This window comes from Bacillus sp. NEAU-CP5, assembly GCF_026420705.1.
GTDB lineage: Bacteria > Bacillota > Bacilli > Bacillales > Bacillaceae > Bacillus > Bacillus velezensis.
In genome coordinates this window covers 403,700-459,848 of the sequence record NZ_JAPMOV010000004.1, presented here as the reverse complement: position 1 = coordinate 459,848, position 56,149 = coordinate 403,700, and the positions used below count along the sequence as shown (strand labels likewise).

Here is a 56,149-nt window from a genome sequence, read left to right as displayed (position 1 = left end):
AGCAATGAATTGGGAATATGCTAAAAACTCAATAAGGACAAGGGGCGGGTCATAATTTTCTGCTTTTTGAACGGGGGGTTTACATCCGCGCGATCCTGCTGTAGAATGAAACAGCACAATTAGTTACTTAGGTAAGTTTTTTGAAAAGGAGAACGGAAATGATCCACGTCAACAGACGCCTCATTCATCAAATCAATCAATGCGCCCGCCTGATTACGAAGAAAGCCAATGAACGGCTGGAACCATTCGGCCTGTACTCCTCTCAATGGTCAATCCTATATTGCTTAAAAACGATCGGACCGATGACCCAAAAAGAAATCTGGTCCTATCTGAACGTTGAGGCGCCGACCGTTACCAGAACGATCAAACGCCTTGAAGAAAACGGCTGGATTCAGCGGGAACAGGGAGAAGACAAGCGGGAAAAGCTCGTCGTCCTGACGAAGGAAGCTGAATTGAAATACGACAGCATCAATCAAGAGATGCTGAAGTTCGAGGAAGACATGCTTGCGGATTTCCAGGATGGAGATAAGGAAGCTTTTTCTGAGTTTCTGAATGTGTTTTTAACGAAATAATAAAAAGGGAAGTGCTGTACTTTTGAGTAAATCTGACTCGATCTGGACCAAAGATTTTATTATGGTCGTACTCGTGAATTTATTTGTCTTTGTGTTCTTTTATACATTTTTGGCCGTGCTGCCTATCTATATGATTCAGGAGCTTGGCGGCAGTGAATCGCAAGGAGGGCTTTTGATCAGCCTTTTCCTGTTATCTGCTATTATCACCCGTCCTTTTTCAGGGGCGATTATTGAACGGTTCGGCAAGAAAAGAATGACGATTGTATCCTTGGCGCTGTTCGCCCTGTCTTCTTATCTGTATTTGCCGATACACAATTTCTATCTGCTGCTCGGACTGCGTTTTTTCCAAGGCATCTGGTTCAGCATTTTAACGACGGTTACGGGCGCAATTGCCGCTGACATTATTCCCGCCAAGCGGCGCGGCGAGGGGCTCGGTTATTTTGCGATGTCTATGAACCTTGCCATGGCGATCGGTCCGTTTCTCGGGCTGAGCCTTGTGAAGGTCATTTCGTTCCCGGTTTTCTTTACGATTTTTGCCGTATTTGTTTCTTTAGGCTTGCTGATTGCTTTTATGATTCGTGTGCCGGATCAAAACAACAGCGGAACGACCGTCTTCCGTTTTTCTTTCTCCGACATGTTTGAAAAAGGCGCGCTTAAAATCGCGATTGTCGGGTTGTCCATTTCTTTCTGTTATTCAAGTGTGACTTCATATTTATCCGTTTATGCAAAGACGATCCACCTGTTGGATGTCAGCGGCTATTTCTTCGTCTGTTTCGCCGTAACGATGATGGCCGCCCGCCCTTTCACAGGAAAGCTGTTTGACAGAGTGGGACCGGGAATCGTCATCTATCCGTCGATTATCGTGTTCTCCGCGGGGCTTTGCATGCTGGCGATGACAAACAGCGCCCTCATGCTTCTCTTGTCTGGTGCCGTAATCGGTCTCGGATACGGCTCTATCGTACCGTGTATGCAGACGCTGGCGATTCAGAACTCGCCCGGACACCGTTCAGGCTTTGCGACGGCTACCTTCTTCACTTTCTTTGACAGCGGGATTGCCGGCGGGTCCTATGTATTCGGCCTCTTCGTCGCTTCGGCCGGATTCCATTCGATTTATCTGGCCGCGGGGCTGTTCGTCCTGATTGCTTTACTCCTGTATGGCTGGAGCCAGAAAAAAAGAACGCCGCTTGAAGCGGACGGAAACGTTTCAATCGCAGACTGATATGACAAAAAGCCGGGGGCAGCCCCGGCTTTTTTTATTCGGCCGCTCTTTCCCGCGCGATTCGTCCCGCCGCTTTTACATAAGGAGGATGAATATACATAAGCGCCGTATAACCGAGACATGACAAAATGACACCCGCAAACCAGGAGATATCATAGATGCCGGCGAACGCCGGGACGTACATCCCGATTAAAGAAATAAACGCGCCGAGAAAAGTCGCGGCAAAGGCCCGGTAATTATAGCCTTTGTAATAAGTATACTGTCCGGTTTCCGAATAAAGGTCTTCAACTGAGAGCTGCCTTTTTCTGATGATAAAATAATCAGCCATCATCACCCCGGCCACCGGTCCAAGCATCCCGCCGATGAGCCCGAGAAACGCATAAACATTCGTGGCGCTCTCCATCAGCTTCCACGGTATTGTGAACAGGGCCAGAACAGCGGTCAAATATCCTCCCCTTCTGAATGTAATATACTTCGGCAGGACATTCGCCAAGTCATAGGCCGGTGACACGATGTTTGCCGCCACGTTAACCGAGACGGCGGCGATGCAAAGCGTGATGACCGAAAGAGCGATAACAAAAGGATTATCAAACCGGGCCAAAATCTCCACCACATCCCAAATCGGTTCTCCGAATGCTACCTGTGATCCGGATGTCACTGTAATGCTCGCAAACGCAAACAGCGCAAACGTTCCCGGCAGGCCGTAAAACTGGCCGCGAATCTGTTCTTTTTGCGACGCGGCGAACCGGGTGAAGTCAGGAATATTCAGAATCAATGTCGCCCATATCCCGATAATGCCTGTCACCCCTGCCGCAAACGGCCAAAACGTTTCAGAAAAGGTATGGAACTTTCCAGGCTGTGAGTAAATCGGTCCGAGCCCGCCGGCAATATCTATCGCCCACCAGACCATGCCGCCGAAGACGAGATAAACAAGCGGGCCCGCCCACACTTCAAATTTTTTGATTGATTCCATGCCGTGCCGCAGCACAAGCAGATGAATGCCCCAAAAGAAAATGAACGACAGAAAGCCCGGCAGATGAAGCCCGAATATATTCCAATCTCCTCCGAGACTCCCCCAGCCCGGCCATATGTTCAAAAGCAGAATGTGTAAAGCCGTGCTTCCGGCAAATGTTTGAATTCCGAGCCACATGATGGCTGTAAACGCCCTGAGAAGCGCCGGAATGTTAGCGCCGTATATTCCGTAAGAAGCCCTGATAATGACCGGAAAAGGCAGGCCGTATTTCGTTCCGGCATGGCCGTTCAAGGCCAAAGCGGCGAACAAAATGAGTGACGCCGTCACGATAATGGCAAGCACCTGCCACGGAGAAAGACCGATCGCAATGAGCCCGCCCACAGTCGCATAGGTCGGGATATTATGAATGCAGCCCATCCAGATGGATGCAAAATTCACCGCTTTCCATGTCCGTTCGCCGTCTTCTAAAGGCAGTAAATCTTTGTTGCTCAGCCGATCACTCGTTGTTTTTTTCATTTTCTCCCTCCCGCATGTACGTTTTCCTTACATCACATGTGAAAAAATATAACTGAAAATTCCGCAAATAACATTGGTCGCTGTCGACAATAATCGTTTTGATTTTTGAGCACATTACACAAAAAAAGAGACGGGGAGAGCCCGTCTCTTTTTTTGCGCCTGTTAAGAGGCTTTTTTGAGGAGAACCGAAAACCGGAACGCCATCAAAAGGCTTACGGCGCCGACAACGATAAGAATCGTGCCGAGCATATGAAAATGGCCGGCGGTAATTTCTTTTCCGAAAAGAATGCCCAAAATGACAGAAGACAAAATCGAACCGAGATACCGGCAGGTCTGAAACAGGCCGGACGTTGTTCCGACCATGTCGGCAGGGCTCGTTTTCAGCATGGCCGCCTGAAACGTGACATTTCCGAAGCCGTAGCCGACACCCAGCACGGACAGGATCAGCCCTTTTCCTATCATAGGCGCCTGAAGAAAGAAAAACGTTAACAGCACCGCCCCGATCGCGGTCAGGCAGGTTCCGGCAACAATCGGCTGAAGAAGCCCTTTCTTATCTATCCATTTTCCGGTCAGGGGCGACACCAGAATACTCATGCCCGACATAAACAGCATAATCAATCCGCTTGTCTGAACGGACAAATGCATTTCATCCTGAAAATAGCTCGGAAGCCCGAAAAAGATGCAGTAAAAGAATATATTCAGCAAAATAAATTGAATATACACCGACGATAGTTTCCGATGCGTTTTAAACAGCCTGACATCAATAAACGGCTTCTCTGTTTTCAGCTCGCGCCAGATAAAGAGCCCGACAAACAAAAGCCCGAATACGCCTTCTGTATAGTGAGGCTTCGTACTGAAGGACAATAAAAACGACAGGAGAAGGATAATCGCTCCGGCAAACAGGAGTATCCCGATCGTATCAAGCTGGCGAAGCACGCCTTTCAAGCCGCCGATCTCGCGTTTTTCATCTTTCGGAAACATATACATTCCGAGAAAAAAGCTGAGAATGATAAACGGCAGATTGACGAAAAAGATCGCCGGCCACCCTCCCCAAACGATCAGAAAACCACCGAGAGTCGGACCGAGCGCCGTCATGGCTGATGCAAAGATTGACAGGACGGCCAGCGCCGAAGCCTGCTTCTCCTGTATATTTGAACGGATCAATCCGACGCCGGACGGATATATCGCGCTGCTTCCGATCGATTGAAAAAGCCGCATGATCAGCAAAGTCATAAAAGTCGGCGCAAACGGCGCGCCGACCGCCGAGACGGCAACAAGCAGAAGCCCGATCAAAAACAGCTTCTTCCTGCCGAGCATATCACCGAGCTTCCCGGTAACAGGCTGCGCCACCGCGCTGGCCAGATAAAAGGACGATATCAGCCAGGACACCGTTGTAAACGACAGGTGAAATTCATGCTGAATACTGTGAAGCGCAAGAGAAATCATCGACGAGTTCAATGGGTTCAGCATCGTCCCCGAAGCCACGGCCGTCAAAAACAGGACGCGGCTTTTTTTGGAGATTGTCATTTTGTCTGTGCGATAAATTCTTCCGTCGTCCGGCTTCTGCCGATTTTCGGGAAGATAAACTTGAGTGTCGCTTCGTGCTGTTCATCGCTGAATGTCGCCATCGCGTCAGTTACGAAAACTTGCTGATACCCGAGCTGAAAAGCTTCTCGCGCCGTGCTTTCCACACCGATGTTTGTCGCAATCCCGCATAACACAATTGTGTCGATTCCCCGTCTTCTGAGCTGAAGGTCCAGGTCCGTGCCGAAAAACGCGCCCCACTGCCGTTTTGTTACCGTATAATCGTTTTCTTTCACTCCGATTTCAGGCACAAATTCAGCCCAATCCGCCGGCGGAGCCGAATGCCCCGCCGCCTCTTCATCCGTCAGCGGCTTCAGCGCATCCGCTCCGTCATGAAAATCCACGTTCACAAAGCTGATAAATCCGCCTTTTTCCCGGAACACATCAATTAATTTTTTCGCGTTCGGCACAACGGTACCGCTTTTATCCATCGGCACAATGCCTTTTTGTAAATCAATAATGACCAAAGCCGTTTTTTCAAATTGCAGATTTAATGATGTTGTCATAATGATTCCTCCTGATGCAGTTAGTGTTTCTCACCCCGTTTATTTTACTCTTTCCCGGACAGGATTTCTTCCGCCGTGCTCCGGCGCTCTTTTTATGGATATAAAGTCGCACGGCACCCATTTGAAAAAACAGTATTATGAACGCAAAAAACCATGTCAGATAACCTTACACGAAAATGTTTTATCGTTCTTTTTTCTCTATAATAATGAATTAATCACAATTACATTCTGAATGAGACGGAGGAATACAACATGCAGATGGGCGATACAGTATTTATGTTCTTTTGCGCTTTACTCGTGTGGCTGATGACCCCCGGGCTGGCTTTGTTTTACGGCGGAATGGTAAAAAGCAAAAACGTGCTCAGCACGGCGATGCATAGTTTTTCTTCTCTCGCCATCGTATCCGTCGTTTGGGTTTTGTACGGATATTCACTTGCTTTTGCCCCCGGGAATACATGGCTTGGCGGGATTGAATGGGCGGGGCTGAAGGGGGTCGGCTTTGAACCCGGAAGTTACAGTGATACGATCCCGCATTCCTTGTTCATGATGTTCCAAATGACGTTTGCCGTACTGACAACGGCCATTATTTCCGGAGCATTTGCTGAACGCATGAGATTCAGTGCTTTTCTTGTATTTTCCTTTTTGTGGGCTTCCCTCGTATATACCCCCGTTGCGCACTGGGTATGGGGCGGCGGCTGGATCGGCCAAATGGGCGCTCTTGACTTCGCAGGCGGAAACGTCGTCCACATTTCTTCCGGAGTCGCCGGGCTCGTGCTGGCGATTGTGCTCGGGAAACGCAAGGACGGCACGGCGGCTTCCCCTCACAACTTAATTTACACGTTCTTGGGCGGGGCGCTCATTTGGTTCGGATGGTTCGGCTTCAATGTCGGCAGCGCCCTCACGCTTGACAGTATCGCGATGTTTGCTTTCATTAACACAAACACCGCGGCTGCGGCCGGAATTATCGGCTGGATTTTAATCGAATGGATGCTGAACAAGAAACCGACCATGCTGGGCGCTGTATCAGGCGCTATCGCCGGGCTTGTCGCCATTACGCCGGCTGCCGGTTTCGTTACGCCATTCTCTTCCATCGTAATTGGTTTCATCGGCGGGCTTGTCTGCTTCTGGGGCGTGTATTGGCTCAAAAAGACTTTCGGTTATGATGATGCGCTTGACGCTTTCGGCCTGCATGGGATCGGCGGGACATGGGGCGGCATTGCGACCGGTTTATTCGCCACCACTTCCGTCAATGACGGCGGGGCAAACGGGCTGTTTTACGGCGATCCGGGACTGCTCTGGAAGCAGATTGCGGCCATTGCGGCAACCTATGTATTTGTATTTATTGTCACTTTCGTTATCATTAAAATTGTAGGTCTGTTCATTCCCCTTCGCGCCAGTGAAGAAGAAGAGTCACTTGGGCTTGATTTAACGATGCACGGGGAAAAAGCATATCAGGACTTATAAAGTGAGGAGTGGCTTAGATGAGCGGTCAAATGTTCAAGGTAGAAATCGTTACGCGTCCGGCTAAGTTTGAAACATTGAAACAGGAACTCGGTAAAATCGGAGTCACATCGCTGACCTTCTCCAACGTACACGGCTGCGGCCTTCAAAAAGCCCACACCGAACTGTACCGCGGAGTCAAAATTGAAAGCAATGTGTATGAACGGCTGAAAGTGGAAATCGTTGTCAGCAAGGTCCCCGTTGATCAAGTCGTGGAAACGGCGAAAAAAGTGCTGAAAACGGGAGAGCCCGGAGACGGCAAAATATTCGTCTATGAAATCGGAAACACGATTAATATCCGCACCGGAGAAGAAGGACCAGGAGCTTTATAAACAGACAGAACGCCCGGAGACAGCATGTCCCGGGCGTTTTTTTCAGGCTTCATTAAAAAGAAGAAGCCTTTTTTTCATGCGGGACAGGCCGCTTATGCCGTACGGGTTGTTTTTTCGCATATGTACTGATATTGACCAGTATGCCGCACAAAAACAGCGTCATAATCAATGAAGAACCGCCGTAGCTGATAAACGGAAGCGGCACACCCGTAACCGGGAGGAGTCCGCTCATCGCTCCCAAATTCAATACAACCTGAAACATTAATTGAAACGTAATTCCGATGGCAAGAAGCTTCCCGAACGGGTCATCAGCCCGCACGGCCGTTTTTACGCCGAGAAGCATTAACGCAAAATATAATCCCAAAACGATCAGAACACCGAATATCCCCAGCTCTTCGCTGATCACGGCCATAATGAAATCGGTATGCGCCTCAGGCAGATAGTTCATTTTTTCAACACTGTTTCCAAGCCCTCTTCCGAAAAACCCGCCTCCGGAAATAGCAAAATAGGATTGAATCAGCTGATAGCCGTCCCCGTTCGCATCACCAAACGGATTGGTAAAGGAAACGAGGCGCTTCACACGATAGGAAGCGGAAAATGCGAGATAAACAACCCCGGACACCGCCGTCGCGCCGAGCACGAACAGATGGCGCTTTTTCAAGCCGGCACATAATAAAATCGACCCGCATGCCGCCAGGATTAAGGAAGCCGTCCCTAAATCAGGCTCCGCCAATGTCAGCAGAAAAGCGGTCCCCAAAATCACTAAAGGCGGCAGAACCCCTTTCACAAATTGATGAATGTACGGCTGCTTTTTCGTATAAATCGAAGCGAAATACAAAATCATGGCGATCTTCGCCAATTCAGACGGCTGTACGACAAGCGGGCCCGCTCCCAGCCACCTGCGGGAAAAATTCCGCTCCAGCCCGATTCCCGGTATCAATACCAGCAGCAGCAATACCAGCGAACCGACCACAAACAGCGGTACAAGCCGCGCATACCGCTTATACGGCAGACAGGCGGCAAATAGAAATAAGCATAATCCGATCAGTAAAGAGGTACTTTGTTTGTGGAAGAAATAGGATGGATCTCCGTACCGCTGAGACCCCATCACATCACTGGCGCTGTACACCATTAACAAGCCGAATCCGCAAAGCAGCATAATGACAAACACAAGCGGCAGATCGGCGTTTTTCAAACGTTTCAGCAACGGACAAAACTCCTTCGGCTATTCTTTTCCCGCATACTTGACGCACAGTAATACAGTCACGTTTCATTCTGTTTACTTTTTTATGATTATTTTTAATACCAATTGTGTCTCATAGAAAAAAGCATTACACTGTTCATATAAAATAAAGATAAAAGGTGATATTTGTGAATTACGAACTATTTAAAGCGATCAATGGTTTGTCGCACCATAGCGCCATTCTCGACTCTATCATGGTATTTATTACGGAATACGCCATTTACGCCTACGCCCTTTTCCTGCTTGCCATGTGGCTGTTCGGAAGCACAAAAGGCAGACAAAACGCCCTGTACGCGGGCTTCACGGGTGTTGCAGCGCTTATCATCAACTACCTCATCACGAAAGTCTATATCGAGCCGCGCCCTTTTGTCGAACATACGGTTCATACGCTGATCCCTCATGCCGCGGATGCTTCATTTCCGAGTGACCATACGACAGGCGCTTTGGCGATTTCAATTGCGATTCTGTTCCGCAACAAAAAACTCGGCTGGCCGCTTGTGATTTTCGGCCTTTTGACCGGCTTCTCAAGAATTTGGGTCGGCCACCATTATCCGATCGATGTGCTCGGAAGCATTATCGTTTCCCTCATTGTCGGATTCCTGCTGTTCAGATTTTCAAATGTGCTTCGTCCGATTGTCGATCTGATCGTGCGAATCTATGAAAGTATCGTTCATAAAAGCAAATCGACAAACCATAATATATAAAAAAAAGCCGGCGTCTGTCACAGACTGCCGGTTTTTGTATGTTTGGCTGTATGCTTTTTCCTTTGTAAAGCACAGAATGCGGCAATGCCGAGACTGTCAATCAGCACATCGCGGAGGCATCCGTTTCTGCCGAAAAAGAGCTGGACGATTTCTGTCAGGAAAGCGGCGGCCAATGCATACAGCACCGCCCTCTTCATGCGCCTGCGCTCCCTGAAAAACAAATAGGCGAGCACAAAAAATGAAAACGCGTGCCCAAGCTTTTGAATCGCCGCCTCCGGTATGGCGAGCTCCGCCATATCGAACACAAAGAAACCGGACACATCCGGATGGGGCGTGAAACGGAAGGACACCGTCTGCGACACAATCATATCGTGAAAGCTTTCAGTCAAAGCAGAAACGAAAACAAAGACGAGCCACCCGGCCGCCAGACATTTATTCATTCAGCATCTCCTTCGTTTTCTACTAGTATAAAGGCACATGCGGCAATATGAAAAGCGCCTATCAGAGCTGATAGGCGCTTTGGGATCAAGATTACTTGCCCGAATCTTTCATTGAGCCGTCATCTTTACCATCTGTCTTGTCTTTTGTGCCGTCCTCTTTGTCACCTGGTTTTTCTTCGGTTTCTTTTTTAGGCGTCACATCTTTTTTCTCGGAAGATTGCTGAATTGCCCCTTCCGTTTCTTCTGTCACAGCGTTTTTCTCTTCAGCCGCCGCTTTTTCAATAGATGTTACCGGCTTGTCCATAAAATTGAGCGGGTTCATCGCTACGCCGTCCTTGCGGATTTCAAAGTGCACGTGATTTCCGCTTTCTTCACTGTAAAGGTTTTTTCCGGATTTACCGATGACCTGGTTCTGCTTTACTTTGTCGCCCTGATCCACGCTGACTTCAGATAAAGACTGATAGACAGTAGACAGGCCGTCTGAGTGTTCAATTTCAACTACATACCCCAGTACCGGGTCTTTAGCAGCTTTAACAACCGTACCGCTCAGAGAAGCAGAAACATCAAATGATTTTCCGTCTTTCTCAGCTAAGTCAATTCCTTTACTGAGGCTGTACGTGTTATTATAGTTAACAAGTGCTGCTTCTTTCTCTTTTTTTGCGGCATCAGTTTCATAAAACTTTTTCACAACAGAAACATTTTCAGAATGAGCAGCCGGCATTGCGACGTTTTCCATTGACTTGCCTACTTCGACGGCATCGTCTTTGCCGCTGTCATACGCGGAGTTTCCGCCGTTGTTCGTCAGATTGTCCTTCACATCATTCGAAACGGATTGATACCAAAGGACAGCTGTTAAAATGACGGCCGCACTGACTAAGTAGATTGCAGGGAATATCCAGCGTTTGCGAAAAAACCGCTGAAGTTTTTTGACTTGAGAAGTTTTCTTTTCTTCCTCTCTCATTTGTTCATCACCTCAGCAACATTCTGAACACTTTTCTGAAAATATATACACATCCATAAAAAACTTTTTTGGAATAGTATGTGCAGATTGCACTTGATTATGTAATGAAATGTGAAGGGAGATCCCGGAATATGAATTTGACCCTGCGCAAAGCCGTATTGGAGGATTTAGATGCGGTGGTGGCCATTTACAACTCGACGATTGCCTCACGAATGGTAACGGCTGATACGGAAGAAGTGACGCCCGCAGACCGGATGGATTGGTTTTTGCGGCACACGGACCGGCGCCCGCTGATGGTCGCGGAAGATGAAACCGGCAAAGTGGCGGCCTGGATCAGCTTTGAAACGTTTTACGGCCGTCCGGCCTATGACAAAACGGCGGAGATCAGCATCTATCTGCATCAGGATTGCCGCGGCAAAGGAGCAGGAAGCTTTCTGCTGAAAGAAGCCCTGGCACTCGCTCCGGCAATCGGCATCCGCAGCCTGATGGCTTTTATCTTCGGACATAATGTGCCGAGCATTAAGCTGTTTGAAAAATTCGGTTTTACCGAATGGGGCGTATTCCCGGGTATCGCCGAAATGGACGGAAAACGATATGACTTGAACATTTTAGGGAGAGAACTGTCATGATCACCATCGATAAAGACAAAGACGAAAACCAGCCGCTCAATAAAAAAACCCGTTCCCTTGCCGACATCGCCAAATGGGGAAAGATCACCGCCGTGTTTCTGATCATCACGGGCTCTCTTTCCGCTCTGTCAGCGATTGTGACGCTGCTTGGAGCCATTCCGGGGGTTCTGCTCATCATTTCCGGCGTCATGCTGATGCGCTCGGCAAAAGCGGCTGCCGCCCTTCAGGAAGGACTAGAAGAAAACGCGGAAGAAAATATGCTTGCACATTACGCCTCATTTATCAAAATGCAGTTTTTTTATGCGGCATCCAGTGTGGTATTGGGCATTCTCGCTTTTATTTTAGTCGTCATCTTCGCTGTCATCGGAATTATCGCTTATCACAGCACTGATACGTATGACACGCCTGATTCATATTACTATGAGAACGACCCGGTGTTTGAATGACAAAAAGAGCTGATCGCGCGTCAGCTCTTTTTTAATAAAGCATTTCTTTTTTCCGGTCTTCTTCCGTTAAAAATTCAATAAAGCTCTTCATCGCAGACGGCTCCTCGGCAATCAGCCGGGTATAGGCGCTTTTCCGTTCCTCGGACAGAATATCGCTTTTTCTGATTCTGTTCAGCATATAAAGGCGGATCGTTTTTTGCACCTGTTTCCGCTGATAGCCGGCTTCCTTAAACAACGCAAGACCCAAGGCCGCAAGGAGTGCAAAAATGCCGGCCGACACGAGAGCTCCTCTCCCGGAAGGGGCCTGAATCAAAAGCGATGCCAGATGAAACAGACTAAAAGCGGCGAGCGGGAAAGCAAGAAAACGGTAAATGATGCTTTTTTTCATCAGCGGCGCAATGGCGATTTGTATTTTCTGAATTTCTTTTTTTATGAATCCCGGCAATTGTTCCGCATGCTCCAGCTTCATGCCCTCTCCCCTTTGCTGTCATTTTTGTCTTCTTTTTCATATATGCATATTTTAACGCACCCGGAACTTTCTTTGAAAGAAAACTGCATTCATCTTTGATTCCGGCTCTTTATTCTTTCAAAATGTCAATGTTATAATTTGAAATGGGAATCAGATTGCTGCACTTGTCGGAATACTAATGGGCACAGTCTTGATAAATATGATATAGCGGGGTTGCAAAGTGAGCATTTCATTTATTTTATTCGGATTTTTTTTCGTTTTAAATATACTTTTGGCCGTCATCATGATTTTCAAAGAAAGACGCGATGCCAGCGCTTCATGGGCTTGGCTCTTGGTTCTTTTTTTTATTCCCATTTTAGGGTTTATTTTATACCTGTTATTCGGCCATAACCTGAGACGCAAGCATCTGTTTCAATGGGAAGACCGTAAAAAAATCGGGATTGAAAAGCTGCTGAAGTCTCAGCTGAAAGATCTGAAGTCGAGGCAATTCCAATTTAACAACAGAGCGACTGTGGATAATAAAGACCTCATCTATATGCTTGTCATGAACAACCACGCAGTCTTTACAGAGGATAATTCGGTGGAGATTCTGACGGACGGGCGCGATAAGTTCAAACGCTTAATGAAGGACATTTCCAACGCAAAAGATCACATTCACCTTCAATACTATATTTATAAAGGTGATGAACTGGGAAAAAAATTGCGCGATGCCTTAGTGAAAAAAGCACGCGAAGGCGTAAAAGTCAGAGTGTTATATGATGAACTCGGTTCAAGATCACTCAGAAAAAAATTCTTCAAACCGCTGCGGGACGCCGGCGGCCATGTGGAAGTCTTTTTTCCTTCCAGGCTTCGTCCGATTAATTTGCGGCTCAATTATCGGAATCACCGCAAGCTCGTCATCATTGACGGCGAAACCGGCTATGTCGGCGGCTTTAACGTCGGAGATGAATATCTCGGCCTGAATCCGAAATTCGGCTACTGGCGCGATACGCACCTCAGGCTTCAAGGCACGGCGGTACACGCCATTCAGACACGGTTTATCCTCGATTGGAACCAAGCCTCCCATCATCATACGCTCACATACGTTCCGAATCATTTTCCGGAATGCGAGCCGAAGGGCAATGTCGGGATGCAGATTGTCACGAGCGGACCGGATTCAGAATGGGAACAAATTAAAAACGGCTATATCAAGATGATCTCAACGGCCAAACGGTCGATCCTGATTCAGACGCCTTACTTTATTCCTGACTCAAGTCTTTTAGATGCCCTCAGGATCGCCTGTCTGTCAGGCATCGACGTCAAAATCATGATTCCGAACAAGCCGGATCACGCTTTCGTTTACTGGGCGACTTTATCTTACATCGGCGACCTTTTGAAAGCCGGAGCCTCAGTCTACATTTATGATAATGGCTTTATTCATGCAAAAACGATTGTCGTCGATGATGAGACGGCTTCAGTCGGTACGGCGAATATCGACGTCAGAAGCTTCAGACTTAATTTTGAAGTCAACGCCTTTATTTATGACGTCACCATCGCGAAAAAACTCATTTCCTCATTTAAAGAAGATCTGCTCGTCTCCAGAAAATATACGTATGAAGAATATCAGGAGCGTTCGCTGCGGATCCGCATTAAAGAATCAATTTCAAGACTTCTTTCGCCGATTTTGTAATTCCCGGGGTATTTCTCGGGAATTTTCTAATATAAAAACGGGCACGGCACGAAAAAACACATTTTATATTCAAAAGAATGACCGAATAGTGTATAAATGAAAAGTGAGTATTTTTTTGTAAAGGAGTGCCATAGTTTGAAACCTGAATCAGTGAATCGTTCGCTTATTTCTATTTCGAAATGGGGAAAAGCGACAGGTATTTTATTTATTATCATGGGTGCGTTTGCGGCGCTGTCGGGCGCGTTTTTCTTTTTAATCGGAGCCATTCCCGGCGTTCTGCAGATCATTGCCGGCATTTTTCTGATGCGCTCGGCAAATGAAGCGGGACAGATGGCGGAGCAGTTCAATGAACAGACAGAGGAACATATGCTGGAGAATTATGCAAAGTTCGTGAAAATGCAGGGGATCTACCTGATTGTGACGGTCGGTTTGTCCGTTCTTGGTATTGTTCTCTTCATTGTCCTCATGACGCTCGGCATCGTGGACGGCGTGTTTAATAATATTGATGCCAATACATATTAAAAAGGAAAATCCCGGCGCATCCGCCCGGGATTTTTTCTTATTCCGCTTCTTCGACAACGGGAAAGTTTTTCTGCTTTGGATTTGCCAATACGGCGATGGCATAATAGCGCAGCTGAGACTCTGTCTGCAGATATTCTTTCAGACATTCCGGCTTCAGCCAGACTGTCGCCGTCACATCAAAAAAGCTTTTCCTCAGAGTTTCAACTGAAATCACTCAATTGTTCGACTGTTCCTGATCAGGTTTAGAAGCAAGAATTGTGATTCTGCAAAATAAGGATAAAAGCCATGGTGGAACAAGACCGCTTATCATACATTTTTTTGGGTCTTTGTAATTAAATTACAATTGTTCTTAATATTCACTCATGTATTCATGCTATTATATTGAAAGGAACGATCAAAAGCGTTGGCGTTCGTTAAATATTTACGAGTGCTGCCTCATATCAAAGTCAGAAAAAATAGTATAGGAGGTAACATATGTTTAAGTTTAAAAAGAAATTCTTAGTTGGATTAACGGCAGCTTTCATGAGTATCAGCATGTTTTCGGCAACCGCTTCTGCAGCTGGCACAGATTACTGGCAAAATTGGACTGATGGGGGCGGAACAGTCAACGCAGTCAATGGATCTGGCGGGAATTACAGTGTTAATTGGTCTAATACCGGAAATTTCGTTGTTGGTAAAGGCTGGACTACAGGCTCGCCATTTAGAACAATAAACTATAATGCCGGAGTCTGGGCGCCGAATGGCAATGGATATTTGACTTTATATGGCTGGACGAGAGCACCTCTCATCGAATATTATGTAGTGGATTCATGGGGTACTTACAGACCTACCGGAACGTATAAAGGTACCGTAAAAAGTGATGGAGGTACATATGACATATATACAACGACACGTTATAACGCACCTTCCATTGATGGCGATAACACTACTTTTACGCAGTACTGGAGTGTTCGCCAGTCGAAGAGACCAACCGGAAGCAACGCTACAATCACTTTCAGCAATCATGTTAACGCCTGGAAGAGCCATGGAATGAATCTGGGCAGTAATTGGGCTTATCAAGTCTTAGCGACAGAAGGATATAAAAGCAGCGGAAGTTCTAATGTAACAGTGTGGTAACAGCTCATCTTTAATTAGGGGCAGCTAACGGGCTGCTGATCGTTCCTTGAGAAATTTTATAATGATTGTTAAGAGGCGAACGGTTTTGGCATTACCGGAGGCAGGATATTCTCCATCAGTTTTCGCGTATTAAAATAAGAGTGCCGTCATTTTTCGGTAACCCGCTTACAACAGACACCTTCACATAAGCCTTAAGCAAAATAAAAATATCCCGGTTACCACCTCCTTTAGTTCATTAAACAGATCGCAACCCCGCATCCAGGCTTGCCTGAATATGGAGCCAAAACCGTGATTTCCTCATTATCACTTGCAACCATTTTTGTTACACCAATAGCGGCATGAACCCATCTCTTTTTAACAAAAGAGATGATTCATTACATCATAAAGGGACTTGCTCGCAAGTTCATTCTCCATTGCCCGCTGTACGCTTCCGAACGTCTCATCGAGCGCGCGCTGAATATTTTTGCCGACCGGACAGTCGGGGTTCGGATTGTCGTGAACCGCAAAAAGCTCTTCCCTATTCTGCACCGCCCTGTAAACCTCTAAGAGGGTGATCTCCGACGGATCTTTTTTCAGGCTGGCTCCCGGAACACCCGCCCGGGATGTCAGAATACCCGCTTTTTTCAGCTGGCTGATCGTTCTCCGCACGACGACGGGATTGGTGTTTACGCTGCCCGCAATCATGTCCGATGACGCCCGTTCATCCGTTGAGATCAGCGATAGAATGTGAATGGCCACAGCAAGACGGCTGTTAATCATGTTTTTCACCACCGTTGTAACCACAATAGTTACATTTCATTTGTTTGTCAACTACTAATATACACTAAAACGGGCGGCAGGATGAAATCAAGTTGGCAATAGAGGTGTAAACAGGCCGGCGGGAAACCGGCCGGAGAGGGATTAAAATAAAAAATAACGCTGTCCGAGCGGAACATAGCTGACGGGCTGGCATGCCAGCTCTTCTCCGTCGGCGAACACCTGATAGGTTTTCGGATCGACTTGTATATTCGGCATCGCGTCATTCAGCTTCATGTCGAGCTTACTCAGCTTACGGATATTACGTACGGGAGAAATCATTTTTTCAAGGCCGAGCTTTTCCGGCACACCGTTTGCGATACCGGCCTGGGACATAAATGTAATAGAGGTATTTCGGTTTGCTTTACCGTATGATGCGTACATCTGCCGCATAAACACGGGTTCAGGCGTCGGAATGGAAGCATTCGGATCTCCCATTTGGGCGCGGGCGATCATGCCGCCTTTGAGCACAAGTTCAGGTTTGACGCCGAAGAAAACCGGGTCCCATAGTACGAGGTCGGCAAGCTTTCCTTTTTCAACGGAACCGACTTCATGGCTCAGGCCGTGAGTGACGGCCGGGTTGATCGTGTATTTAGCGATATAGCGTTTGGCGCGCACATTGTCATTGCCGTTTTCTCCTGATAGAGCGCCGCGCTGTTTTTTCATTTTATCGGCAACCTGCCATGTCCGGATAATCACTTCTCCCACCCTGCCCATCGCCTGTGAGTCAGATGACGTCATGCTGATCGCGCCGATATCGTGCAGAATATCCTCCGCCGCAATGGTGGCCGCTCTGATGCGTGAATGACTGAATGCCACGTCTTCAGGCACTTTTGAATCTAAATGATGGCAGACCATCATCATATCAAGATGCTCGTCCATCGTGTTGACGGTATATGGAATCGTCGGCGTCGTAGAGGACGGCAGGATATTGGCGTAAGATGCGAGTTTCATAATATCCGGTGCGTGGCCTCCGCCGGCTCCCTCTATGTGATATGTATGGATAACCCGTTCGCCGATCGCATCAAGCGTATTTTCTAAAAAGCCCGCTTCATTAATCGTGTCTGTGTGGATCGCCACCTGAATGTCCGCCTCATCCGCGACTTCCATGCAAGCTTTAATGGCGCTTGGCGTTGATCCCCAATCTTCATGTAGCTTCAGGCCGATCGCGCCTGCTTCCACCTGCTCGATCAGCGGCGCTTTATCGGATGCATTCCCTTTTCCTAAGAAACCGACGTTGATCGGAAACTCCTCGGCCGCTTCCAGCATTCTCGACATGTACCATGCACCGGATGTACAAGTCGTCGCTTTACTTCCCGTCGCAGGACCCGTTCCGCCGCCGAGAAGCGTGGTCACGCCTGAAGAAAGCGCGACTTCCATCTGCTGCGGGCAGATAAAGTGGATATGCGTATCCACCCCGCCGGCCGTTACGATTTTCCCTTCGCCGGAAATGACTTCTGTTCCGGCACCGATAATCATGTGCGGGTCCACCCCATCCATAATATCAGGGTTGCCGCTTTTCCCGACGCCGACAATCCGGCCGTCCTTCACCCCGATATCCGCCTTGACGATTCCGGTATAATCCAGGATAACGGCGTTTGTAATGACCAGATCAAGCGCTCCGTCTTTCCCGGTGATACGCCCGTTCTGCCCCATGCCGTCCCGGATTGTTTTCCCTCCGCCGAAAATCATTTCTTCACCGTAATTCGTGAAATCTTTTTCGACTTCAATCCATAAATCCGTATCTCCGAGTCTGACTTTGTCTCCCGTTGTCGGTCCGAACAGTTCTGCGTATTGCTCACGTGACATTTTCATCGGATCGCCTCCTCCATCCATCCGGCTTTTTTAAGATTTGACAGAGTCTTCTCTTTTCCCCGCTCATCCATATACGTATCGGCCATGCCGTTGAGACCTCTGACCGTTTTTCGCCCTCCGATTTCCACGAGCGTGACGGTTTTCTCTTCTCCCGGTTCAAAACGGACAGATGTGCCTGACGGGATATCAAGGCGCAAGCCGATTGCTTTGTCCCGATTGAAGGAAAGGGCGCCGTTGGCTTCGGCAAAATGAAAATGCGATCCTACCTGCACTGACCGTGTTCCGTTATTGGTGACTGACACCTCCAGCGTCTTCCGGCCTTCGTTAATGGTGATGGTCCCCTTTGCGACTTGAATCGCTCCCGGCTTCATGACTTCACCTCCGCTTTGATCGGATGATGAACGGTGACAAGCTTAACCCCGTCCGGGAACGTCGCTTCCACCTGAATGCTGTCCAGCATTTCCGGAACGCCTTCCATAACGTCTTTTTCCGTCAATACATTGCGGCCGGATTCCATCAGCTCAGCAACGCTTTTTCCGTCTCTCGCGCCTTCCATCAGATAACAGGTCAAATATGCGGCGGCTTCGGGATAATTCAGCAGAACGCCGCGCGCCTTCCGCTGCTTAGCGAGCTCTCCCGCCGTAAAAATAAGCAATTTTTCTTGTTCAACCGGTGTCAGTTTCATCTGTATTCCCCCTTAGTGATAGTCAAACACAATCCGCATGGTCATACCGAAACGATGCAGGCAGCCGTCACCCCCTTCACCTCATGAAATGTTAAGTGATAAAAGTTATTCGACGGTGAACGGCCCGATTCCTTTTGCAGAATTTACCGATTTCTCATTTTTTTCTTCAACAAACGTTTAATCAAATGTGAAGAAAGGTTACATTCCATGTGAATATTATAAAGAAATCGCCGGGGAATTTATAGAATATTTAAAAATTTAGTGAATATTAACCAAATGAACTGGAATTTTTGTCATTTCTCATAACAAAAAGCCCAAAATATTTTGGGCTTTTGCTGTGTTTCACTATCAAATTAATCATCACTGAGTTTATCTTTCGTTTTGCCGACACCCTTTTGCAGGCTGCCTTTCGCTTTGTCTTTTTTACCTTCCGCTTTTAAGTCGGACTTGTTTGCCATGTCGCCTGCTTTGTCCTTTGCTTCCCCTTTCATTTTGTTCATGCCGCCTTTTACTTTGTCTTTTAAACCGTTATCTTCACTCATGATCTCTTCAGCTCCTTTTTTGTTCTGTGTACTTGTTTTCTTCCCTTTCAGCCCGAACACAAACATGTAAACTCTCAATTATTGATTTCACAACGTTCCCCGTAGCGGAGCACTTTGTAAACGGCCAATCCGTCTGACAGCTTATTATCCCCGTATTGCACCGGCAGAAGAGCAAAGAAAACATAATAAGTTGAAAAATAGACAAATTGGTAAAAAAATAAGTTTGGCTCGAGGACATCTTTTATGATCAGCAGATTTATTAAAAAGATAGAAGCGAGATTAAACAGACAGCCTCCGGAATAGACGAGCGCGCTCGTCAGGCGGTTATCTATCCGCAATTCGCCGAACTTGCAGAAAGAATCTATGAAGTAGATACGCCGAACCCGAATCGGCCCTACTTTTAAAAGACGTTTCCCCATTCCGATATCCAATGATGCCTTGCCTCCGAACAGCATGGCCATAAAGCTGTGTCCCGCCACATGGATGACAGACACCATCGGCAGAATGATGAGAAATGATACAAAAAACTTTATCATATCATTGAATCCGAACAACAAATCCCTCCTTCCCATCGTACTTTTTTCTCTCTTTTGCGATTTTTCCGTTTTTTTCTATGGTCAAACGTTATGATGTGCATAAAAAAATAACCATCTGCTAAGCAGATGGTTAAGAAAATTATATATCGTATAAACACTGTTCTTTTTGAATGTTTTCTCTCATGCGAATCGCTTTTTCATAAAAATACGCCGCTTCTTTATATTGCCCATGTCCGCTTGTGTAAACGGCGGCCTCCAAGGCGAAATCTTCAATATACACATACAGCGATTTTTCATTCATATAGTCAAACACTTCATGGATTAAATCCATATTGAGTGACTCCAAATAAAGCGCTTGTAAAAACTTATACTTCTCTAAACTGAATCGATCGCCCCGTTCTTTCGCGATCATGACCCCTCTTTCATAATAGGTAAGGGCCGCTTGGTCATCATGCAGCCTGAAAAGGGTGTGCGTTAAGCTGAACAGCGCCTTCGGAAGCTGTTCAAGCTGATGCTCTTCAAAAACGGGAACCGCTTTTCTAAAGTACCGGGCCGCTTCATCCAGATCGCGCTTTTCAGAATAACAATTCCCCAGATTGTAAAGCGAAGACCCGATCAGGCGGGGCTGTCCTTCAAGCAAAGAAAGGCGGAGGGCTTCGTCTAAATGCTCAAGCGCTTTGTCGTAGTTTTTGCAGTCGATGTAGTTTCCTGAGATGACGAAATGGCATTGAATTCTCCGCACTCTGTAGAAATCGTGTTTCATATACGTATCCAGCGCCTGAATCCCGTGATTCATGGAAAAATGAGTCTGCTTCATGACATAAAACACTTCAGACATCTTGAAATGGAATTCCGCCCTCTCTATATCATCCTCGACAAATGAAAGGAGTTTTTCCGCTTTCCGGTAAAAAGAAATAGCCGCAACATAGTTATTGTGATCGAATTCATACATCCCTCTGAACAAATGGAAATAATACTCAGACAGTCCCGATATGCTGTCCGTGCTTTCGATCGTCTTTTGCAGCTCGCTGTACTGAATCTGTGATTGTTCGGTGCATTCCGGCTTGACGTAATCAAGCATAATATGATGGCGGTAGCTGATCAGCTGATAATATAACAGCAGCAGCTGGTCTTCCTCCATACGTTGTATATCCTCATCAATTTCCTCTTTCAGCTTTATGGCATCAGCCGCTTGAAACGCTAAAATGTGCTTGTACCATTTGTTGATCTTAACTCCAACTTGAGATGACGGAATCTCGTATGCGGTCATGCCCCTTTCACAACCTTTTCTAATTTCTATTGGTTATATTTTAACATATTGTATGGCTTTGGAATTGCATAACTTGATTGTCCTGCATCAAAATTCCTATCATATATTTCGGCTGTCATCGGTATTTTTTGAACAGACCGCTCTCATATTGTGAATAAAAAAGCCTGCCCTTGTCCGGGCAAGCTTTTCTTCATCCGCCTATATAAGACATTTCCACTTTCTTTTTCCCATCCGTTTTAGAAAGCGCGCGGTCAATTGAATACTGATCCGTGCGATTTCTCCAGACAGAGGCGATGGATTCCGTCAATTCGTCATCGGTCAGACCGCCGCGCACGAGTTTCCGAACATCATAGCCGCTTGACGCAAACAGGCACGTAAACAGCTCGCCTCTCGCCGACAGGCGCGCTCTGTTGCAGGAGGCGCAGAATGCATCCGAGACGGAGGAAATCACGCCGATTTCGCCGGAACCGTCAAGATAGCGGAACCTGGAAGCGACCTCTCCTTTATAATTCGCTTCTATCGGCTCCGTCGGCATATGCTGATTGATCAGATCAATAATCTCGGCCTTCGTGATCACGTCTTTTTTATTCCATTGATTCGTATTGCCTACATCCATAAATTCAATAAACCGGAGAATATGACCCTTTTCTTTAAAATAGCGGGCCATCGGCAGGATATCTTTTTCATTGACGCCCTTTTGAACAACCATATTGATTTTCACACCGAGTCCGGCCGCTTTTGCCGCCTCAATGCCCTCAAGCACCTTGTTCACCGAAACCCCGCGGCCGTTAATGGCCTTAAACCGCTCATCCTCTAAAGAATCGAGGCTGACTGTCACGCGATGCAGCCCCGCCTGCTTCAGTTTTTCCGCATACACGGGAAGCAGAGAGCCGTTTGTCGTCATCGCGATATCTTTAAGTCCGGGGATGCGCGCAAGTTTTTTGATCAATTCAGGCATATCTTTTCTCATGAGCGGCTCTCCGCCCGTCAGCCTGATTTTTTCAACGCCGAAGCGGCCGACAAACAGCTTCGCAAGCCGCTCAAGCTCCTCGAAGGAGAGCAATTCCGTCTTTTGTAAAAATGGATAATCCGGTCCGAATAATTCGGCTGGCATACAGTACGTGCATCTGAAGTTGCAGCGGTCGGTTACAGAGATACGAAGATCCCTGAGCGGCCTTTCCCTTTTGTCTGTCACCCGGCGCGTTTCTGTATTCATAAGCCCAAGACCCCTTTCTATTGTTCAACCCGTTCAGGATGTGTGTATATGTTAAAAGATCCGTTTCTGACAAAACCTATCGCGGTTATGTTCAGCTCTTCCGCCATTTGCAGCGCGAGCTCCGTCGGCGCCGATTTTGAAATGACAATCGACACGCCGATTTTTGCGGCTTTTAATAAAACCTCCGAGGAAATCCGGCCGCTGAAGACGATCAGCTTGTCACGGACCGGCATTCCGTTTTTCAAACAGCAGCCGTACAGCTTATCCAGCGCGTTGTGGCGCCCGATGTCCGTCCTCATAAAGAGCAGCTTTTCCGTATCGCACAGCGCTGCATTATGGACGCCGCCCGTTTCCCGGAAGGTGCCGCTTCCGCTTTGCATCTCCTTCATCAGGCGAAGGCACGTCTCAGGAGTTATGGTGATACGGCTGACAGCGGTTTTGGCCGTTTTCGCATCCTGCTGAAAGTAAAAATGGCGGCCTTTCCCGCAGCATGAACCGATGACCCTCTTCGTATAGTCTTTTTGCTCAAGCACCCCGGGATTCGTCAGTTCAACATATGCAAATCCGAGACTTTCATCTATAGTAAAGCTTTTGATTTCTTTTTCAAAACGAATGACGCCTTCTGATGCGAGAAATCCGATGACGAGTTCCTCTAAATGGTCAGGCGTGCAGACGAGCGTAACAAATTCCTGTCCGTTCACCATGACGGTCAGCGGATACTCTGAAACCATCCGATCCGCCGTCTTTGTTAATACCCCTTTTTCATAGCGGTATATGTCCCTTACCGCTGTTGTTCTTTCATCCACTGTTTTCCCCTCCGCAGTATCCTTCTCTTTTATTCTTCCACAATCCCTGTATTTTGTCGAATTTGCGGTTTAAAAAAAGAGCCCTCTTAGGACTCTATGTTTCATTGCGATGATGTCTGCTCAGAATGGTGAATAAAATAACTGCGGCGATAATGGCCAATATACTGACGAATATGAAGGCGGCAAGCTTCAGAAAAATTCCCATCAGAACAAAAACGACTGCCGCCAGCACTAATATAATGCCTGCTCCTTTTAACAACAGCGTTCATCTCCTTTTATCCGTATCATTCCCGCGGTTCCGTTTTCTAAACAAAAAAGACGCCGCGCGGGCGTCCTTTTTTAACCTATTCTTTTGCTAAATCCTTTGCAGCGTCTTCCCAAGCCTGTTTGAACTCGTCCGCGCTGTCAGCTGAGACATATGTGCCGCCTCCCGCTTCCGCCGCTTTTTCAAGGCTTTCGCTTCCTTTCATGCCGAAGTTGAAGCCGATGATATTGACGATCGTGTTGACGTTCGCTTTACGGAGCTTTTGAATTTCGGCCTGAGGATTACCGCCGCATGTTTCTTCACCGTCTGTGATCAGATATACGACGTTTTTCCCCGTGGCGCCGGCCCGCTCAAATTCTTCACGCGTATCAGAGAGCGCTTTCGCAATCGGTGTCCAGCCGGTCGGTTTAATCTTGCTGAGTGATTGCTCAAATGGAGTCACGGCGTACGGCTGAAGGCCGTATAACGTTTCTGTCGCATTACATGATACGGCTTTGCCTGAGTTTTTATTATTGCCCTTATGCCCGAATACCCGAAGCATCAGATTCGTGTCTTCAGGAAGAACTTCCGCAAAAGAAGTGACAGACTCTTTCGCGACATCTATTTTACGCTCTCCCCCTGTTTTTTGTATCATGCTTCCGCTTGCGTCAAACAGCACGGCAACGTTTGTTTCTTCGTGCTTTTTCTCAGCTGCAAAAACAGGTGATCCGAGTGAAAGCGTCAAAAGTCCGACAATCCCCGCAGTGAACATTTTTTTCATTTCCTTCATTCCTCTCCGTTTGTTTTTGGCCGATGGGCCCCCGGCTCTTCTCTATGCTAGATGACGAGTATGCAAAAAGATATAGGGCGGGATTCCTTTTGTATAAGCGGCTGTACACCGTTAAAAATGAACAGAATTATGCGCATCATCCTAAAAAGATTGGATAAATGATGACAGATTTAATGCCTTTTTCGCCCTTTTTGTAATATAAGTCCGGAATCTGATTCTTTTTACAGTTTTCTCTTCATCTTTTCTTGAAATTTTTGTTAAATAAAAATAAAAAAAAGGGCCGATAAACGGCACCTTTTCTTATTCCGCTAATGAACTCGCTGCCATTGTAAAGATGCGGTTCATATCCTTTTGGCTGTGAGCTTCGTAATATTTTCCTCCGCCCGCTTTGGCAATCTCGTGAAGCTGGCCGTTGAAGCCTTCCTTAAAGTCAAAGCCGATCACGTTGACTTTAATATGCTGTTTGCGAAGTTCTTTCGCTGTCTTAACAGGATCTCCTCCGCATGTCTCCTCGCCGTCCGTCAACAGGAAAACGGATTTACTGCCAAGTTTGTGCAAACCGGTAAAGGAAGCCTTCGCATCCTCTAATGCTTTTGAAATCGGTGTCCAGCCCGTAGGCCCGATTCCGTTAAGAGAGTTAAGGAAGCTCTGTCTGTCAAACCTTTGGAATCCGTACACACCGCGAATGGATTCACAAGATTGAACCTTTCCGGAGTTTTTATTATTGCCTTCCGAACCGAAAACCGTCATTCTGACCTGTGATTTAGATTTAATTTGATCCGCAAAACGGACAATTTCTTCTTTTGCCATGTTGTATTTAGAAACACCGTCAATCCGTTTTGCCATACTGCCGCTCGCATCAAGTAAAATAGCGGTATTGTTTTTAAATGAAAGAGTCTTCTCGTTTGCATTCTCGGCAGCAAAAGCAGGAGATGCAGCAGTCAGCATCAATCCGAGCATGAGTATGAGTGAAAATGTTTTTTTCATTGCTTTTTCCCCTTTTCAATAGATTTACGTTCAACGCCGAACAATATTTATCGTAAATGAGATGAAAAGGGAAATAAATAGGACAGCGTTCCTCATTATTTTTGCGTATATTCACATAGAAGCGGCATTTTTATCAGTGATTTACACCCGGCGCTCAGCCTTCAATCGACATTTGTCAGCCTTTAGGCTTTCGTTATATGAGTCTGTTGGTTGCTTTACCGTTTATGGAATAGTTTTCAAAAAAATAGACGCTCATGAAAGCGTCTATTTTTTCGCCATATATTTGTTTAAAAATGAATCTGCTTCGGAGATATCCACACCCTGATAATAATGCTTGACGATGTCCGCCACGGATTTCCCCTGCTCCGCCATGTAATTGGCCCCGTACTGGCTCATCCCGACGCCGTGGCCGAATCCTTTTGTCGTAATGGTGATGCTGCCGCCGTTCCGTTTCCATTCAAAGTCGGCAGAACGGAGTCCGAGTTTTTCCCGAATGTCTCTTCCCTTCAGCTTTTTGCCGTTGATGACGGCCGTCGCCACTTGATGGCCCGGCGTTCTGGCTGTAATCTGTCCCACCGTGTTTTGTCCCGAGAGCTGTACGCCAAGTTTTTGCTGAAACTCCGGCACACTGAAGGTCTGGGTGGCGAGATATTTCGGCGATTGCTTATCCCACGGACTTTTCACGCTCTTTAAATAAGGAATGGCGCTTGTCCAATAGGCTTCCGCATTTTCCGTATACCCGTTGCTCGTAGAGAAGAAAGATGCCTCAATCGGCTTGTTGTCGTACGTTAAAATCTTTCCTTGCGTGCCGGCCACCGCGTTTGTGATTTTCTTGAGGTTGTGTGCGTACTTAGAACCCCATTCTTTTTTCAGCTGGCTTTTGCTTTGATAGACTTGGAACATTTGCGTATCATCCACCAGTGATCCTTTCGGCGCCTGAACGGCTGAGTCAGCGACCATCAGTCTGACGATGAATGTCCGGGCGGCGAGCGCCTGGGCTTTTAAGGCCTCCGGTTTAAAGTTTGCGGGCATTTCGGAAGCCACGACACCGACCACGTACTCTTCAAGCGGAATGTTCTCTACAGAATGATTGGATGTCCGATAAACCGGAATGGATACAGGTGATTCTTTCAATGTTTCTGCTCCTTTTGTTTCTCGTGTGGTGTGTGCTGTTTTGTGTCCGGGCTCTCTGTTTACGGCTGCTCCTTTTTCTGCCTGAAACGGAAGGACGAGAATGGTGGGGACAAGAAGAATAAGTATACACAGCCCGGATAGTAGAAATACAATCGGTTTCATATATCAGCTGCCTCCTGCTTGGGATTCGACTCTACTTCATCTTATGGGCAGGGACAAGCTAATATGACTTCCTTTTGGACAGAATCTTTATTCCATTTTTCACGCGAAAAACGTATTCTTTTTTGGAAATCAGAGCATAATAATGATGATAAACCATAAAAAAACAGTATGCCAGATTGACATACTGTTTTTACAGCCATTATGCGTTTAGGTCAGTTACGACTTCTTTGCTTTCTTGTTCAGCGGCCGTTTCATCAACGACACGCTCGATGTCAGCGCCGAGAGCCGCAAGTTTTTGATGGAAATTCACATAACCGCGATCCAAGTGCTTCAGTTCCGTGACACGTGTATGACCTTCAGCCACTAATCCCGCAAGAATCAGCGCCGCGCCCGCACGCAGGTCCGTAGCGGCAACTTCTGCGCCTTGCAGCTGTACAGGACCGTTAATGATCACAGAACGTCCTTCAATTTTAATGTCGCCATTCATCCGGCGGAATTCTTCAGCATGCATAAAACGGTTTTCAAACACAGTTTCAGTAATCATGCTTGTTCCGCTCGCACGGAGAAGCAGCGCCATCATTTGCGACTGCATATCAGTCGGGAATCCTGGGTGAGGCATCGTTTTAATGTCGATCGGCTTCAGCTGGGCAGGACCGATGACACGAAGGCCTTCTCCTTCATCCGTAATTTTGACTCCCATTTCTTCCATCTTCGCAATTAAAGACGTAAGATGCTCAGGAACCGCACCTTTGACTAATACATTTCCTTCCGTGATCGCCGCAGCCACCATGAAAGTACCCGCTTCAATACGGTCAGGAATGATGTTGTGTCTTACGCCGTGAAGCTTTTCGACACCTTCAATTTTAATGGTGCCTGTGCCGGCTCCGCGGATTTTTCCGCCCATCGCATTGATATAGTTCGCTAAGTCAACGATTTCAGGCTCTTTTGCCACGTTTTCAAGCGTTGTTGTTCCTTCAGCTAAAGCAGCTGCCATAATCAAGTTTTCTGTCGCACCCACACTTGGGAAATCTAAATAGATTTTTGCGCCCTGCAGACGGCCTTCCACTTCTGCTTCAATAAAGCCGTTGCCTACTTTGATTTTTGCACCCATTGCTTCAAAGCCTTTTAAATGCTGATCAATCGGTCTTGAGCCGATTGCGCAGCCGCCCGGAAGCGCTACTCTTGAATGACCCGTACGGGCTAACAGAGGGCCCATAACAAGCACTGACGCGCGCATTTTGCGCACATATTCAAAAGGTGCTTCTGTTTCTAAAGCGTAAGAAGCGTTTACGGTAACTTCATTATTCTCAAAATGCACATCTGCTCCTAAATGACGCAACACTTCATTAATTGTATATACATCGGAGAGCGTAGGTACATCACATATTACGCTTTTTTCTTCACTTGCTAATAAAGATGCAGCGATAACTGGTAAAACGGCATTTTTTGCTCCTTCAACTTTCACTGTGCCGTTTAACTTCTGACCGCCGCGGACGATGATTTTTTCCAAGGTATTCCCCTCCGCGTCCCTATATTCTCTATATTAATATTCAGTCGTCACGATTGGTGTGCCAACCGTAACGGTATGTTTTTCGCCCATTCCCGCACTTCTAAGCGCAACTTGCACATTCATCTTATGTTTCGATGTCATGATGTAATCTGTCCACTTATATGTAAATGCAGAAACAGAAACGAAATGAGGCTCAACTACATGTTCAACTGGACTTGCTTCAAATTCTTTCATGAGCTGTTCTGCTTTTTTTTGCAAAACAATACTCATATTATCATTTAAATGACCCTTTAGACAAGTAAAAATAAATACTTTATTTTGAAATATGTCATGTGCCTGCCGTTCAAACTGTTCATATGTATCATTCCAGTTTTTCGGTTGCTCCGGGCTCATTTGCTCATATAATAAATACGAAGTTGGGTTCTGGTTTTTGAGGGTAGTGACGAGCTGCAGTTTAAAAGTTGTGTGATTTTTTTTGTCAGAATACGTGCCGACGGCCTTTACGATTTTATCTTCCCGCGCGGATTCCCAATGATATTGCGGATACTGCGTCTTCAGTTCTTTTACCTTGTCATCAAATTCACTCAGTGACAGGTTCAGATTTTTTTTCGCATGAAGCGTCCATTCATCTACAGTGACCTGCTGCCGCTCCATTCCTTCGGCAATCTGGGCAAGCGGAGACAGCTCACTTGCATGAATGGAATGAAATACCGCTATTAAGGCGCTTAAAAAAACAAAAAACAAGATGATGCGGCCTGCTCTTTTTTTCTTCATATCGATTTCTCCCCCTTACTCCCATTTTTGCCGGAGCCGGGGAAAGCAATACATGGAAAACTTCGTCAAAACTCGCCAAGCGGGTGAAGAAAAATTGGTTTCTCACCCAGCGATTCCCTTCATTTCAACAGACGAAACATCTTAAAATAAGTATGGAAGCTGTTTCGAATAGGTAAGATAATCTAAAAAGAAGTCAGCGACTGCCGTACCGATCGCAATGGTAAGAAGAATGATCAGCAGCCTCGCCTGCACTATTTTTCCTTTTCGGATCAGCGGATCAAAGTTGACGGCCTGAAGCGCCCACCATGTCACCGCAATGCATACCAGGTGAACCAGGATGCTGATTGCGGCCTGCTGCCCCAATACATTCACAAATCCCATCTCCTTTCATTTTTTCCGCCCCTCATATCCTCTCTTATTATATAAGAAGAAGAGAGAAAGATGATCATTTTTACATCAGAATTTTTATCCAAAATTAGAGGCAATCCCCGCTTAAATGTCCGTTCTCCGGCATGATATACTTTTTTGGAAAGGAGATGGGAATATGAATCATTCCTTTTTTCATCCGGAAAAGCAGTATGGAGAAACTCTTCCCGTATTTGACCACGAGTGGGAAGCGATAGCATTCTACTATGATTATAGACAGTCTCAAACAGAGGAACTGAAAGAATTATGTCAGTTTTTCAACATTTCTCTTGATTATTCACGCGGCAGCCTGCTGGAAGTGGAAGCTCTTTACTTCCGCAGCATACAAGAGCTGCTTTTGGCGGATTGGAACCTGCCGATTGACGAATTTGAGAAAATGCTCAGCGTGTATGTCATCGATTGCGCCATCAGACACCATGACGATGCCGAATGGATCGTCAAACCTTATCCGTATACGGACGGCGCCTATACGACGGGTGTGCGGAGAGGAAACAAAACGTGGCACACCGACAACTGCTGCGAACATTTATATCTGCAAAAAGAAGAGGATCATCCGCTTATCGGCGTCTATGAATCTCTTATGCGTTAATATAGAAAAAGAATCCTTCTCAGACAGCCGAGAAGGATTCTTTTTTAGTTTCCTGCAACATCCAATCTGTTTACAGCCCGCTGTAGCGCAAGCTCAGCCCGACGAATGTCAGTATCATCTGATCGTTTGTTCAAACGGTCTTCCGCCCGCTTTTTCGCAGCAAGGGCGCGCTCTTTATCAATGCTTTCCGCTGTTTCAGCGGCTTGTGCAAGGATAGTGACCTGATCAGGACGGACTTCTAAAAATCCGCCGCTGACAGCCGCCAATTCGGTCTGCCCGTCTTTTTTAAGGCGGACAGCGCCGATTTTAAGCGGAGCCACGGTCGGAATATGGCCAGGCAAGATACCGAGATCACCGCTCTCGGCTCTTACACTTACCATTTCAATATCAGCATCATATACTGGGCCGTCGGGAGTAACGATATTGACTTTAACGGTCTTCATGCTTTTACCCTCCTAGGACCAGATTAAACTTCTACACCCATCTCTTTTGCATTCTCAATGACTTCTTCAATGCGTCCCACAAGACGGAATGCATCTTCCGGAAGATGGTCATATTTACCGGAAAGGATTTCTTTAAAGCCTCGTACCGTTTCTTTAACAGGCACGTAAGAACCCTTTTGTCCCGTAAACTGCTCAGCTACGTGGAAGTTTTGAGAAAGGAAGAACTGGATACGGCGTGCGCGGTGAACGACAAGCTTGTCTTCTTCACCTAATTCGTCCATACCGAGAATCGCAATAATATCCTGAAGTTCTTTGTAACGCTGAAGCGTTGACTGGACTTCACGCGCCACCGCATAATGCTCTTCTCCGACAATTTCCGGAGCAAGCGCGCGGGAAGTGGAAGCCAGCGGATCAACCGCAGGGTAGATACCCATTTCAGTTAATTTACGCTCAAGGTTAGTCGTTGCATCCAAGTGAGCGAACGTTGTCGCCGGAGCCGGGTCAGTGTAGTCATCGGCAGGCACGTAGATCGCCTGGATAGATGTAACTGAACCAACGTTTGTAGACGTAATACGCTCTTGAAGCTGACCCATTTCTGTCGCAAGCGTCGGCTGATAACCAACCGCAGAAGGCATACGGCCGAGAAGCGCGGAAACCTCTGAACCCGCTTGTGTGAAACGGAAAATGTTATCGATAAAGAACAGTACGTCCTGTCCTTGTTTATCACGGAAATGCTCAGCCATTGTAAGACCCGTCAGTGCTACACGCATACGTGCGCCCGGCGGCTCGTTCATTTGTCCGAAGACCATGGCTGTTTTCTTAATAACGCCTGAATCGCTCATTTCGTAGAAAAGGTCGTTCCCTTCACGAGTACGCTCTCCTACACCGGCGAATACGGAAATACCGCCGTGCTCTTGCGCGATGTTGTTGATTAATTCCTGGATTAATACGGTTTTACCTACGCCGGCGCCGCCGAACAATCCGATTTTACCGCCCTTGATGTAAGGAGCGAGCAGGTCAACAACCTTAATTCCCGTTTCAAGAATTTCAACCTCAGTTGAAAGCTCATCGAATGAAGGAGCTGATCTGTGGATCGGGTCCTTTTGAGCATCCGCAGGCAGCGGTTCATTTAAATCAATTTTATCTCCCAGTACGTTAAATACGCGTCCGAGAGTCACATCACCGACAGGAACGGAAATCGGCGCACCTGTATCAACAGCTTCCATTCCGCGCTGAATTCCGTCCGTAGATGCCATGGCAATTGTACGGACTGTATCATCGCCTAAATGAAGAGCAACCTCTAGCGTTAGGTCGATGCCTACTTCATTTTCGCCTGTAGCTGGCTGTGAAACTTTAATCGCATTATAAATCGCAGGCAAGTGGCCGTCCTCGAAACGTACGTCGACAACCGGTCCAAGCACCTGACTTACGCGTCCTTTCTTCATCGCTATCCCTCCTGACAAAATCTTTCTATTCTAAAGCGGCTGCACCGCCGACAATTTCGGTAATTTCTTGTGTAATCGCCGCTTGACGCGCGCGGTTATATGAAAGCGAAAGTGAATCAATGAGTTCTTTCGCATTATCCGTCGCATTTTTCATTGCTGTCATTCTCGCAGCGTGTTCACTTGCTTTACTGTCAAGAAGCGCGCCGTAAATTAAGCTTTCCGCATATTGAGGAAGCAGCACTTCGAGCACCTCTTCTTCATCCGGTTCGAACTCGTAAGAAGCCGTGCGCTTCCCGCCGCTCGTTCCGAAATCCGTTAAAGGCAGCACTTTTTTCTCCGTCACTTCCTGTGAAATCGCACTGACGAAATGGTTATACACCAAATGCAGTTCATCAAAAGCGCCGTCGATAAACATTTGAACCGTCTGACGGGTCAAATCTTTAATCTGAGCAAAAGTGACCTCGTCGCCAAGCCCCACTAACTCAGACAAAATCGGCATTTCCCGTTTTTTGAAGAAATCGCGGCCGACTCTGCCGATTGCAATCACCGTGTATTCATCTTTAGACTGATGGCGTTCTTGAATGGTGCGGTAAGCGTTTCGCAAAACCGAACTGTTAAACGCACCCGCAAGCCCGCGGTCAGACGTAATGACGAGATACGCCGTCTTTTTCACTTCTCTTGAGACAAGCATCGGGTGTTTCGCGTTTTTCGCGCCTTTTCCGACGTTAAACACAACCTCCTGGATCTTATCCATATACGGAGCAAATGACTTCGCGTTGGTTTCCGCACGGTTCAGCTTCGCAGCGGATACCATCTGCATGGCTTTTGTAATCTGGCTTGTTTTTTTCGTTGACGTGATCCTTGACTTAATATCGCGTAATGAGGCCAAAGATTTCACCACCTTTATTCTTCATTTGCGTAAAAAGAGAGAAAAAGAGAACCTTTTTCTCTCATCTTCTAAGGGTTAGTTGCTTGGTGCAAATGTGCGTTTGAAGCCTTCGATTGCAGCTTTGAAGTCTTCATCAGCAGGAAGGTTTCCTGTTTTCGCAATGCCGTCAAGCAGATCTTTATGGTTTTGATCAAGGTACATGTAGTACTCTTCTTCAAAACGTCTGATATCCGCAACCGGAATATCATCAAGATATCCTTTTGTCAGCGCATAAAGAATGGCTACCTGTTTTTCAACCGGAAGCGGTTTATTCAAGTCTTGCTTCAGCACTTCAACTGTACGCGCACCGCGGTTCAGTTTCGCCTGAGTCGCCTGGTCAAGATCAGATCCGAATTGGGCGAACGCTTCAAGTTCACGGTATGAAGCCAGGTCAAGACGCAATGTTCCAGCTACCTTTTTCATCGCTTTGATTTGGGCTGATCCGCCGACACGGGATACGGATAATCCGGCATTGATCGCAGGACGCACGCCTGAGAAGAATAGGTCGGATTGAAGGAAAATCTGTCCGTCAGTAATGGAAATGACGTTTGTCGGGATATAAGCGGAGATATCTCCTGCTTGTGTTTCGACGAACGGCAGCGCCGTAATTGATCCTGCGCCTTTAGCGTCACTCAGCTTGGCTGCGCGCTCAAGCAGACGGGAGTGAAGATAGAATACATCCCCAGGGAATGCTTCACGGCCCGGCGGACGGCGAAGAAGCAATGACAGCTCACGGTAAGCGGCCGCTTGTTTGGATAAATCATCATATACGACGAGAACGTGCTTGCCGTTGTACATGAATTCTTCACCCATTGTCACCCCTGCATACGGTGCAAGGTACAGAAGCGGAGCCGGCTGTGAAGCGGACGCCGTCACGACAATCGTGTAATCAAGCGCGCCGTGCTTACGAAGTGTTTCCACCACGCCGCGTACTGTAGATTCTTTTTGACCGATCGCTACGTACACACAGATCATGTCTTGATCTTTTTGGTTTAAGATTGTATCAATCGCAACAGATGTTTTACCTGTCTGACGGTCACCGATAATCAGCTCACGCTGTCCGCGGCCGATCGGAATTAACGCGTCAATCGCTTTGATACCCGTTTGCAGCGGCTCATGTACCGATTTACGGTCCATTACGCCTGGAGCCTGGCTTTCGATCGGACGTGTTTTGCTTGTCAGAATCGGACCCAGTCCGTCTACCGGCTGTCCGAGCGGGTTGACGATACGTCCGATTAATTCTTCACCTACAGGAACTTCCATGATGCGGCCCGTTCTTTTGACCTCATCACCTTCACGGATATCTCTGTAAGGTCCTAAGATAACGATACCTACGTTGGATTCTTCAAGGTTTTGAGCCATACCCAAAACGCCGTTTGAAAACTCAACAAGTTCACCGGCCATACAATTGTCAAGGCCGTGCACACGCGCAATACCGTCTCCGACTTGGATGACTGTACCTACGTCATGAACTTCAATTTCAGATTGGTAATTTTGAATTTGCTGCTTTATCAGCGTGCTAATCTCTTCAGCTTTGATGCTCACTTAGGTTTCACCCCTTCTATCGATTTCCTCCGGCAAGTTGACGTTCCATGCGCTCAAGCTTTCCGCTCACGCTTCCGTCATATATCCGGTTTCCAATGCGGACTTTAATGCCGCCTATTAAATCCGTCTGCACTTCATTTCTGATTCTGAGCGAAGCGATTCCGGCTTTTTTTGCAAACACTTGAGACAATGATAACATTTCCGCTTCTGACAGCGGTTTTACTGAATAAACAACCGCGTCCTCTGTCTGACGGGCCTGATTGGCAAGTTTGATAAACTCGTCTGTGAGATCAGGCACAATCGAAGACCGGCGGCGGTCAATCAGAAGAAAAATCGTATGCAGCACAGACTCAGACAGTGCGCCGAACGATTGCTGAATCAGCTCTTTTTTCTTAGCGGCCGATACCTTCGGATGGCTTAACACTTCCTGTAATCCGGCTTCGTTCCGGAACACTTCTTTTAGTACGGTAAGCTCTTCTTCGATTTCATTGATTTGAGAAGTCTCAACGGCAATGTCGAAAAGCGCTGACGCGTATCGTTTAGAGACAGCAGATCCACTCATCGGCTTTCTCCTACCTCTTTAAGATAGTCCTGAATCAGTTGTTCCTGGGCTTGTTCATCAAGCTCTTTTTCAATCACTTTCGATGCGATTAAGACAGAAAGTGATGCGACTTGCTCGCGAAGTGCGGAAACCGCTTGTTCTTTTTCTTTAACAATTTCGGTTCTCGCCGCTTCTTTCAATCTTTCAGACTCGGCGCGTGCAGCCTGGATAATGTCTTCCTTCTGCTTTTCACCCAGTTTTTTCGCATTTTCAATGAGTGATTGTGATTCCTGTTTCGCTTCTTTTAAAAGAACGCGCTGCTCTTCAATCAGCTTCTGCGCTTCTTTATTTCTTTCTTCAGCGGACGTAATTTCGCCGGCGATATGATCTTCACGCTGTTTCATTATATTTAATAGCGGTCCAAGAGCGAATTTCTTGAGAAGCGCTAATAAAACTAACATAGCTAACAATTGGAATAGGATATCTCCGCCGTTAAACGACAGTCCTAATTCAAGAGGTAATTGAGACATCTACTACGGCAACTCCCTTCTGCAGGTTTTCTCTGCTGATAAAAAGCCGTTTCGGGACGGCCTGCTTATCAGACATAAAGCAATGGCGAAGGTTCTCTTAGAGTGATCTTCGCCATTTTTAGTTCATATAAGGCTTTTTTGCTTAGCCAAAGAACGCTAAGAACGCGATAACGACAGCGATAATCGGAAGGGCCTCAACCAATGCGATACCCATGAACATAAGAGTTCTAAGTTCTTTTCCTGCTTCCGGCTGACGGGCAATTCCCTCTACCGTACGTGAAACGATCAGACCGTTACCAATACCTGCACCAAGTGCACCTAAACCGATTGCAATTGCAGCTGCTATTAAATTCATGAAAAAGTTCCTCCTTTAAAATGTTATCCGAATGGATATATGATTTTAATGATCATGACTGATTTTGTGTGACATGTACACCATCGTCAGCATCGTAAAGATAAATGCCTGGATGGTACCGATGAACAAGCTGAACGCCTGCCATGCAAGCATCGGAAGAATGGCTCCGACTGTGCCGACCAAACCGAGAAAGAAGCTGTTTGAGTAGAAATTCGTCGCCAGATTCGCAAGCAGGCCAAGAAGAATTTCCCCGGCGAAAATGTTACCGTAAAGACGAAGTCCGAGTGTCAGCGTATTCGCAAACTCCTCAATGATCTTCATCGGGAACATAAGCGGAACCGGTCTGAGGTAATCCTTAGAGTATTCCTTCAAACCTTTCATCTTCACGCCGTAATAGTGCGTTAACGACACAACCATAACGGCTAGAGTCAGAGTAATAGCCGGATCGGCCGTCGGTGATTTCCACCAAAGCTCGTGTCCGACCGTTACAGAAAACGGCAGCCCCAGCATATTTGATACAAATATGTACATCAGCAAGGTTACACCAAGCGCCAAGAAGTTAGCCCCTGTTTTTAAATCCATTGTACTGCCTATAATATTGCGGACAAAATCAACAATCCATTCCATGAAGTTCTGGGCTTTTCCTGGACGGATGGACAGCGTTCTCGTAGTGAGAATCGCAATCAGCAGCACAATCACACTTGCCACAGTAATCATCAGAATGTTTGTCAGATTAAAAGTAAGACCAAACAAATCCATAGTTCTGTAATCGTGATTCAATGGGTTTTCACCTCTCTTCCATTGATGAACGTTTGAGCTGAATAATGGAATCTATCATAATGACGGGATAAATTGTCATTAATCCAATAATCACACTTGCCACACTGACTTTATCGGGATATTTAAAGGCGACAGCCATCGCAAGTATCGCATTGCACCAACGCGCTGCGCTCCCGAGTGATCGTATGGACTTTCCTTTCGCCACGGCCTTGTCAAAAGCATTCATTCTTCTGGTCAAGAGCCACAAATTAAACAAACTGAAAACAGTTCCCAAAAAGAGGCCTAGAAAAACAGTTTTATACGCCGTAAGACCATATCCCAGCAAATAGATTGCTAAGATCACAAATACATATCTCCGTTGTCTGCTGAATGTAAGATTGGGATCGTCCATCAACTATCTGTCTCCTGATGAAAATGTAATATAATTCCTGGATACGGCAAAACATGCGGTTAACCCTTTGCAGAAGGCCTTTTTTTGTCCCGCAAAACGGCCTGTTCGAAAAAACCACTCATCCTCCTGATGCCACGGGATGCTGTTTCATTCGCTTAGATAAATCCTCATATAACGGGTTTTTTGGAGGATTTAAAATGAGGATGGATACTAGAAATGAAAGGAATGAAAACCTTCTCATAATACCCTCGTTTAGCATACAATAGCCCCTAACATGTGTCAATCTGTTTAAAGTTAAAAAACTTTTTATACCGAAAGCATACACAGAATGTTCACAAATTCACCTATAAATGTATGAAGTCTGCCCATTCAGCAAATATCTGGATAAAAAAAGAAAACCCCCTGAATGAGGTTTTCCGATTTATTTGGTTCCGTACAGTCTGTCACCCGCGTCACCGAGGCCCGGAACGATATAGCCTTTTTCATTCAGTTTTTCATCAAGGGCGGCGATATAAATATCAACGTCAGAGTGATGTTTCTGCAGCTCTTCCACGCCTTCCGGAGCCGCTACAAGACACATAAAACGAATGTTTCTCGCGCCGCGCTTTTTCAGGCTGTTTATCGCTTCCACCGCAGAACCTCCCGTAGCAAGCATCGGATCCACGACAATAAATTCGCGTTCTTCTACATCAGAAGGAAGCTTGACATAGTATTCCACCGGTTTTAAGGTTTCCGGATCACGGTATAATCCGACATGTCCCACTTTAGCGGCCGGGATTAATTTCAGCATGCCGTCAACCATTCCGAGACCCGCTCTCAGGATCGGCACGATACCGAGTTTCTTCCCTGAAATCACTTTGGATGTCGCTGTTTGAACAGGTGTTTTCACTTCCACTTCTTTAAGAGGAAGATCACGTGTAATTTCAAACGCCATCAGTGACGCGACTTCGTCCACAAGGTCTCTGAAATCCTTTGTGCCTGTATTTTCATTCCGAATATATGTCAGCTTATGCTGGATTAAAGGATGATCAAATACGTAAACCTTTCCCATACTGTGTTCAGCTCCTTTTTTGTTGTCCGAGTGACTTTTTCACACTTCTATTGATTCTACAGAAAAAGACAAACAGTTTCAAGAAAATCATAAAAAAACCCGCCGGATTAAGGTTCCGGCGGGTTTCTTCCTTATTAATAGTCCAGTTCTTTATATAAAGGAAACTTTTCAGTCAAGGCAGATACGCGCTGTCTCGCTTCTTCAAGTTTTGCTTCGTCTTCATGATTTTTCAGTGCGAGGCCGATGATGGCGCCGACTTCTTCAAGCGCGTCACCGTCAAAGCCGCGGCTTGTCACAGCTGCCGTACCAAGACGGATTCCGCTTGTGACGAACGGTTTTTCCGGATCGTAAGGGATCGCGTTTTTATTAGATGTAATGCCGATTTCATCAAGAACGTGTTCAGCGACTTTTCCGGTCAGACCGAGAGAACGGAGGTCAACAAGCACAAGGTGGTTATCCGTTCCGCCTGATACGAGCTGAATGCCCTCTTTGTTCAGAGACTCAGCCAGGCGCTTCGCGTTCGAGATGACGTTTTGCGCATATGTTTTGAAATCATCTTCAAGCACTTCTCCGAAAGAAACGGCTTTGGCCGCGATGACATGCATAAGCGGTCCGCCTTGGATTCCCGGGAAAATGGATTTATCAATCTTTTTGCCGAACTCTTCACGGCAAAGGATCATTCCTCCGCGGGGGCCGCGAAGTGTTTTGTGAGTCGTTGTCGTTACAAAGTCAGCGTAAGGAACCGGATTCGGATGAAGACCGGCTGCGACAAGACCCGCGATATGCGCCATGTCTACCATGAAGTAAGCGCCGACTTCATCAGCGATTTCGCGGAATTTTTTAAAGTCGATCGTGCGGGGGTACGCGCTCGCTCCGGCAACGATGAGTTTCGGCTTATGCGCCAGCGCTTTTTCACGCACATCTTCATAATCTATATATTGCGTGTCTTTATCGACACCGTATTCTACAAAGTTGTATTGAACGCCGCTGAAATTAACCGGGCTTCCGTGTGTTAAGTGGCCGCCGTGGGAGAGGTTCATCCCGAGCACCGTGTCGCCGTGCTCTAAAATCGTGAAGTAAACAGCCATGTTCGCTTGAGCGCCTGAGTGCGGCTGAACGTTTACATGCTCAGCTCCGAAAATCTCTTTCGCGCGGTCGCGGGCGATGTCCTCGACGACATCAACATGCTCACAGCCGCCGTAGTAGCGTTTGCCGGGGTAGCCTTCAGCATATTTGTTTGTTAAAACAGAGCCTTGTGCTTCCATTACCGCTTCCGTCACGAAGTTTTCAGAAGCAATTAATTCGATCTTAGTCTGTTGACGCTTACGCTCATCTTTGATGGCGTTAAACACTTGTTTGTCTTGTACAGGTAAATGTTTCATCAGCGAGATCCTCTCCTATCCGTTTCCTGTTCTTTATTTTTACCACCCTTATTGTACATGGTTTTTCAGGTGAATGTAACAGCTTATTTAAAAAAATCACAAAATTTAATTAGAAAACACGAACATTATACAGGAAAAGTATTTTCATCATTCGCATTCATAAACAGCGCGAATTCCGCCTATCAGCTTCGGTCTTGTCCGGGCCATCGTCACATGTGCTTCTCCAAGCTCACGGCTTGATATCCGGACAGGGACGGCAACGGGTTTCAGATGCATGCCGATGAACGTATCACCGATGTCAATCCCGGCGTCAGCCTGAATCGATTCGGCGAGCACGGGAGAACGCATCTGCCGGTATGCATAAGAGGCCATCGCTCCGCCCGCTTTCGGGACGGGGACGGCTGAAACAATGGGGAGCCTGAACCGCTCGGCCGTTTCCGCTTCAATGACAAGCGCCCTGTTTAAATGCTCGCAGCATTGAAAAGCAAGATGCACACCCGTTTTTTCCTTAAACCGGTTAAGTCCGCCGTATATCAATTCAGCCCAATCCCCGCTTCCGGCGGTGCCGATCCGGCTTCCGGCGGCTTCACTTGTACTGCACCCGATCACCAGCAGACTGCCGTCCGTCAGTCCTGCCTGTTCTTGAAACTCAGTCAGCATGTCCGTCCATTTTTGCTTCATCTCTTCCATTGTCCAGCACCTCTTACAGATTTTTTTCTTCGTAATCTGCGATTTTGCCGATCCGCCGTTCGTGGCGGCCGCCCGTAAATTCAGTCGTCAGCCAGACTTTTGCGATTTCGCGCGCCAGCCCCGGGCCGATGACGCGTTCGCCCATCGCAAGAACATTCGTGTCATTGTGTTCACGCGTCGCTTTTGCGCTGAAGGTGTCATGGGCAAGCGCACAGCGTATGCCCTTTACCTTATTTGCGGAGATGCTCATGCCGATGCCTGTGCCGCAAATTAAAATTCCCCTGTCAGCTTCGCCGTTCACCACTTTTTCCGCTACCGGAAAAGCGTAGTCTGAATAATCGACAGAGCCGGCGCCGCATTCACAGCCCATATCAATGTATTCAATCTGCAATTCATCCAAAAGACTTTTTATTTCTTCGCGGATATGGACGCCGCCGTGATCTGACGCAATAGCTACTTTCATTCATTTACCTCCTAGGTGTGGCTGGGCGAAGACAGCCCAGTGTGCTTGTCCTTTTTATTACGAAATCCGTTGATTTCATTCTACTCTTTCACATTCGTTTTGCAAATGACCTGTTTGCAGATTTTCTGACAGATTACTTGCTTTTTCCGTCAAGCAATTGATCAGCCAAAAGGGTCAGCAGCTCCTCCAGTTCGTCCCGCGTCTGTTTATAAACATCAAGCGGACCGCCGAACGGGTCAGAGATATCGCCATTTTCCCCCGTTACGTATTCTTTAATGGTAAAGACTTTGCCCTGACTGTTTTGATATCGGCCTTCAATCAGCTGTTTGTGCTGTTCCGTCATCGCCAGCACCAGATCAGCCGTCTCGATATGTTCTTCCGATAAGGGAGATGAACTGTGATTGAGAGCGATCCGTTTTTCAAACAGCGCTTCTACGGCATGGACCGACGCTTTTCCGTGCGGAGTCGCGAATACGCCGGCCGAGCTTACGCTGACATCCAGCCCTTTCGTTTCTGCAATGGATTTAAAAAGAGCCTCAGCCATGGGACTGCGGCACGTATTGCCTGTACATACAAAGATTATTTTCATGTCCGTCACCTCTTACTGCCTATTATAAATGAAGAAAAAAGAAACGGCATCTTCGTTTCTTTTTTTACGTATCTTATATCGGTAAAAGCAGTTTCAGCCCGAATCCGATCAAAATGGCTCCGCCAAGCGCTTCGCTGTAGGAGCCGAGCCACGACTGCACCTTTCTTCCCGCCAAAAGGCCCGCCCATGTTAAAACGGTGCTGAAGACCCCGAACAGCGTAACGGCCAGAAACGGATTGGAGCCGTTCATCCCGAGACTGAGCCCGACAGAAAAGCTGTCCAGACTGACACCGACCGCAAACAGCAACAGTCCCGATCCTGCCGGAGATATGAGCGGCCCGTCTGATTGTTTAAACGCGGCGATGATCATCTGCACCCCTAAAATGAAAAGAAGAGATCCGCCGATGTAAACGGCGAGCATCCCCAAAAAACCGGACAGCAGATGCCCGGCCGCCATTCCCACAAGCGGCATCATGACATGAAACAGCCCGATGACAACCCCTATATGAAAAATCTGTTTTTTCTTCAGCTGAATCATTCCCATTCCGAGTCCGACGGAAAAGGCATCCGTCCCCAAAGCAAATGCCATGATGCTTAAGGAGACAAGTTCCCCGATGAATAGATTCGACATGAAATAAAAACCCCCTTGGACGTGCCCGCTTGTTTAGCTTATGCATGTCCGATAAGGGGTAGAACAAGTTAATGGATAACGGTGCCGCCTGCGGCTTTCATCAGCCTGTTCATCACGGCGAGCCCCACTCCGGTATCCGGAAAGGACTCAGAAATAATCATGTCCACTTCCGCTTCATCAAAGCTGCGGAGCGCATCGTATAAGGCGGATGCCACTGTTTCAAGGTCGGAGCGTCTGCCGCAGACCTTGATATAATCAGCCTGGTAACTATCGGCGTTCTCTTCTGTTGTCAAAATGCCGATTCGTTTTCCCCGGCTTTTATATACGTCTGCCAGTTCTTGAATTCTCCGGGCGCCGCCGTCGGCAATAGCCATCGGCGCAGAAGGCGCGTAATGTGTATATTTCATACCCGGAGAAATAGGAACCTCATCTTCTTCGGTCAGCCCTTTATCCACAAGAACCGGGCCGGCGGCGGATTCAATCTGCTCTTTTGTCACGCCGCCCGGACGAAGCAGCACGGGCTGTTTCCCCGTACAGGACAGAACGGTTGATTCCACTCCGATTCCCGTCGCGCCGCCGTCCACAATACCGGCAATGCGGCCGTTTAAATCATGAGCTACATGCTCGGCCTTCGTCGGGCTCGGTTTTCCTGATAAATTGGCGCTCGGCGCGGCGATCGGCAGTCCGGCAGAGCTGATGAGGGCTAATGCTGCCGGATGATCAGGCATTCTGACCGCTACCGTCTCAAGTCCCGCGGTGACACGGGGTGACAGCACACCGGGCTTACACGGCAGGACAAGGGTCAGCGCCCCCGGCCAGAATAGCTTCATAAGCTTTTTCGCCGTATCAGGAATATGGCTGATAAAACGATCAAGCTGGCTGATATGGGATATATGCACAATCAGCGGGTTATCGCTCGGCCTTCCTTTCGCCTCATATATTTTGGTTACGGCTTCCGTATTTTCAGCGTTAGCGCCCAGTCCGTAAACGGTTTCTGTCGGAAAAGCCACAACCTCATTCTGCCGGAGCAATTCCGCGGCTTGTGTAATCTGGGGATCGGTTGTGGATAATTCGCGCGAACAATCCACAAACCATCTTTTTGTTTTCATGTATAACCAAACTCCTTATTTTAAAGCGGTAAAACTTTATTTTCTCTCGTGTATTCCTTTTGAAAGTATAAAAGATGTCCTTTAATAAAACAAGTGTTATCCACAAACTGTGGACAACACTTTTTAATAAGTGGATAACCTTGTGTATAAGTTAGATCAGGCAGAGGTTTTCACCATTAAAAACGAACCTTCTGTGCATAACGAGTTGCGGAAATGTTCGGACGTATACAGTTCATCAGGCGCATCGGCGCACGCTTCAAATCCCATCACATTCAGAAACTCAGCAGATGAGGGCTGATTGGCGACTAAGTAGACATCTTGAATCTCATGTTTTTTGCACAGCACATCCATACTTTGAAACAGTGTAACGATATGGCTTTGATTCAGCCTGTCCGACATGACGAGTGAACGGAGAAGCCCTTTTCCGCCGCTGAATTTTTCGATCCCGAGACAGGCGGCAATCTTTTTTTCACTGTCTTCCAGCACGATAAACCGGCTGATCTGCTGATCGATTTCCGCATGTGCCGTATCAGCCTTTTTCAAAAAGGCCTCCAGCGCCTCCGTATCTTGATCTCTTGCCACTCTCAGCTGATAAAACATATATTTCCCTCCGTTTCGATCAACTCTTTCTTCCAATCTATGAATCGAATCCGGATTTATGCCTTTTGCTTCAGGAAAATAGATCTGAAATCCAATCGACGAGGAAAAACTTCACTTCTGTATCATCGTCTTCTTTATTTTCTTTCTTCGCTTTATCAGCCTTTGCTTTTACGTCATCCAGCACTTTTTTAGTCTGTTTCTGCTCTTCCTGCTTCTGTCCGCCGTCTTCCTGATCTTTCACCGCTTCGCCGTTTGAGAAATCAAGGAAGCACAGCGGCGGAAACAAGACGCACCACCAGTTGGCGCCCTCGCCATTGCCGAGTGTAATTAAAATCGCTTCATATTTTCCGGCCGGATAGACCATATTGCCGTACAGCTTTGTCGGAAATGAGATTTTATTGAATTGAACTGAAACAGATTGATGCGCACCCTTTTCTTTCATCGTTTGTTTGGCGATTTCTTTAATTTCAGGAAGCTTCGAACGAATGAGCCGCCGCGCTTCTTCAATGGAAGTGATATCTTTCACCCAGTCCGTGATTTGCTTGTTTACAGCATCTCTGATCTGGCGCTTGAGCTTTTGATCCTCATCGTTATCACTGTTGGCCAAAATCCTGAGCCGGATCGCTTCATCCGGTATGACAACGGGCTCATCGGCTGATGCCCGCGCCGTTTCTTCTTTTGTCAAACCCGCAAGCGCTCCTGATAATAAAAGAAAAATATATATGCAGATCATCATTGTCTGTTTCATCGGTCCCCACCGTTCCTCTCCGTGCTTTTTTATCTAGTCCCATTATGGACATGACGGAAAAGGTTTAAACCGGCGGGAAGAAAAAAATCTAGCAAGCTGATAATCTGCATTAACAGATTCAAAATATGGTACGATATTATTTTATAGGAGGTTTTCAGATGAAATATAATTACACCGTGCTGCTGTCGGCGGCATGTATGTCTGTCATTTATTCTATTTTGTATGTTCATCAATTCATTATCGCGGCTTTCATTTCGATGGCGTTTTATTTTTTGTTTCCTTATTTGATTTTTGCGCTGCCGCTTCAATACTTTCTGAATAAAAAGCCGAAGAGATTTCATCCGCTGTATCTTCTTTATTATTTAGGGGTGTCATTCATTGCAAACGGGATCATCTTCGGTCTTTTGCAGCCGTCAGGCCAATCTCTGTTTTCTAATTCAGCCTTTTATATCTTTGCGGTTTTAACAGCCGTCGTCTATTGGGTATGGGATTCCGTATTGCTGCAAAGACAAAATCCGGCTGCAGAAGCGTAATCAGCAGACAGCCGGCTGAAGGGAGAGCGGCGCAAAAGAAAACGGCGGCCATCTTTAAACGGGCGTGCCGTCCTTCTTCTGTTTCAGAATGATAATTGGCCCGCTGCTCCGCTCCGCTTACGGCCACCCCGGAAACGATGATCGCTGTGACGATAAGAACAGCCGTAACGGCGCCGAAAATGATGTCAAAGCCAAACGGCAGAACAAACCCCGCCGCATAAGCTGCGGCGGCGAGTATACATCCGAAGGCGAACGCTTTTTTCTAGGCGGATGCCCCTTTCATTTTCTTTCCATTGTAACAAAAGCCCGCCGTGTGCGTCACCGGCGGGCTTTTTTCATGATGTGATGATCGCGGATACGGTTCTGTCTTTTCCGTTGATGTCCTGTACGACTTCCACTTCCGCATTCGGAAAGGAATGACGGAACAGGTCTTTCACGGCTTTTCCCTGATTATATCCGATTTCAAAGACGACAAGCGCTTTATCTTTCATGACAAGAGGCAGCTCCTCCATAAACCGCTTGTAGAATTTCAAACCGTCACCGCCGTCCGTAAGTGCATGAAGCGGCTCATGGAAACGGACGATATCCGACAAATCCGCCATTTCTTCTTCAGAAATATACGGCGGATTGGAAACAATAATATCCGCTTTTTTCCCTGATGAAATAAAAGGAGTTAACAGATCTCCCTGCAAAAAACAGACGTCCGCTCCGAGGTTTTGCGCATTTCTTTCCGCCACCTGCAGCGCTTCTTTCGAAATATCCGAAGCCGATACTGAAAAATGTCCGCATTCAAGCGCGAGCGTCACCGCAATGGCTCCGCTCCCCGTACCGATATCAATGACGTTCAGGCGTTCCGCCCCGGAAAATACCCGCTTCTGTCTGTCCAGCAGATGAAAGACGACTTCTTCCGTTTCCGGACGCGGAATGAGAACATCGTCATTCACAAAAAATTCCCTGCCGTAAAACTGTTCTTTTCCGATAATATATTGAATCGGAATACCTTCTTTATGCATCTCCACGTGCCGTCTGAATCGATAAAGCTCGTCCTCGCCGACGGGCTCCTGCAGACTTGCGAGAAGTTTGCTCCGATCCATTCCGGTATCATTTAACAACAGCAGCTCGGCCGCGTTTTTTTCTCTTCCCGCTTCGGTTAAATAAGAAGAAGCCCAGCTTAGGGCTTCAAAAACGGTCTTCATCTTAATTTTCCGCCTGCTGGAGCTTGCTTGACTGGTCTTCTACGATTAACGCTTCAACCACTTCATCAAGCTTGCCTTCCAGGATTTGATCCAGCTTTTGAATCGTCAGGCCGATGCGGTGATCCGTCACACGGTTTTGCGGGAAATTGTATGTGCGGATACGCTCGGAACGGTCGCCTGAACCGACGGCTGATTTACGAGTCTGATCATATTCAGCCTGAGCTTCCTGCTGGAATTTGTCATAGATTCTGGCGCGGAGCACCTTCATCGCTTTTTCTTTGTTTTTTATCTGAGATTTTTCATCCTGACAGGATACGACGACACCGGTCGGTAAATGCGTCAGGCGTACGGCCGACATCGTCGTGTTTACGCTTTGTCCGCCCGGTCCGCTTGATGCGAATGTATCGACGCGGATATCTTTTTCGTGGATGTCCACTTCTACTTCTTCCGCTTCAGGAAGACACGCCACCGTCGCCGTGGATGTATGAATACGGCCGCCCGATTCCGTTTCCGGAACACGCTGTACGCGGTGCGCGCCATTTTCATACTTCAGCTTGGAGTATGCGCCTTTTCCCGTAATCATAAAGATGATTTCTTTATAACCGCCCGTTCCGGTCACGTTTGCTTCCATGACTTCGGTCTTCCAGCCTTGGATTTCGGCGTAACGGGAGTACATTCTGTAGAGATTTCCCGCAAACAGCGCGGCTTCTTCTCCTCCCGCTGCTCCGCGGATCTCCATGATCACGTTTTTGTCATCGTTCGGGTCTTTCGGGATGAGGAGCACTTTCAAACGCTCTGATAAGGTTTCCGTCTCTCCCTGCAGTTCGGAGATTTCTTCCTTCACCATTTCTCTCATATCGGCATCAAGCTTTTCCTCAAGCATCGCTTTCGCATCGGCAAGCTGTTCTGATGCGTCTCTGTATTGTCTATAGACTTCAACGGTTTCTTGTATATCAGATTGCTCTTTCGAATATTCTCTAAGCTTTTTCGGATCGTTGACCACTTCCGGATCACTTAAAAGCTCATTTAATTTTTCGTATCGTTGTTCAATTGACTGTAAACGGTCTAACACGGTCTTCACCTCTGTTTTCCTGTGCGTAACATTCTCATTATAGTATAGGGCTTATCGCCAGTCAAAAGCAATTCGCCTCTGTTATACTGAAGCAAAAAAGGAGGGGCGGATATGCTGAAATCCATCCACCATATAGCAATCATATGCTCTGATTATGAAAAGTCGAAAGCTTTTTACACCGAGATTCTCGGTTTCGGCATTATAAAAGAAACATACCGAAAGGATCGCGGATCTTATAAACTTGATCTGGCGCTGGACGGCGCGTATGCGATTGAATTGTTTTCCTTTCCCGATCCGCCCGAACGGCCGACCAGACCGGAAGCCGCGGGTCTCCGGCATCTCGCTTTCACCGTAAACGATCTTGAAGCAGCCGTCAGGGAGTTAAAAGAAAAGGGCGTCGGCACAGAACCGATCAGAACCGATCCGCTGACGGGGAAACGGTTTACCTTTTTCTTCGATCCCGACAAGCTTCCGCTTGAATTGTATGAAGCGTAACGTTTTTTGAAGAAATGCCGCTTTCTTTGGCGAATTCCTTCTTGTTTTGTCTAACATGAAGGGAACGCCGCCTCATGGTCGAATACCTAGCAAAAAGGAGGTATGTGATCATGAATACAAACATGGCCGCGAAAGAGCTCGGTGTCTCCGCAAAAACGGTGCAAAGGTGGGTCAAGCAGCTGAATCTTCCGGCTGAACGGAATGAGCTCGGACATTATTCCTTTACACCTGAGGATCTTGATGTGCTGAAATCGGTCAAACTGCAAATTTCTGAAGGCACTGCCCTTCTGGACGTTCAAGTGCCCCGGCAGCCGAAAAAACGGACGGGCTTCATTTTGCAGCGTCCGAAAATCAATGGCGGCGCTGAACAAAGATTGGCAGAGCTGGAGCGCAAACTGGACATTCTCACGAAAGAGAAACAAGGTGAGAACCATCTGCTTTCAAGGATAGAGGAGCTTGAACGCCAGCTGAAACAAAAGGCGGATGAAGGGGTGTCTTATCAGCTTCTTCAGCACAGGCGGGAAATTGACGACCTCAATACCGAATTGCAGACATTGGCCTCCCGCATCCAGGAACTTTCCCAGACAGCTCCCCTCTCAGAAACAGCCGCTTCTTCAGAACATAAGAAACCCAGAAAAAAAACGAGATTTTCGCCTTTTAAATTTCAATTCTAATCAAAAAAGCTCCCTGAAACAGGGAGCTTTTGATTATGCAGTCAGCGCAATGATGATCGGCAGTGAGATTAGAGATAAAATCGCACTGATCACGAACGCGGACGCAGTTTCTTCCTCTTGTTTTTCGAAACGTGTGGCAATCATCGCCGCTACCGCAGATCCAGGGAATGCAACGAGCAATACCGCTTTCGTGATCTGGTCAGCCGGAAGTCCGACTGCAAGAGCGATCAAGTACATCAGCGCAGGCTGAACGGCAACTTTTAACAAAGCGATACCGAAAGCCGGCAGACTGAGCTTAATGTTGCGGATACCGACAGTTACACCGACGGCGAAGAGCGCAACACCTGATGTTGTGCTTCCGAGCTGATCAAGCATTTTTTCTCCCAAGCCAGGGAGTGTTACACCGCAGAGTACCAGAATGATACTGATAAGCGGTGCAGCCGCAAGCGGTTCGGAAAGACCGTGAAGAATAGACTTACCAGTCATTTTCCAGAAGTTCTCGTTTTCAGTGTCTTTTTTCTTAGATGACTCACCGACAGTAGCGATAATGATCGCAAGCGGGTCAAGGATGGCGTTAACCACGATACCCGTAACGGCGATAGGAATCGCTACTTCGCTTGCTCCGAATAAGCTTCCTAGTACGGGAATACCCATAAAAGCAAATGTCGGCTGTGCAGAGTTTAAAGAAAATACAGATGAATTCGTTAAATCATACTTGAAGATAAATTTGCAAACCAACAGAATGACGATAAAGAATCCGACAATCCCAATGATCAAAGCGACCATCAAAGGAACCTGTGATAAAAACGCACTTCTTGAAGTGGTTAAAATACTTGCGATAAAATGCGCCGGAAGCGCGTACTTCGTAACTAAGGTGCTTACCCCTTTTGCTGACTTCGCGTCATAACTTCCGAAGCGACCTGCGAACCATCCCAGCACGATCACGAAAAAGATCGGCGCCAGGAGGATTAAAATATCTAAGAAGCTCAAAATATTCTCCTCCAAATCCTTAATGTCCGTATACTTTAGCCTTTACATAAAAGCTTTCCCTCGGACTGTAAAATTAATCGTAAAAATTATTTAGCGACAACTTGTTTATATTGCGGTTTCCACATTGCATCAAGAACGGCTTGTTCTACATTTTCAGGAATGCGGTTTGCCACGCCTTCTTTAATTGCAGTTTCCGCTACGGCGATCGCAACTTTAATTGAAACTTCTTGTAAGTCGCTCATGCTCGGCAGAAGGCCTGCACCTGGTGTTTCAAAATCAACGCTTTCTGCGATTGCGTCAGCAGTTGCCGCAAACATTGCAGGAGTAATCACTTTCGCTTCTACAACGATTGAACCGAGACCAAGTCCAGGGAACGCGAATGCGTTGTTAGATTGTCCGATTTCATGAGAAACGCCATTGTACTCTACATTGTCAAACGGGCTTCCTGTCGCCACAAGCACTTTGCCGTCAGTCCATTTGAAAAGATCGCTAGGAACGGCTTCAGCAAGCGGTGTCGGGTTAGACATCGGCATGATGACCGGACGCTCAACGTGTTTTGCCATTTCTTTGACGATTTCTTCACTGAACGCGCCACTTTGGCCTGATGTACCGATTAAGATTGTCGGTTTCGCTTGACGGATCACTTCAATGAAAGGAATTTGTCCATTTTCATCGCGTTTCCAATCTTTAATTTCTTCAGCTGTGCGCAGGTACGGCTCTTGGAAATCAAGAATGTTTTCCATACCTTCAATTAACAAGCCTCTGTAGTCCATTGTGTAGAACGCTTTGTTGGCTTCTTCTTCAGAAAGACCGGCAAGCACCATAGTATCGCGGATTTGGTCAGCGATTCCGATTCCGGCAGATCCTGCACCGAAGACAACCACACGCTGGTCTTTAATAGACGCGCCTGTTTTCTTCATAGCCGCAAGCACACCTGCAAGCGTAATCGCGCCTGTTCCTTGAATGTCATCGTTGAATGTAAGAATTTCATGGTTGTATTTCTTCATGATATTGCGCGCGTTTTTGTTTCCAAGGTCTTCCCAGTGAAGAAGAGCTTTAGGGAAATATTTAAGCGCAGCTTTTACATAAGCGTCAACGAAAGCTTCGTAACGTTCGCCTTGGATACGTTCATGGCGGTTACCGATGTATAAAGGATCGTTCAGAAGTTTTTCATTGTTCGTACCGACGTCAAGAACGACAGGAATAACGCGGCTTGGGTCAATACCGGCAGCAGCTGTGTATACCGCTAATTTACCGATGGCGATGTTGATACCGCCTACACCCCAGTCACCGATTCCGAGGATGCTTTCTGAGTCTGTCGCAACGATCAGATCAATATCTCCGGCAGTGGCATGAAGGTTTTCAAATGCCTCTTCGATTCCTTCCACGTTGTCGATAGAAAGGTAAATTCCTTGAGGTCTTCTGTACTCATGGCTGTATTCTTGAATCGCTTCACCGACAGTCGGTGTGTAAACAACCGGCAGCATTTCACGTAGATGGTTTTGAAGCAATTTAAAGAAAAGAACTTCGTTACGGTTTTGCAAATCGTTCAAATACACGTTTTGGCGAAGGCGGTCCGGCTGAGCTTGAAACTGCTCGTATGCGCGTTTTGCCTGCTCATCAAGAGACAGAATTGTCGGAGGAAGCAGCCCGTCTAATCCAAGGCTTTTTCTTTCTTCTGCTGAAAACGCAACACCTTTATTTAAAGTAGGGATAGATAGAACTTCTTTTCCTCTTAAAGTAGTTTCTAAGTTGCCTTCCTTCGTTACTTTAATATTATTCAAGAAAATCTCCTTCTTTCTTCAAATAGTTAACAAAGTTAAGTAATTACCCATTTTGGCTAGTGTGATCGCGATCTGCTATATCTTTTTTTGACAATTATTCGAACAATGTCTCATAACTATTTACATTACTTAGTCATTTTATGCCTGTAAAAATGAAAATTCAAGAGATGAAAATTACTTAATTTTTTCATACTCTTTTTTAAGTTATTTAACTACAATTTTTGAAAAAACGTCAAAAAAACACCGGATTTTTTACCGATGTTTTCATGAAAAGGGTTATTTATCAGTCTGTTTTTTTCGGCACTTCGTGATGATGCCTGCATCTCGCTTCGTATGACTCCGACGCGCCGACTAAAATGACCGGATCATCATAGGAAGCGGGCTTCCCGTCAATCAAACGCTGCGTACGGCTTGCCGGCGACCCGCAAACGGAGCAGACCGCCTGCAGCTTCGTCACCGATTCGGCAACCGCCATCAGATTCGGCACCACGCCGAACGGCTCTCCCCGGAAATCCATATCAAGTCCGGCCGCGATGACACGATAGCCTTTATCCGCAAGCGAGGATAAGTCGCCGATGATCGATTCGCCGAAAAACTGCACTTCATCTACCGCGATGACGTCCGTGCTTTCACTGATATGATCCCATATTTCAGCCGAAGACGAGATGACGTGGCTTGTCATGGATGTGCCGTTGTGAGAAACGACAGCCTCCTCACTGTAGCGATTATCAATGGCAGGTTTGAATACCTTAACCTCCTGCTTCGCATATGTCGCTCTTTTCACTCTGCGGATCAGCTCTTCTGATTTCCCAGAGAACATGCTGCCGCATATCAGCTCAAGCCATCCGCTTTGCTTCATTATGTACATAGGCTATCCGCTCCCCTTTTTTTCCTGTTTATGGACATAAAAAACAGGCAAGAAGCAATTCTTGCCTGCCTGTAAAATCTATTATTACTTAAGACCGTATTTTTTGTTAAAGCGATCAACACGACCATCAGCAGAAGCGAATTTTTGACGTCCAGTGTAGAATGGGTGGCATTCAGAGCAAATCTCAACGCGTACCTCTTCTTTTACTGAGCCTGTTTCAAATTCATTTCCGCAAGCGCATTTAACTGTTGCTTTTTTGAAATTAGGATGAATTCCTGCTTTCATTGTATCCATCTCCTTCCGCCCTGAATCCCGTGTGGAAACAGAGTTATTATTCCGGAGTAATCCGGAACGCATATGAGAGAATTATATCAGTCATTTACTGCATTTGCAAATACATTTTTTATCAGCGGCGGGCTGATGATGAAAGGTTTGCCTGCTTCCATTCTTGGTTGATCAAATCGAAGAATTCCTGATTCGTTTTTGTTTTTTTCATTTTTCTCATAAACTTCTCTGCGAAGTCCGGAGAATCAGACATCGATTTGCGGATCGCCCATAGACGGTCAAGATGCTCTTTCGGCACGAGCAGCTCTTCCTTCCGTGTGCCGGAGCGGCGGATATCGATCGCCGGGAAAATCCGTCTTTCCGCAAGAGAACGGTCAAGGTGAAGCTCCATGTTGCCCGTTCCTTTAAACTCTTCATAGATGACGTCATCCATCCGGGAGCCCGTGTCTACGAGCGCCGTCGCCAAAATGGTCAGGCTGCCGCCCTCTTCAATGTTTCGCGCGGCACCGAAAAAGCGCTTCGGACGATGGAACGCAGCCGGGTCAATCCCGCCGGAAAGCGTACGTCCGCTTGGCGGGATAACGAGGTTGTAGGCCCGTGCCAGGCGGGTAATGCTGTCCATCAGAATGATAACGTCTTTTTTGTGTTCAACGAGACGCATCGCCCGTTCAAGCACAAGTTCCGCTACCTTAATGTGATTTTCCGGCACTTCATCGAATGTGGAGCTGACGACATCGCCCGCTACGGAACGTTCAATATCCGTTACTTCTTCCGGTCTTTCATCAATTAAGAGAACGATCAATTCAGCGTCAGGCTGATTTGTCGTAATGCTGTTAGCGATTTCTTTCAGCAGCATGGTTTTACCGGCTTTCGGCGGCGCCACGATCAGACCGCGCTGGCCGAAACCGACGGGAGCCATCATATCGAGAATTCTTGTTGAGAGATAATTCGGTTTCGTCTCAAGCACCATTTGGCGGTCCGGATAAAGCGGAGTCAGCGCGGGAAAATGAACGCGCTCTTTCGCAGATTCCGGATCGTCTCCATTTACCGCTTCAACGTGCAAAAGTCCGTAATAGCGTTCGTTTTCTTTCGGCGGACGCACCTTGCCGGATACTTTGTCACCGTTTCTTAAATCAAAGCGGCGGATCTGGGAAGCAGAAATGTAGATGTCTTCTGAGCTTGGCGAGTAATTAATCGGTCTGAGGAAGCCGAATCCTTCCGATTGGATGATTTCGAGCACGCCTTCCATAAACAGAAGATCCTCCTGCTCGGCGTTGGCTTTCAGAATGGCAAAGATTAATTCTTTTTTAGTCAGTTTGCTGTAGTAGGAGATTTTATAATGTCTGGCCAGTTCATATAGTTCTTTTAATTTCATATTTTCCAAAGAGGAAATAGATACGTCTTTCATAAAAACACCACGCTTTTCATAGTCAATGTATTGCTGTTTTCATTCAAATCGGCTGCTTCGCATGATTCCGCCAAAGCACATTCTTTTATAAAACGTTAAGGAACTTCTATCGGTAACACTTCCACCCATGATCGGCGCTTTTTTTAAAAAAGGAATGTCTTAATGAGTTTTGAAGGAAGCGAGGACAAAAACTTGAGAAGATCAATATTTATATCGTCTGTATGCGGTAGAATTTGAAAATTTCCCAGTACTCAAAAGAAGGAATGACACAGAAAAATCGCAGCACTCTTTATTTTTACCTCATTTCAAAAAATTATTCAACTTAAATAATGCTTTGACATATAAATGATAGGGTTGACTCTTTATTGCAAAAGAAAAGCGGGACTTTCCGTCCCGCTTTTCTCTATTTATGGCCGGATCACAAGATTTGGTTTTTTCTTCAGGCTGTGTCTTCCGTCAACGAATCGGACCGTTCCTGATTTCGCACGGATGACCAGACTTTCAGTCGTACCGACGGAGCCTTTGAACTGAACGCCTTTCAGCAGCTCTCCGTCCGTGACGCCTGTTGCGGCAAAAATGGCGTCATCCCCTCTCACAAGGTCCTCCATCCGGAGCACTTTGGATACATCAAGGCCCATTCGCTCACAGCGGACCTGCTCTTCCGCACTTTGCGGCAGAAGCCTGCCGATGATTTCGCCGCCGAGCGCTTTTAACGCAACGGCAGACAGCACGCCTTCAGGAGCCCCGCCTGAACCGAAGAGAATGTCTACTCCCGTATGGTCAAAGGCCGTATTGATGGCGCCCGCGACATCACCGTCGTTGATCAGTTTGATTCTGGCGCCCGCCTCACGCAATTCAGAGATGATTTTTTCGTGTCTGTCACGATTTAAAATGGTTGCCACGACATCTTCAATGTCTTTGTTTTTCGCTTTCGCAACGGCTTTTAAGTTATCAATGACAGGCGCTTCGATATCGATGCAGCCTACCGCTTCAGGACCGACCGCGATTTTTTCCATATACATATCCGGGGCGTTCAGCAATGTTCCATGGTCGGCGACCGCGATCACCGTCAGCGCATTCCAGCCGCCGCTCGCTACGATGTTTGTGCCTTCAAGAGGATCGACGGCGACATCGACGCGCGGGCCGTATCCGTTTCCGAGCTTTTCGCCGATGTAAAGCATCGGCGCTTCATCCATCTCGCCTTCCCCGATCACGACCGTGCCTTTCATCGGCACCGTGTCAAACACGTCACGCATTGCGCTTGTCGCCGCATCATCAGCTTCATCTTTTTTCCCGCGGCCCATCCATCTGGCAGATGCTAAAGCCGCCGCTTCAGTGACTCGAACCAATTCCATCGATAAGCTTCTTTCCATTTCAACACGATCTCCTCTCAAAAGTCCGCATTTCTATGAATTTTGGAGCTGTTCTATCTCTTCGTCCGTCAGCCTTTGCCGCCAGATTGTGGCGCCCAGACCTTCGAGTTTTTTCTCAAGATTGCTGTAGCCGCGGTCTAAATGCTCAAGACCGGTTATTTCGGTTACGCCGTCAGCCATGAGCCCGGCGACGACCAGACAAGCGCCTGCACGTAGATCGCTCGCCTTTACTTTTGCGCCCTGAAGCTCGGCCGGACCGGTGATAATGGCCGACCTGCCTTCCACTTTCATGTTGGCCCCCATCCGTCTCAGCTCATCTATATGTTTAAATCGGGCCGAGTAGATGGTGTCGGTTACGACGCTCGTGCCGCTGGCTCTCGTTAACAGAGATGTCATCGGCTGCTGAAGATCAGTCGGGAATCCCGGGTAAACAAGCGTTTTTACGTCGATCGGTTTTATCTGCTTCTGCCCGCCGAGCATAAGAAGCTGATCGTCACTCGTCTCAATGTGAAAACCCATTTCCCTGAGCTTCGCCGTTAATGACTCCAGGTGAGTCGGTATGACATTATCAATAATGACTTCTTTCCCCATCGCGGCGCCGGCGATCATAAAGGTGCCCGCCTCAATTCTGTCCGGAATGATCGTATGCCTGCATCCGTGCAGCTCTTTTACGCCGTCGATTCTGATTACATTGGTTCCCGCGCCTTTGATCTTTGCGCCCATGCTGGTGAGCAATGTGGCAACATCAATAATCTCAGGTTCCTTGGCGGCGTTTTCTATCACGGTTTTACCTTCAGCCAGTACAGCGGCAAGCATGATATTGATCGTCGCTCCGACGCTGACGACATCTAAATAAATCCGTGCGCCTCTCAGCCTTTCGGCGCGCAGATAAATCGCGCCTTGTTCATTGGTGACTTCCGCCCCAAGCGCTTCAAACCCTTTGATGTGCTGGTCAATCGGCCGCGGCCCGAGATGGCATCCGCCCGGCAGTCCGATGACCGCCTGTTTGAAGCGGCCCAGCATCGCGCCCATTAAGTAATAGGAAGCGCGGAGTTTTTTCACTTTGCCGTTGGGAAGCGGCATGCTGATCATCGGGGAAGGGTCGACGACCATTTCTCCTTTTTCAAAATGGACGTTTCCGCCGATTTCTTTCAGCAGGTCACGCAGCGTTTCAATATCTGAGATCTCCGGAAGCCCTTCGATCGTTACTTCGGAATTTGCCAGAATGGTTGCGGGTATCAATGCGACGGCGCTGTTTTTCGCACCGCTGATATGTACGGTTCCGTTTAACGGATCGCCGCCGGCAATATTCAACTTTTCCATGATAGTCTCCTTCCATAAGAAGATAGCTGCGGAGCGTAAATAAAATGGCATTTTATTCTGTCTCTGCAAATAAAGCTCTTGTCCAAAATGTAGCCAATTCGAAGAGAAAGAATACAAGGACATTATAAAATAACAGGAAGAAAATAGCGAAGCTTTGCGGGGCATTTTTAACACAGGATGCACAGAGGCCCGCCGGGTTCACATTCCGGGGAAACACACTCTTCACTTTGATACTGAAGGCCCGC

At 47.1% G+C, this 56,149-nt stretch carries 65 protein-coding genes and 2 pseudogenes; 14 read left to right on the top strand and 53 right to left on the bottom strand.

Annotated features, from left to right (window positions below; all coding sequences use genetic code 11):
* Window positions 1-158: 158 nt before the first annotated feature.
* Window positions 159-572 (top strand): MarR family winged helix-turn-helix transcriptional regulator, encoded by a 414-nt coding sequence (locus tag OTK50_RS15100; protein ID WP_007407562.1) that lies wholly within the window; start codon window positions 159-161, stop codon window positions 570-572.
* A gap of 22 nt (window positions 573-594) precedes the next feature.
* Window positions 595-1,791, top strand: a complete 1,197-nt coding sequence (locus OTK50_RS15095; protein ID WP_014419077.1) for an MFS transporter — start codon at window positions 595-597, stop codon at window positions 1,789-1,791.
* Between the two features lie 34 nt (window positions 1,792-1,825).
* On the opposite strand, the gene OTK50_RS15090 is transcribed toward OTK50_RS15095, so the two are convergent.
* The 3 genes from OTK50_RS15090 to OTK50_RS15080 form a co-directional block, all read right to left on the bottom strand.
* Window positions 1,826-3,280 (bottom strand): NCS1 family nucleobase:cation symporter-1, encoded by a 1,455-nt coding sequence (locus OTK50_RS15090; RefSeq protein WP_032875989.1) that lies wholly within the window; start codon window positions 3,278-3,280, stop codon window positions 1,826-1,828.
* A gap of 162 nt (window positions 3,281-3,442) precedes the next feature.
* Entirely contained in the window at window positions 3,443-4,807 is a 1,365-nt protein-coding gene (locus OTK50_RS15085; protein WP_003151229.1) for an MFS transporter, read from the bottom strand.
* Window positions 4,804-5,370, bottom strand: coding sequence for an isochorismatase family protein (locus OTK50_RS15080; RefSeq protein WP_007614320.1), 567 nt, complete (start codon window positions 5,368-5,370; stop codon window positions 4,804-4,806). The genes OTK50_RS15085 and OTK50_RS15080 overlap by 4 nt, the downstream gene beginning before the upstream one ends.
* A 252-nt stretch (window positions 5,371-5,622) precedes the next feature.
* Between OTK50_RS15080 and OTK50_RS15075 the strand changes: the two genes are divergently transcribed.
* On the top strand, window positions 5,623-6,834 hold the full coding sequence (locus tag OTK50_RS15075; RefSeq protein WP_003151223.1) for an ammonium transporter: 1,212 nt from the start codon (window positions 5,623-5,625) through the stop codon (window positions 6,832-6,834).
* Window positions 6,835-6,851: 17 nt separating this feature from the next.
* Window positions 6,852-7,202 carry a P-II family nitrogen regulator gene (locus tag OTK50_RS15070; RefSeq protein ID WP_003151222.1) on the top strand — a complete coding sequence of 117 codons (351 nt, stop codon included), beginning with the start codon at window positions 6,852-6,854 and terminating at the stop codon, window positions 7,200-7,202.
* 52 nt (window positions 7,203-7,254) lie between these two features.
* On the opposite strand, the gene ftsW is transcribed toward OTK50_RS15070, so the two are convergent.
* Window positions 7,255-8,409, bottom strand: a complete 1,155-nt coding sequence (gene ftsW / locus OTK50_RS15065; RefSeq protein ID WP_032875983.1) for a putative lipid II flippase FtsW — start codon at window positions 8,407-8,409, stop codon at window positions 7,255-7,257.
* A gap of 164 nt (window positions 8,410-8,573) precedes the next feature.
* On the opposite strand from ftsW, the gene OTK50_RS15060 reads away from it, so the two are divergent.
* Window positions 8,574-9,149: an undecaprenyl-diphosphatase gene (locus OTK50_RS15060; protein WP_059367654.1), complete on the top strand. Its 576-nt coding sequence runs from the start codon at window positions 8,574-8,576 to the stop codon at window positions 9,147-9,149.
* Between the two features lie 17 nt (window positions 9,150-9,166).
* Here the strand turns inward: OTK50_RS15060 and OTK50_RS15055 are convergent, their stop codons facing one another.
* Together OTK50_RS15055 and OTK50_RS15050 are read right to left on the bottom strand one after the other, a co-directional pair.
* Complete coding sequence (locus OTK50_RS15055; protein WP_007407570.1) at window positions 9,167-9,589, bottom strand: VanZ family protein; 423 nt, start codon at window positions 9,587-9,589, stop codon at window positions 9,167-9,169.
* Window positions 9,590-9,680: 91 nt separating this feature from the next.
* Window positions 9,681-10,550, bottom strand: a complete 870-nt coding sequence (locus OTK50_RS15050; RefSeq protein WP_007614325.1) for a M23 family metallopeptidase — start codon at window positions 10,548-10,550, stop codon at window positions 9,681-9,683.
* A gap of 137 nt (window positions 10,551-10,687) precedes the next feature.
* On the opposite strand from OTK50_RS15050, the gene OTK50_RS15045 reads away from it, so the two are divergent.
* Together OTK50_RS15045 and OTK50_RS15040 are read left to right on the top strand one after the other, a co-directional pair.
* Window positions 10,688-11,179, top strand: coding sequence for a GNAT family N-acetyltransferase (locus tag OTK50_RS15045; RefSeq protein ID WP_087920810.1), 492 nt, complete (start codon window positions 10,688-10,690; stop codon window positions 11,177-11,179).
* Window positions 11,176-11,625, top strand: a complete 450-nt coding sequence (locus tag OTK50_RS15040) for a DUF5362 family protein (protein ID WP_032875976.1) — start codon at window positions 11,176-11,178, stop codon at window positions 11,623-11,625. The genes OTK50_RS15045 and OTK50_RS15040 overlap by 4 nt, the downstream gene beginning before the upstream one ends.
* Before the next feature lie 31 nt (window positions 11,626-11,656).
* On the opposite strand, the gene OTK50_RS15035 is transcribed toward OTK50_RS15040, so the two are convergent.
* Complete coding sequence (locus tag OTK50_RS15035) at window positions 11,657-12,094, bottom strand: DUF5392 family protein (protein WP_014419085.1); 438 nt, start codon at window positions 12,092-12,094, stop codon at window positions 11,657-11,659.
* A gap of 220 nt (window positions 12,095-12,314) precedes the next feature.
* On the opposite strand from OTK50_RS15035, the gene cls reads away from it, so the two are divergent.
* Both cls and OTK50_RS15025 read left to right on the top strand, forming a co-directional pair.
* Window positions 12,315-13,763: a cardiolipin synthase gene (cls, locus tag OTK50_RS15030; RefSeq protein WP_007407575.1), complete on the top strand. Its 1,449-nt coding sequence runs from the start codon at window positions 12,315-12,317 to the stop codon at window positions 13,761-13,763.
* 135 nt (window positions 13,764-13,898) lie between these two features.
* Entirely contained in the window at window positions 13,899-14,285 is a 387-nt protein-coding gene (locus OTK50_RS15025; RefSeq protein WP_127069903.1) for a DUF5362 family protein, read from the top strand.
* A gap of 37 nt (window positions 14,286-14,322) precedes the next feature.
* Here the strand turns inward: OTK50_RS15025 and OTK50_RS15020 are convergent, their stop codons facing one another.
* Window positions 14,323-14,460 (bottom strand): hypothetical protein, encoded by a 138-nt coding sequence (locus OTK50_RS15020; RefSeq protein WP_224223878.1) that lies wholly within the window; start codon window positions 14,458-14,460, stop codon window positions 14,323-14,325.
* 299 nt (window positions 14,461-14,759) lie between these two features.
* Here OTK50_RS15020 and xynA point away from each other — a divergent pair, with 299 nt between their 5' ends.
* Complete coding sequence (xynA, locus tag OTK50_RS15015; RefSeq protein ID WP_038460158.1) at window positions 14,760-15,401, top strand: endo-1,4-beta-xylanase XynA; 642 nt, start codon at window positions 14,760-14,762, stop codon at window positions 15,399-15,401.
* A gap of 354 nt (window positions 15,402-15,755) precedes the next feature.
* Here xynA and OTK50_RS15010 read toward each other — a convergent pair whose 3' ends face one another.
* The 16 genes from OTK50_RS15010 to OTK50_RS14935 all read right to left on the bottom strand — a co-directional run bounded on the left by OTK50_RS15010 (window position 15,756) and on the right by OTK50_RS14935 (window position 29,039).
* The gene (locus OTK50_RS15010; protein ID WP_007614341.1) at window positions 15,756-16,160 is read right to left on the bottom strand and encodes an Rrf2 family transcriptional regulator; all 405 of its coding nucleotides are present in this window, start codon (window positions 16,158-16,160) and stop codon (window positions 15,756-15,758) included.
* A 141-nt stretch (window positions 16,161-16,301) separates the two neighbouring features.
* Entirely contained in the window at window positions 16,302-18,011 is a 1,710-nt protein-coding gene (gene ureC, locus OTK50_RS15005) for an urease subunit alpha (RefSeq protein WP_266121916.1), read from the bottom strand.
* Window positions 18,008-18,382 (bottom strand): urease subunit beta, encoded by a 375-nt coding sequence (gene ureB, locus OTK50_RS15000; RefSeq protein ID WP_266121915.1) that lies wholly within the window; start codon window positions 18,380-18,382, stop codon window positions 18,008-18,010. The genes ureC and ureB overlap by 4 nt, the downstream gene beginning before the upstream one ends.
* On the bottom strand, window positions 18,379-18,696 hold the full coding sequence (ureA, locus tag OTK50_RS14995; RefSeq protein WP_021494819.1) for an urease subunit gamma: 318 nt from the start codon (window positions 18,694-18,696) through the stop codon (window positions 18,379-18,381). Before ureA ends, ureB begins: the two co-directional genes overlap by 4 nt.
* A gap of 353 nt (window positions 18,697-19,049) precedes the next feature.
* Entirely contained in the window at window positions 19,050-19,238 is a 189-nt protein-coding gene (locus tag OTK50_RS14990) for a CsbD family protein (protein ID WP_003151197.1), read from the bottom strand.
* 74 nt (window positions 19,239-19,312) lie between these two features.
* Window positions 19,313-19,792, bottom strand: a complete 480-nt coding sequence (locus OTK50_RS14985; protein WP_021494817.1) for a hypothetical protein — start codon at window positions 19,790-19,792, stop codon at window positions 19,313-19,315.
* Between the two features lie 121 nt (window positions 19,793-19,913).
* Window positions 19,914-21,044: a tetratricopeptide repeat protein gene (locus tag OTK50_RS14980; protein WP_007614349.1), complete on the bottom strand. Its 1,131-nt coding sequence runs from the start codon at window positions 21,042-21,044 to the stop codon at window positions 19,914-19,916.
* 190 nt (window positions 21,045-21,234) lie between these two features.
* Window positions 21,235-22,260 (bottom strand): GTP 3',8-cyclase MoaA, encoded by a 1,026-nt coding sequence (gene moaA / locus OTK50_RS14975; protein WP_012118655.1) that lies wholly within the window; start codon window positions 22,258-22,260, stop codon window positions 21,235-21,237.
* 17 nt (window positions 22,261-22,277) lie between these two features.
* Window positions 22,278-23,066, bottom strand: a complete 789-nt coding sequence (fdhD, locus tag OTK50_RS14970; RefSeq protein WP_266121914.1) for a formate dehydrogenase accessory sulfurtransferase FdhD — start codon at window positions 23,064-23,066, stop codon at window positions 22,278-22,280.
* Between the two features lie 94 nt (window positions 23,067-23,160).
* Window positions 23,161-23,325, bottom strand: a complete 165-nt coding sequence (locus OTK50_RS14965; protein WP_007407587.1) for a hypothetical protein — start codon at window positions 23,323-23,325, stop codon at window positions 23,161-23,163.
* A gap of 85 nt (window positions 23,326-23,410) precedes the next feature.
* On the bottom strand, window positions 23,411-24,091 hold the full coding sequence (locus tag OTK50_RS14960) for a VWA domain-containing protein (RefSeq protein ID WP_012118657.1): 681 nt from the start codon (window positions 24,089-24,091) through the stop codon (window positions 23,411-23,413).
* Between the two features lie 309 nt (window positions 24,092-24,400).
* Window positions 24,401-25,087: a VWA domain-containing protein gene (locus tag OTK50_RS14955; protein ID WP_088461788.1), complete on the bottom strand. Its 687-nt coding sequence runs from the start codon at window positions 25,085-25,087 to the stop codon at window positions 24,401-24,403.
* Between the two features lie 264 nt (window positions 25,088-25,351).
* A complete protein-coding gene (gene spoIID, locus OTK50_RS14950; protein WP_007614360.1) occupies window positions 25,352-26,383 on the bottom strand; it encodes a stage II sporulation protein D in 1,032 nt (343 codons plus the stop codon).
* 199 nt (window positions 26,384-26,582) lie between these two features.
* Window positions 26,583-27,893: a UDP-N-acetylglucosamine 1-carboxyvinyltransferase gene (gene murA / locus OTK50_RS14945; protein ID WP_007614362.1), complete on the bottom strand. Its 1,311-nt coding sequence runs from the start codon at window positions 27,891-27,893 to the stop codon at window positions 26,583-26,585.
* 33 nt (window positions 27,894-27,926) lie between these two features.
* Window positions 27,927-28,667 (bottom strand): YwmB family TATA-box binding protein, encoded by a 741-nt coding sequence (locus tag OTK50_RS14940; RefSeq protein ID WP_032875952.1) that lies wholly within the window; start codon window positions 28,665-28,667, stop codon window positions 27,927-27,929.
* Window positions 28,668-28,808: 141 nt separating this feature from the next.
* The gene (locus tag OTK50_RS14935; RefSeq protein WP_007614366.1) at window positions 28,809-29,039 is read right to left on the bottom strand and encodes a DUF1146 family protein; all 231 of its coding nucleotides are present in this window, start codon (window positions 29,037-29,039) and stop codon (window positions 28,809-28,811) included.
* 172 nt (window positions 29,040-29,211) lie between these two features.
* Between OTK50_RS14935 and OTK50_RS14930 the strand changes: the two genes are divergently transcribed.
* Entirely contained in the window at window positions 29,212-29,682 is a 471-nt protein-coding gene (locus tag OTK50_RS14930; RefSeq protein WP_044802918.1) for a hypothetical protein, read from the top strand.
* A 44-nt stretch (window positions 29,683-29,726) separates the two neighbouring features.
* Here OTK50_RS14930 and OTK50_RS14925 read toward each other — a convergent pair whose 3' ends face one another.
* The 18 genes from OTK50_RS14925 to spoIIR form a co-directional block, all read right to left on the bottom strand.
* Window positions 29,727-30,125 (bottom strand): F0F1 ATP synthase subunit epsilon, encoded by a 399-nt coding sequence (locus tag OTK50_RS14925; protein WP_003151176.1) that lies wholly within the window; start codon window positions 30,123-30,125, stop codon window positions 29,727-29,729.
* Window positions 30,126-30,148: 23 nt separating this feature from the next.
* Complete coding sequence (gene atpD, locus OTK50_RS14920) at window positions 30,149-31,570, bottom strand: F0F1 ATP synthase subunit beta (protein WP_003151173.1); 1,422 nt, start codon at window positions 31,568-31,570, stop codon at window positions 30,149-30,151.
* Window positions 31,571-31,595: 25 nt separating this feature from the next.
* On the bottom strand, window positions 31,596-32,459 hold the full coding sequence (gene atpG / locus OTK50_RS14915; protein ID WP_003151172.1) for an ATP synthase F1 subunit gamma: 864 nt from the start codon (window positions 32,457-32,459) through the stop codon (window positions 31,596-31,598).
* A 75-nt stretch (window positions 32,460-32,534) separates the two neighbouring features.
* A complete protein-coding gene (gene atpA / locus OTK50_RS14910) occupies window positions 32,535-34,043 on the bottom strand; it encodes a F0F1 ATP synthase subunit alpha (RefSeq protein WP_003151170.1) in 1,509 nt (502 codons plus the stop codon).
* Window positions 34,044-34,059: 16 nt separating this feature from the next.
* The gene (locus tag OTK50_RS14905; protein WP_003151169.1) at window positions 34,060-34,605 is read right to left on the bottom strand and encodes a F0F1 ATP synthase subunit delta; all 546 of its coding nucleotides are present in this window, start codon (window positions 34,603-34,605) and stop codon (window positions 34,060-34,062) included.
* Complete coding sequence (gene atpF, locus OTK50_RS14900) at window positions 34,602-35,114, bottom strand: F0F1 ATP synthase subunit B (protein WP_003151168.1); 513 nt, start codon at window positions 35,112-35,114, stop codon at window positions 34,602-34,604. The genes OTK50_RS14905 and atpF overlap by 4 nt, the downstream gene beginning before the upstream one ends.
* Before the next feature lie 142 nt (window positions 35,115-35,256).
* A complete protein-coding gene (gene atpE / locus OTK50_RS14895) occupies window positions 35,257-35,469 on the bottom strand; it encodes a F0F1 ATP synthase subunit C (protein ID WP_003151167.1) in 213 nt (70 codons plus the stop codon).
* Window positions 35,470-35,514: 45 nt separating this feature from the next.
* A complete protein-coding gene (atpB, locus tag OTK50_RS14890) occupies window positions 35,515-36,249 on the bottom strand; it encodes a F0F1 ATP synthase subunit A (RefSeq protein ID WP_029325729.1) in 735 nt (244 codons plus the stop codon).
* A gap of 7 nt (window positions 36,250-36,256) precedes the next feature.
* A complete protein-coding gene (gene atpI / locus OTK50_RS14885) occupies window positions 36,257-36,640 on the bottom strand; it encodes an ATP synthase subunit I (protein WP_003151155.1) in 384 nt (127 codons plus the stop codon).
* Between the two features lie 421 nt (window positions 36,641-37,061).
* Window positions 37,062-37,691 (bottom strand): uracil phosphoribosyltransferase, encoded by a 630-nt coding sequence (gene upp / locus OTK50_RS14880; RefSeq protein WP_003151154.1) that lies wholly within the window; start codon window positions 37,689-37,691, stop codon window positions 37,062-37,064.
* A 134-nt stretch (window positions 37,692-37,825) separates the two neighbouring features.
* Window positions 37,826-39,073, bottom strand: coding sequence for a serine hydroxymethyltransferase (gene glyA / locus OTK50_RS14875; protein WP_007614376.1), 1,248 nt, complete (start codon window positions 39,071-39,073; stop codon window positions 37,826-37,828).
* Window positions 39,074-39,220: 147 nt separating this feature from the next.
* A complete protein-coding gene (locus tag OTK50_RS14870; protein WP_007407598.1) occupies window positions 39,221-39,763 on the bottom strand; it encodes a TIGR01440 family protein in 543 nt (180 codons plus the stop codon).
* Between the two features lie 13 nt (window positions 39,764-39,776).
* Window positions 39,777-40,226 carry a ribose 5-phosphate isomerase B gene (gene rpiB, locus OTK50_RS14865; protein ID WP_003151149.1) on the bottom strand — a complete coding sequence of 150 codons (450 nt, stop codon included), beginning with the start codon at window positions 40,224-40,226 and terminating at the stop codon, window positions 39,777-39,779.
* A gap of 133 nt (window positions 40,227-40,359) precedes the next feature.
* A complete protein-coding gene (locus OTK50_RS14860) occupies window positions 40,360-40,815 on the bottom strand; it encodes a low molecular weight protein arginine phosphatase (RefSeq protein ID WP_032869474.1) in 456 nt (151 codons plus the stop codon).
* Between the two features lie 73 nt (window positions 40,816-40,888).
* A complete protein-coding gene (locus OTK50_RS14855) occupies window positions 40,889-41,446 on the bottom strand; it encodes a manganese efflux pump MntP family protein (protein ID WP_021494810.1) in 558 nt (185 codons plus the stop codon).
* Window positions 41,447-41,514: 68 nt separating this feature from the next.
* On the bottom strand, window positions 41,515-42,555 hold the full coding sequence (locus tag OTK50_RS14850; RefSeq protein ID WP_224223880.1) for an L-threonylcarbamoyladenylate synthase: 1,041 nt from the start codon (window positions 42,553-42,555) through the stop codon (window positions 41,515-41,517).
* Window positions 42,556-42,711: 156 nt separating this feature from the next.
* A complete protein-coding gene (locus OTK50_RS14845) occupies window positions 42,712-43,155 on the bottom strand; it encodes a hypothetical protein (protein WP_007614382.1) in 444 nt (147 codons plus the stop codon).
* A 70-nt stretch (window positions 43,156-43,225) separates the two neighbouring features.
* Window positions 43,226-43,903 carry a stage II sporulation protein R gene (gene spoIIR / locus OTK50_RS14840; protein ID WP_191974021.1) on the bottom strand — a complete coding sequence of 226 codons (678 nt, stop codon included), beginning with the start codon at window positions 43,901-43,903 and terminating at the stop codon, window positions 43,226-43,228.
* A gap of 158 nt (window positions 43,904-44,061) precedes the next feature.
* Here spoIIR and OTK50_RS14835 point away from each other — a divergent pair, with 158 nt between their 5' ends.
* Window positions 44,062-44,436: a UPF0715 family protein gene (locus OTK50_RS14835; protein ID WP_122504240.1), complete on the top strand. Its 375-nt coding sequence runs from the start codon at window positions 44,062-44,064 to the stop codon at window positions 44,434-44,436.
* On the opposite strand, the pseudogene OTK50_RS19870 reads toward OTK50_RS14835, so the two are convergent.
* From OTK50_RS19870 to prfA, 3 genes and pseudogenes are all read right to left on the bottom strand, one after another.
* Window positions 44,426-44,674, bottom strand: a pseudogene (locus OTK50_RS19870) (DUF5316 family protein); the annotation flags it as partial. The gene OTK50_RS14835 and the pseudogene OTK50_RS19870 sit on opposite strands and share 11 nt — an antisense overlap.
* Before the next feature lie 97 nt (window positions 44,675-44,771).
* Complete coding sequence (prmC, locus tag OTK50_RS14825; protein WP_130571385.1) at window positions 44,772-45,632, bottom strand: peptide chain release factor N(5)-glutamine methyltransferase; 861 nt, start codon at window positions 45,630-45,632, stop codon at window positions 44,772-44,774.
* A gap of 1 nt (window position 45,633) precedes the next feature.
* Complete coding sequence (prfA, locus tag OTK50_RS14820; RefSeq protein WP_003151139.1) at window positions 45,634-46,704, bottom strand: peptide chain release factor 1; 1,071 nt, start codon at window positions 46,702-46,704, stop codon at window positions 45,634-45,636.
* Between the two features lie 111 nt (window positions 46,705-46,815).
* Here prfA and OTK50_RS14815 point away from each other — a divergent pair, with 111 nt between their 5' ends.
* Entirely contained in the window at window positions 46,816-47,199 is a 384-nt protein-coding gene (locus OTK50_RS14815; RefSeq protein WP_007614387.1) for a VOC family protein, read from the top strand.
* A gap of 110 nt (window positions 47,200-47,309) precedes the next feature.
* Window positions 47,310-47,873, top strand: coding sequence for a chromosome-anchoring protein RacA (gene racA, locus OTK50_RS14810; RefSeq protein WP_224223881.1), 564 nt, complete (start codon window positions 47,310-47,312; stop codon window positions 47,871-47,873).
* Window positions 47,874-47,906: 33 nt separating this feature from the next.
* Here racA and OTK50_RS14805 read toward each other — a convergent pair whose 3' ends face one another.
* From OTK50_RS14805 to OTK50_RS14770, 8 genes and pseudogenes are all read right to left on the bottom strand, one after another.
* Window positions 47,907-48,863, bottom strand: coding sequence for an AEC family transporter (locus OTK50_RS14805; protein ID WP_007407608.1), 957 nt, complete (start codon window positions 48,861-48,863; stop codon window positions 47,907-47,909).
* 86 nt (window positions 48,864-48,949) lie between these two features.
* Complete coding sequence (gene malS / locus OTK50_RS14800; RefSeq protein ID WP_007407609.1) at window positions 48,950-50,647, bottom strand: oxaloacetate-decarboxylating malate dehydrogenase; 1,698 nt, start codon at window positions 50,645-50,647, stop codon at window positions 48,950-48,952.
* 283 nt (window positions 50,648-50,930) lie between these two features.
* Window positions 50,931-51,515 (bottom strand): thymidine kinase, encoded by a 585-nt coding sequence (locus OTK50_RS14795; protein ID WP_007614390.1) that lies wholly within the window; start codon window positions 51,513-51,515, stop codon window positions 50,931-50,933.
* An 84-nt stretch (window positions 51,516-51,599) separates the two neighbouring features.
* A complete protein-coding gene (gene rpmE / locus OTK50_RS14790; protein ID WP_003151132.1) occupies window positions 51,600-51,800 on the bottom strand; it encodes a 50S ribosomal protein L31 in 201 nt (66 codons plus the stop codon).
* A gap of 121 nt (window positions 51,801-51,921) precedes the next feature.
* Complete coding sequence (gene rho, locus OTK50_RS14785) at window positions 51,922-53,208, bottom strand: transcription termination factor Rho (RefSeq protein ID WP_003151107.1); 1,287 nt, start codon at window positions 53,206-53,208, stop codon at window positions 51,922-51,924.
* Window positions 53,205-53,414, bottom strand: a pseudogene (locus OTK50_RS19960) (hypothetical protein). The gene rho and the pseudogene OTK50_RS19960 overlap by 4 nt, the downstream one beginning before the upstream one ends.
* 201 nt (window positions 53,415-53,615) lie before the next feature.
* Window positions 53,616-54,581: a class II fructose-bisphosphatase gene (gene glpX / locus OTK50_RS14775; RefSeq protein ID WP_224223882.1), complete on the bottom strand. Its 966-nt coding sequence runs from the start codon at window positions 54,579-54,581 to the stop codon at window positions 53,616-53,618.
* Window positions 54,582-54,614: 33 nt separating this feature from the next.
* Window positions 54,615-55,904 (bottom strand): UDP-N-acetylglucosamine 1-carboxyvinyltransferase, encoded by a 1,290-nt coding sequence (locus tag OTK50_RS14770; RefSeq protein WP_012118669.1) that lies wholly within the window; start codon window positions 55,902-55,904, stop codon window positions 54,615-54,617.
* Between the last annotated feature and the right edge of the window lie 245 nt (window positions 55,905-56,149).

Excerpts from the sequence above, each read along its gene's own strand:
- OTK50_RS15100 (WP_007407562.1), top strand. The coding sequence starts at position 159 with ATGATCCACGTCAACAGACGCCTCATTCATCAAATCAATCAATGCGCC.
- OTK50_RS15090 (WP_032875989.1), bottom strand. The coding sequence starts at position 3,280 with ATGAAAAAAACAACGAGTGATCGGCTGAGCAACAAAGATTTACTGCCT.
- OTK50_RS15085 (WP_003151229.1), bottom strand. The coding sequence starts at position 4,807 with ATGACAATCTCCAAAAAAAGCCGCGTCCTGTTTTTGACGGCCGTGGCT.
- OTK50_RS15080 (WP_007614320.1), bottom strand. The coding sequence starts at position 5,370 with ATGACAACATCATTAAATCTGCAATTTGAAAAAACGGCTTTGGTCATT.
- OTK50_RS15075 (WP_003151223.1), top strand. The coding sequence starts at position 5,623 with ATGCAGATGGGCGATACAGTATTTATGTTCTTTTGCGCTTTACTCGTG.
- OTK50_RS15070 (WP_003151222.1), top strand. The coding sequence starts at position 6,852 with ATGAGCGGTCAAATGTTCAAGGTAGAAATCGTTACGCGTCCGGCTAAG.
- OTK50_RS15055 (WP_007407570.1), bottom strand. The coding sequence starts at position 9,589 with ATGAATAAATGTCTGGCGGCCGGGTGGCTCGTCTTTGTTTTCGTTTCT.
- OTK50_RS15050 (WP_007614325.1), bottom strand. The coding sequence starts at position 10,550 with ATGAGAGAGGAAGAAAAGAAAACTTCTCAAGTCAAAAAACTTCAGCGG.
- OTK50_RS15040 (WP_032875976.1), top strand. The coding sequence starts at position 11,176 with ATGATCACCATCGATAAAGACAAAGACGAAAACCAGCCGCTCAATAAA.
- OTK50_RS15035 (WP_014419085.1), bottom strand. The coding sequence starts at position 12,094 with ATGAAGCTGGAGCATGCGGAACAATTGCCGGGATTCATAAAAAAAGAA.
- xynA (WP_038460158.1), top strand. The coding sequence starts at position 14,760 with ATGTTTAAGTTTAAAAAGAAATTCTTAGTTGGATTAACGGCAGCTTTC.
- OTK50_RS15010 (WP_007614341.1), bottom strand. The coding sequence starts at position 16,160 with ATGATTAACAGCCGTCTTGCTGTGGCCATTCACATTCTATCGCTGATC.
- ureC (WP_266121916.1), bottom strand. The coding sequence starts at position 18,011 with ATGAAAATGTCACGTGAGCAATACGCAGAACTGTTCGGACCGACAACG.
- ureB (WP_266121915.1), bottom strand. The coding sequence starts at position 18,382 with ATGAAGCCGGGAGCGATTCAAGTCGCAAAGGGGACCATCACCATTAAC.
- ureA (WP_021494819.1), bottom strand. The coding sequence starts at position 18,696 with ATGAAACTGACACCGGTTGAACAAGAAAAATTGCTTATTTTTACGGCG.
- OTK50_RS14990 (WP_003151197.1), bottom strand. The coding sequence starts at position 19,238 with ATGAGTGAAGATAACGGTTTAAAAGACAAAGTAAAAGGCGGCATGAAC.
- OTK50_RS14980 (WP_007614349.1), bottom strand. The coding sequence starts at position 21,044 with ATGACCGCATACGAGATTCCGTCATCTCAAGTTGGAGTTAAGATCAAC.
- moaA (WP_012118655.1), bottom strand. The coding sequence starts at position 22,260 with ATGAATACAGAAACGCGCCGGGTGACAGACAAAAGGGAAAGGCCGCTC.
- OTK50_RS14960 (WP_012118657.1), bottom strand. The coding sequence starts at position 24,091 with ATGAAAAAAATGTTCACTGCGGGGATTGTCGGACTTTTGACGCTTTCA.
- OTK50_RS14955 (WP_088461788.1), bottom strand. The coding sequence starts at position 25,087 with ATGAAAAAAACATTTTCACTCATACTCATGCTCGGATTGATGCTGACT.
- spoIID (WP_007614360.1), bottom strand. The coding sequence starts at position 26,383 with ATGAAACCGATTGTATTTCTACTATCCGGGCTGTGTATACTTATTCTT.
- OTK50_RS14940 (WP_032875952.1), bottom strand. The coding sequence starts at position 28,667 with ATGAAGAAAAAAAGAGCAGGCCGCATCATCTTGTTTTTTGTTTTTTTA.
- OTK50_RS14930 (WP_044802918.1), top strand. The coding sequence starts at position 29,212 with ATGAATCATTCCTTTTTTCATCCGGAAAAGCAGTATGGAGAAACTCTT.
- OTK50_RS14925 (WP_003151176.1), bottom strand. The coding sequence starts at position 30,125 with ATGAAGACCGTTAAAGTCAATATCGTTACTCCCGACGGCCCAGTATAT.
- atpD (WP_003151173.1), bottom strand. The coding sequence starts at position 31,570 with ATGAAGAAAGGACGCGTAAGTCAGGTGCTTGGACCGGTTGTCGACGTA.
- OTK50_RS14905 (WP_003151169.1), bottom strand. The coding sequence starts at position 34,605 with ATGAGTGGATCTGCTGTCTCTAAACGATACGCGTCAGCGCTTTTCGAC.
- atpF (WP_003151168.1), bottom strand. The coding sequence starts at position 35,114 with ATGTCTCAATTACCTCTTGAATTAGGACTGTCGTTTAACGGCGGAGAT.
- atpE (WP_003151167.1), bottom strand. The coding sequence starts at position 35,469 with ATGAATTTAATAGCAGCTGCAATTGCAATCGGTTTAGGTGCACTTGGT.
- atpI (WP_003151155.1), bottom strand. The coding sequence starts at position 36,640 with ATGGACGATCCCAATCTTACATTCAGCAGACAACGGAGATATGTATTT.
- upp (WP_003151154.1), bottom strand. The coding sequence starts at position 37,691 with ATGGGAAAGGTTTACGTATTTGATCATCCTTTAATCCAGCATAAGCTG.
- glyA (WP_007614376.1), bottom strand. The coding sequence starts at position 39,073 with ATGAAACATTTACCTGTACAAGACAAACAAGTGTTTAACGCCATCAAA.
- OTK50_RS14870 (WP_007407598.1), bottom strand. The coding sequence starts at position 39,763 with ATGGAAGAGATGAAGCAAAAATGGACGGACATGCTGACTGAGTTTCAA.
- rpiB (WP_003151149.1), bottom strand. The coding sequence starts at position 40,226 with ATGAAAGTAGCTATTGCGTCAGATCACGGCGGCGTCCATATCCGCGAA.
- OTK50_RS14860 (WP_032869474.1), bottom strand. The coding sequence starts at position 40,815 with ATGAAAATAATCTTTGTATGTACAGGCAATACGTGCCGCAGTCCCATG.
- OTK50_RS14855 (WP_021494810.1), bottom strand. The coding sequence starts at position 41,446 with ATGTCGAATCTATTCATCGGGGAACTTGTCTCCTTAAGCATCATGGCA.
- OTK50_RS14850 (WP_224223880.1), bottom strand. The coding sequence starts at position 42,555 with ATGAAAACAAAAAGATGGTTTGTGGATTGTTCGCGCGAATTATCCACA.
- OTK50_RS14845 (WP_007614382.1), bottom strand. The coding sequence starts at position 43,155 with ATGTTTTATCAGCTGAGAGTGGCAAGAGATCAAGATACGGAGGCGCTG.
- spoIIR (WP_191974021.1), bottom strand. The coding sequence starts at position 43,903 with ATGAAACAGACAATGATGATCTGCATATATATTTTTCTTTTATTATCA.
- OTK50_RS14835 (WP_122504240.1), top strand. The coding sequence starts at position 44,062 with ATGAAATATAATTACACCGTGCTGCTGTCGGCGGCATGTATGTCTGTC.
- prmC (WP_130571385.1), bottom strand. The coding sequence starts at position 45,632 with ATGAAGACCGTTTTTGAAGCCCTAAGCTGGGCTTCTTCTTATTTAACC.
- OTK50_RS14815 (WP_007614387.1), top strand. The coding sequence starts at position 46,816 with ATGCTGAAATCCATCCACCATATAGCAATCATATGCTCTGATTATGAA.
- racA (WP_224223881.1), top strand. The coding sequence starts at position 47,310 with ATGAATACAAACATGGCCGCGAAAGAGCTCGGTGTCTCCGCAAAAACG.
- OTK50_RS14795 (WP_007614390.1), bottom strand. The coding sequence starts at position 51,515 with ATGTACATAATGAAGCAAAGCGGATGGCTTGAGCTGATATGCGGCAGC.
- rpmE (WP_003151132.1), bottom strand. The coding sequence starts at position 51,800 with ATGAAAGCAGGAATTCATCCTAATTTCAAAAAAGCAACAGTTAAATGC.
- rho (WP_003151107.1), bottom strand. The coding sequence starts at position 53,208 with ATGAAAGACGTATCTATTTCCTCTTTGGAAAATATGAAATTAAAAGAA.
- glpX (WP_224223882.1), bottom strand. The coding sequence starts at position 54,581 with ATGGAAAGAAGCTTATCGATGGAATTGGTTCGAGTCACTGAAGCGGCG.
- OTK50_RS14770 (WP_012118669.1), bottom strand. The coding sequence starts at position 55,904 with ATGGAAAAGTTGAATATTGCCGGCGGCGATCCGTTAAACGGAACCGTA.